The organism is Pseudarthrobacter sp. fls2-241-R2A-127 (assembly GCF_030209355.1).
Taxonomy (GTDB): domain Bacteria; phylum Actinomycetota; class Actinomycetes; order Actinomycetales; family Micrococcaceae; genus Arthrobacter.
This window is the reverse complement of sequence record NZ_JARVSF010000008.1, coordinates 343382-400485: the sequence shown is the minus strand read 5'-3', so window position 1 is coordinate 400485 and position 57104 is coordinate 343382. Positions and strand designations below refer to the sequence as shown.

Below are 57104 nucleotides of genomic sequence, written 5' to 3'. Positions count from 1 at the left end.
CATCGCGGCGCCACGCCACTGAGCAGCCAACCCTTCCACTTCCCAGAGGACCGCACCAACCATGTCCACTTTCCTTGATGCTCCACGCCCGGAAACACCTCCGGCCGGGACCACCCGGTTCCGTCCGGCCATCCATTTCACGGCACGGGATACCTGGCTCAACGATCCCAACGGCCTGGTGTTCCACAACGGCATCTACCACCTCTTCTTCCAGAACAACCCGTTCGGCAACGTCTGGGGCAACATGTCGTGGGGCCACGCCACCTCTCCGGACCTGGTGCACTGGACCGAACATCCTGTCGCCATTGCGTGCGATGACGTGGAGGACGTCTTCTCCGGCAGCGTGGTGGTGGACCACGGCAACACGTCCGGCTTCGGCACGGCGGATGCGCCGGCCCTGGTGGCCATCTACACCAGTGCTTACAAGGGTTCGTCGGAACACAGTGGCATGCAGGCCCAGTCGCTGGCCTACAGCGCCGATGCCGGGCTGACCTGGAACAAGTACGATGAAAACCCGGTCCTCACCAGGAACTCGTCAAACTTCCGTGATCCCAAAGTGTTCCGCTATCAAGGCGATCAGGGTGCCTACTGGGTCATGGTCGCCGTCGAGGCGCATCACCAGCAGGTGGTCTTCTACCGTTCGGATGATCTCAAGTCCTGGGAGTACCTGAGCGATTTCGGCCCGGCCAACGCCGACGCCGGCGACTGGGAATGCCCCGACCTCTTTCCGCTCGCGGTGGACGGTGACCCCGGCAACACCAAATGGGTCCTGATCGTGAACGTCAATCCCGGCGCGGTGGCGGGGGGCTCCGGCGGCCAGTACTTCGTGGGCCATTTCGACGGCGTCCGTTTCGTTCCGGACGCAGGGTCCCTCGCAGCGCCGGGCGGGGTCAGCTCGCTGGACGCGGCCACCGCGGCCGCAGCACTGCGGCAATGCCTATGGCTGGACTGGGGCCGCGACTGCTACGCCTCCGTGTCTTTCAGCAACGTCCCCGACGGGCGCCGCATCGTCATCGGCTGGATGAACAACTGGGACTACGCCAACGAACTGCCCACAGCACCCTGGCGGTCCTCCATGACCCTGGCCCGAGAACTTCGCCTCACCGCGGCCCACGGCGCACTCCGCCTGGTCCAGCAGCCCATCCTGGCAGGGCGCAGCGAAGGAGAAGAGCTCATTCCTGGCAAGCAGCTGGTGAGCGCAGGGTTGCGTGAGCTGAACGGCGAAGCCCTGCGGCTCCCGGATGCTGTCCCCGGCACCGCACAGATCATCGAAGCCGAGATTGCCCCGGGCGGCGCTGACCGGCTCGACCTGCGGATCTTTGGCGGCAGGGACGGGGCCGCAGGCGCCGTTTTGAGCTACGACACGGCCCGCGCCGAGCTCAGCCTTGACCGCCGGAGCTCAGGTGACACCGGCTTTCACGCAAAGTTCGCTTCCGTCGAGTCAGCCCCGCTGGTCCTGGAGGATGGCGTCCTCAAGCTGCAGGTCGTCGTCGACCATTGCTCCGTGGAGGTCTTTGCCCAGGGCGGCGCCGTGGTCCTGACCGACCTCGTCTTTCCTGACGCTGAGCACCAGCAGGTCTGGCTGTCCGCCGAGGGCGGTCGGGCAACCGTCCTGCGACTCACGGTTTCATCACTTGACTAAGGAAGGGTCCCGAATGTCAACACCCCAGCACCTCCCCGATGGCCCCGCGGTGGGGACCGATGTGATGGTCGTCGGCGAAGCCTTGGTGGATATTGTCGTCTCCCCCCGGGGCACGGTGGAGCACCCGGGCGGATCGCCGGCAAACGTTGCCTACGGGCTCGGCCGGCTGGGAGTCCAGACCGAACTGCTGACGTCAATCGGGGACGACCACTACGCAGCAGCCATCGAAGGCCACCTTCGAAGCGCGGGCGTACGCCTCCTGCCCGGTTCCAGGCGGCAGGGTACAACCGCTACCGCCACCGCCGTCCTGGCCTCGGACGGTTCGGCCCGGTACGACTTCGACCTCCGGTGGGACCTTCCGCGGACGGCGCCGGCCATGCTGCCCAAAATCCTGCACGCCGGCTCGATCGCCACTTTCCTGGCACCGGGTGCGGCTGCAGTACGCGGGCTCCTCGAACAGTCACACCGGCGCTGCATGGTCACGTACGACCCCAACATCCGCCCCGCCCTGCTCGGCAGCCACGTTGAGGCGAAGACGATCTTCGAGGAACTCATCCCGTTCACCGAGGTGGTCAAGCTCAGTGATGAGGATGCGCACTGGCTCTACCCGCGGCGGCCGCTGGAGGAGATTTCAGGCCACATCCTGGGGTTGGGCGCCCGTCTGGTCGCGATCACCAGGGGAGCGGAGGGGTCCATGCTGACCACCAGGGACACCTGTGTGCTGGTTCCCTCGGTCCCAGCAACAGTGGCGGACACCATCGGTGCCGGCGACTCATACATGTCCGCCCTGATTTACGGACTCCTCATGCGTGGGGCGGACGGCCTGGCGCCGTCAGTGCTGGAAGCGCTGGGCCGGATGGCAGCCAAGGCCGCCGCAATCACGGTTGGCCGCCCGGGCGCCCAGCCGCCAACATTGGATGAACTGCAGTCAGGCCTCCCGGAACAGCAGCCGGCACACCAGTGAGAACACCAAGGGAAGAAACTATGTCCAGCAACAACTATTACGACGTGACGGCGTGGCACATCGGCAACCCGGCCAAAGACGTCGGGGAAGTCATCAACAGCATCATCGCGGACATCAAGGAACGGCAGTCCGGCACCAACGTGGACGACGGCGGAAAACCGGGTGCGGTGATCTACCTGCCGCCGGGGGACTACCGGCTCCGTACCCAGGTGCTGATCGACATCAGTTTCCTCAAGATCCAAGGTTCAGGACACGGCTTCACATCATCGAGCATCCGGTTCAACGTTCCCCAGGAGGAGTGGCCGGACTTGCACGAGCTGTGGCCCGGAGGCAGCCGGATCCTCGTGGACCTTGCCGGTGGACAGGCAGCGGGACCCGCAGGCGCCGCGTTCTATGTCGAGCGGGACGGCAGCCCCCGGATCAGTTCCGTGGAGTTCTCCAACTTCTGCATCGACGGGATGCACTTCGCACCGGATGGTTCGGACCTCCACCCGGAAAACACCTACGTCAACGGCAAAACGGGGATCTACGCCGCCAGCGCCAACGACTCCTTCCGCATCAACGGCATGGGGTTCATCTACCTCGAGAACGCACTGACCATCCACAAGGCGGACGCACTGTCCATCCACGACAACTTCATCGCCGAGTGCGGCAACTGCATCGAACTGCGTGGGTGGGGCCAGGCATCGAAGATCACCGACAACCTGATCGGCGCAGGCTTTAAAGGCCACTCGATCTACGCCGAGAACCATGGCGGGCTCCTGGTCACCGCGAACAACGTGTTCCCCCGAGGGGCCAGCAGCGTCCACTTTGAGGGTGTGACCCGTTCAAGTGTCAGCAACAACCGGCTGCACTCGTTCTATCCCGGCATGGTGGTCCTCGCTGCCAACAGTTCCGAGAACCTCGTGGCCACCAACCATTTCCTGCGCGACCACGAACCGTGGACGCCCTTCCTGGGAATCGACAACGGGAAGGACGACCTGCAGGGGCTTCTGAGCGTCAGCGGAAACAATAATTCGATCATCGGCAACCACTTCTCGGAAGTCGTCGACTCGCAATCCATCCGGCCGGAAGGTGCCACCCCGGTCATCATCCGGCTGGTTGAGGGCGCCGGCAATTTTGTCTCCACAAACCACGTAGTGGCCCTGGACGTCAACGCCACATCGAGTGACTCCTGCTTTGAGGCGCAGGTGGACGCTTTGCTGGCCACGGGCGCCGCCGACGGCCTCGCCGTGACGGCCGTACAGGTCGATGCCGGCTCCGTCCGCAACACGATTCTTGATTCTGGAACCGAAACCCAGGTGCTGGCCGACCGGGCGGCCAACGCCGTCAGGGCAACACCGGCAGTGGGCTTGTAGGCGCGGCAGGGGAGGGGCGGAATTACTCTCCCAAAATCGCATCCATTTCCTGGCCGGCGATATCCACGATGCGTTGCATGGCCGCGTGTGCTGCGGCTGGTTCGCTGGCGACAACGGCCCTCGCGACCTCGAGGTGCAGGCGCAGCGGCTCGGGCTCGGGCCGATCGGGCATCAACCCGTGCTGGGTTCGACCTGTCAGGACCTCTGCAATTGCCGATTCAAGGTTCAGCAGCATCTCGTTGCCGGATGCTTTCAGGATCAGCGCGTGGAATTGGATGTCCAGGGGGAGGAAGGCGGCCAGGTCGCCTGCTGCGGCAGTGACTTCAAGTCCCGCCGCAAGGTCAAGGAGCCGGCGCCCGTCCTCGGCAGCTATCCGCGTGGCAGCCAGTTTTGCGGCGAGAGGTTCGACGGCGGAGCGGAGCTCGGTCAGTGAGCGAAGCTGGGCCGCCCTGCCTGCCCCGTTCAGGCGCCACCGGACCACGAGTGGATCGAAAACATTCCACTCGGCTTGAGGGCGGATGGATACACCCACGCTGCGCCGGGAGGACACCATTCCGAGTGTTTCCAGTACGCGCAGGCCCTCCCGGAGCACGGACCGGGTGACCTCGTACTTTTGCTCCATGTCTTCGGACCGGAGCACCAGGCCGGTGGCCAGTTTGCCGGACGTGATGTCGCTCCCGAGCCGCTCGACGATCGCGGAGTGCCTGCTCACATGTCGGGCCGTCCCTGGTTGGTCAGGCATTTTGGGGTCCCCCTCAGCCCGGAGGTACGCCTAACTTCTGGCAGCGCCGCCGGGTTCCATAAATCGTATTTAGTGTGTACGGTGATCCACAGCATATTTGGCGGGCCGGTCAAAAACAAACAAATCCGGACTCCGCCCCAACCCAAGGAAAGCCATGACACCCCTCCTCCTTCCTGCGGCAGCGCAGCCCTGGAACGGCCACGACACCCAGCTCGTGGTGGTCGCCACCATCGGCATCGCCCTCATCGTGCTGCTGATCGTCAAATTCAAGCTCCACCCCTTCCTGTCCCTGGTACTCGGTTCGGCCTTTGTGGGACTCGCGTCCGGCGTCGGCCTGGACAAGGTCATCAGCAACTTCGAAGACGGCGTGGGAAACACCCTCAAGGAAGTGGGCCTCCTCATCGCCCTCGGTGCGATGCTGGGCAAGCTGCTTGCCGATTCCGGCGGCGCAAACCGCGTGGTGGACACGTTGCTTGGCAAGGTCTCCCCGAAGCTCCTGCCGTGGGCCATGGCCTTGGTTGCGGTAATCATTGGCCTGCCGATGTTCTTCGAGATCGGCCTGGTGCTCCTGTTGCCCGTCGTCGTGCTGGTCGCCCAGCGCTCCGGCGGGAAGCTGATGCGCGTCGCCATCCCAGCCCTTGCAGGCCTTTCCGTGCTCCACGGACTGGTTCCGCCGCACCCCGGCCCCTTGGTTGCCATCTCCAGCCTGAACGCGCCCCTCGGCATCACGCTGGCCCTTGGCCTCCTCATCGCCATTCCCACGGTCATCATCTGCGGCCCGCTGTTCTCGATCTACGCAGCCCGCTGGGTCCCGGTGGACGCACCCAAGATGGCCGGCGGCGTCGACACCGAACACACCCAGGCCGACCCGGACGCCAAGCGGCAGCCGACCTTCCTCGTCACCTTGCTGACCATCGTCTTTCCTGTCGTGCTCATGCTCCTCAAGGCAATCGTTGACATCGTTTCCCCCGACGCAAAGAACCCGAGTGCGGCACGCGTATTTTTCGACTTCATCGGTGAACCCCTGGTCGCGATGACCCTCGCAGTGCTCCTTGCCCTGGTGACCTTCGGCTACGCCGTCGGTTTCACCGGCAACAAGATCGGCGGCAAGATCGGCGCCTCCGTGGGGCCCATCGCCGCAGTGATCCTGATCGTTGGCGCCGGCGGCGGTTTCAAGCAGACGCTGATCGGCGCCGGGGTAGGTGACGCCGTCGCGAAATGGGCCACGGGAGCCAACATTTCGGTGCTGGTCCTTGGGTTCCTCATCGCCGTAGCGATGCGCCTGGCCACCGGTTCGGCCACCGTCGCCACCGTCACGGCCGCCGGCATCGTCGCGCCGTTGGCCACATCCCTTTCCCCGGGGCATGCAGGCCTGCTGGCACTCGCAGTGGGTGCAGGCTCGCTGTTCCTGTCCCACGTCAACGACGCCGGGTTCTGGCTCGTGAAGGAACTCTTCGGCCTTACCGTGGGCCAGACATTCAAGACCTGGTCCGTGATGGAGACGCTGATCTCCCTCGTCGGCTTCGGCCTGGTGATGGTTCTCTCCGTGGTGATTCCATGACGACGCAGGAAGGCGCGCCCGCATCGGGGCAGGACCAGCAGCAGCCCGTCCTGGTCATCATGGGCGTGTCCGGATCCGGTAAATCCACGGTGGCAGGCATCCTCGCCGGCCAGCTGGGCTGGGACCTCGAGGAGGGCGACGACCTTCACTCGCCGGAGAACATCGAAAAGATGGCGTCCGGAATCCCGCTGACCGATGAGGACCGCTGGCCGTGGCTGGACACGATCGCCTCCTGGATCATCGAACACACGATGGCCGGGATACCAGGGATCATTACCTGCTCGGCGTTGAAGAAGGTCTACCGGGACAGGCTCCGGGAAAAGAACGTCGTGTTCGTGCACCTGTCCGGCTCCAAGGAACAGATTGCCCGGCGGCTGACCACCCGCATGGACCACTACATGCCGCCGACCCTGCTCGACTCGCAGATCGCCACGTTGGAACCCCCGGGACCGGAGGAGAACACCATCGTCATCGACGTGGGTCGCACTCCCGCGGAGGAGGCGGCCGAAATCGTCCGCCGGTTGGGGCTATCACCGGCTTCCGGTTCCTCGGCCCTCGGCCACCCGCGGCCGGGCAGTTCCTCCGCGGGCACTCCGGCCTCCGACGGGTCCTGACACCCGACCGCCGAATAAATATGCAGCGCGCCCGCGGGCGCGCTGCATATTTCTTGTAGCCGGCAGGCCCGCCGGAACACCGCGGCAGCTGGTCCGGCTGCTCGGCTCCGGTCAGAGGACGCCGGCTGTGGAGACGAGCTGCACCCTGCCCTCGTCGAGCCGGTATGCCAGTCCGACGACGGCGGTGGAGTAGTTGTCCACAGCATCGAAGATCACCCGAGAATTATCCAGCAGCCGGTGTACGGTCTGCTTGACGTGCTCCACCACCACGGCGTGGATGTCCTGCTGGGCGGCGTTAGCGGACGCCAGCACCGAGGGCGTGATCCTTTCGACGAGGTCGCGGATGTGGCCCGGCGGCGCAACCCCGGTTTCAATCGCGTGTTGGGCCGCCGTGACGGCGCCGCAGTGGTCGTGCCCGAGTACTGCGATCAGCGGAACATGGAGCACCGACACTGCGTACTCGAGCGAGCCGAGCACGGCGTAATCCGGCACGTGTCCGGCCGTCCGCACCACGAAGACTACCGCCTTTCGCGGGGGCTGCGGGGGAGAAGGATTTCTCTCAGGACGTGGGGGCGGGCGACGGAAGGGCCGCAATGTTCCGGTAGAGCTCGGAATTGAACGTGGTGTGGCCTTGCTCGTCGGTGACATAGACCTCGAACGTGAACGTGCTGTCGTTGTTATCGAGCGTGAACTCGATCGAGGGATCCCTGGCAGAGATGGTGCCCTGCGAGATTATCCGGCCGTACTTCTGCTCGGGGGCACTGAGGCCGGGACCATGCTGCGCCGGGTCCCGGATGAAATATCGGACTGTATATTGCGCGGGCGGCAGCGATTTCACTGTTGGGAAGAAAGTGAATTCCCTCGTTCCGGTGTCGGGGTAGACCTTGGCGCGCCACTGGTAGGCGGTGACGCCGGGAGTGAGTGCGTCGTCGAGGTCGCGGACGCCGGTGCGGTTTGTTTGGGCGTCGACGCTCGTGGTGTGTCCCAGGACCTTGGCGACTGGTCCATGCCCGAAGCCGAGTCCGAGGCCAAGGGACACCGACGCGACCGGGACCGCAATCGCCCATATGCGTGAGCGACGCTGCAGGCCCGTCCGGACGGCTTGCCGGTGCATCGAGACGTTGGCGGGCATGGTACGAAAGTATGCAGCCCTTGAATACGGGTTGCTGCCTGCACGGGCCCAGGCCTCAATATAGGCAGCGTGCGCCGGGAGCGCAGCTTCTGTGCCTCCCACGGGGTTCCAATAGGACAGGAACGGCAATGGCAGGTCCCGGAGCCGGTCGTACCAATCCCTGCTGGTCAGGGTGGGCACCATGCGGTACTGAGGACCTCCGCGCGCCGGATATTGGCGGAGGTAGGCGTGGAAGTCCTCAAGCTGGGCACGTTCGACACTGGTGTGGAGGACGAATGCCCTGGTCAGGATCGCTGCGTCGCCCGTAAGCGTTACCCACTCCCCGGCACGCCAGAACAATGTCGTGCCAATAAACGATGATATGAGTGCTCCCGCCAGAATCAGGGCTTCGACCCAGAAGGGGATGATCGAATGGTCGCCCTCGTTGATGAGGATCGAGGCGGCCACGGCCGCCGTCGGGACCACCACGAGGCCGGCGCCGAGTGCGATCGCCGCCCAGCCCGGCATCCGCAAGGCGCGGATCCGCGCGGGCAGGTCAACCTCGCGATAAGGGTCCCCAACCCCCGGAACGAACATCGTTTCCCCCTCCGACAACAGAACTACCGCAGGGCCGCCTTCGTCAGCCCGGCCTGAGCTGGCGGCGCGGAAGCCCGGAAGGATGATGCTTTCATGCGCATGCACTGTTGGACGCGTGTTTGGGGGAACCTTCGCTAATCTTTGGTGATCCTTGCGCTGTGGTGCCGGAGGCGGGCGGTCCACGCCTGCCGACGGGCAGCGGCCAGTGATGGTTTGATTGGTCAGTGCTCCGTTTCAAACGCTACCTGGTTCTCTGCCTCGTCCTGGTGTGCGCTATCACAGCATTTTCGTTCTGGGCCATCCTGCAGCCGGGTAACGACGCCCGCGGGGTCTTTTCGCCGCCGCCGCTGGCGGGCGTGAAGCTTGACGCATTGTCCGCCGGCATGACCACGGCGGTGAACGTGACCAAGACCCCCGACGGCGGCTGGCTCGCCCAGGCGGCCGGGAAAACGGGCATTCCCGCGCCGGCTCTGCGCGCCTACGTTGCGGCTGCCGCCGGCGCCAACGAATCGCATCCGGGCTGCGGGATCGGCTGGAACACGGTGGCGGCAGTGGGATACGTCGAATCAAAGCACGGTACCTACGGCGGCGGGAGCCCGGACGCCGCGGCCCAGGGCAACGGGCCCATTGTGGGCCCCAGCCTCAATGGCGCAGGCTTCGCCGCCATCCCGGACACGGACGGCGGCGCCCTGGACGGCGACGCCCACTGGGACCACGCCGTGGGACCCATGCAGTTCATCCCGTCAACGTGGAAGATCGCCGGACTGGACGGCAACGGCGACGGCGTGGCGGACCCCTTCAACCTGGACGATGCCGCCCTTTCCGCCGCCACCTACCTGTGCGTCCACGGCGGCGACCTGGCCACTTCCCGGGGATGGACGGACGCCATCTACTCGTACAACCAGTCCGATGCCTACATCCGGCAGGTGCGCGCCCAGGCCACTGCCTATGCCGCGAACACCGGCACTGTACAGTAACCCGGCACCACTCAGCAGGACTGGCCGGACAAACCTCCAAGCGCATGCGGCGGGTAGTCTGAGCCCGTGGACTTCTCCTGCGAACTCGCCAACGGCATCATTCTCCGTCCCGTCCACTTGTCCGATGCCGCTCCGCTGGCCGCGGCCTTTCAGGCCAACCGCGCCTATCTGGCACCCTGGGAACCGGTCAGGCCGGAGGAGTTCTACACGGTCCAAGGCCAACATGACGTCCTCACCCGGCGGCTAAAAGACCTCGACGACGGCACCGCACTTCCCATGGTCCTGGTGGGAGGCAAGGCGGTAGTGGGTTTGCTTAACCTGAGCTCGATCGTCCGCGGCGCCTTCCAAAATGCCCACGTTGGCTATTGGACCGCCCAGGACGCCCAAGGGGGAGGGCTGATGACGTCGGCGCTGGCCGCGGCCATGATCATTGCCAAGACCCAGCTCGGGCTGCACCGGCTCGAGGCTGCCACGCTCGTCCACAACACGGCATCGCAAAGGGTTCTGGAAAAGAACGGCTTCGAGGCCTACGGCACCGCCCGGGCCTACCTGCGGATCGCCGGACAGTGGCAGGACCACCGCATGTACCAGCGCATCCTCTAAAAAGGGCCCTGCCGGATGATCGGCTGTATTGCTTTCGCGGCCACCACGTCCAGGAGCCCGCAAGCTCCAGCCCGCCGCTGGTCCGGAACGCACCGGAGGAGTACTGAGGGAATCCTAGGGAGCGCTCAGGATTGCGGAGTAGGCGTAGGCGGCATTGCTCCAGGCCACGAACAGCAGCGGTGCCGGTGCCAGGGCCACGCCCAGGACCGGCTGCAGCAGGGCCGCGGACGCAATGATCCCGAGCAGCACCAGCATGGCCAGGCTCAGGTACCAGCGTTGGACGGACAGGTAAAGGGACGCCTTGAGCAGGCTTTTCAGCCCGTTGCCGGGAAGGAGGACGACGCCGGCAACAGCCATTACGGCCACGCTCACGGTCATCGCGGCGGCCACCAGGATCACGGGCACCAGGAGTGCGGCAGCCGGCATGGCCTGCACGATGGCCAGGTCCACGCCCAGGAACAGCAACACCGCCACGGATGCGAGCCCCAGCGGGGCCGCACGCCGGAAACCGCGCCGGTAGCCCCGCAGGAAGGAGGCCACGGGCTTGGCCGCAGCGCCGTCGTCGTGCAACGCCTGGAAGGAGGCGAAGAGTGCGGCGAGCGACGGCGCGACCGTGACGGACAGCGCCAGGAAGAAGGGCCACGCAGCGGCCGGGTCCGCCACCAGGGCAAGGCACAGCACCAGCGGCGCATTGGCCAGGGCCATCAGCAGGTTTCCGGCCAGGAAGGTGTAGATGAAGCCGAAGATGCTGCCAAACGCGTCGAACCCGGGGCTGGGAATCCGCCCGGCCAGGCCGCGCCGCACGGGCTCTGCCGGCCGGGTGTTGTGCTGTGCCACGGATGTCATCCTTTCATTCCGCTCGTGGCGATCCCCTGGATGAAGTACCGCTGCCCGATCAGGAAGATGGCCAGGATGGGTATCACCGAGATGACGGACCCGGTCATGATCATGGCGTACTCGGCGTCGAACTGGCCCACGAAGGAACGGAGCCCCAGCTGCACGGTCCAGAGCCGGTTGGAGGTGAGGTAGATGAACGGGCCCATGTAGTCGTTCCAGGTGTTCACGAACGTCAGCAGTGCCAGGCTGGCCAGCGCCGGTTTGGACAGCGGCAGGATCACCCGGGCCCAGATCCCGTATTCGCTCAAGCCATCGATCCGGGCCGCCTCGCACAGCTCATCCGGGATGGTCATGTAGTACTGCCGCATCAGGAACACGCCGAACGCACCGAACGCCTGGAGCAGGATCAGCGCGTTGAAGCTGTTGGTCAGGCCCAGGTTCTGCATCATGATGTACTGCGGCACCATGTAGGCCTGCCAGGGTACGGCGATGGTGCCGATGTAGCAGAGGAACAGGACGTCCCGCCCCGGGAAACAGACCTTGGAGAAGCCGTAGGCTGCCAGCGATCCGGTGAGCACCTGCAGGCAGGTGATGATCACGGCCAGGTACAACGAGTTCTGCAGGTACCCCATCATGGGGATCCGGGTCCAGATGTCCGTGTAGTTGCTCCACACGAATTCGCTGGGAATCCACTGGATGGGCACCGTGAGGACCTGGTTGTTTTCCTTCAGCGAGGAGGAGACCATCCAGATGAACGGCACCATGAGCGCCAACACCAGCACGGCCAGCACGGCGTAGATGATGAAATCCGTGGTCCGCTTCTTCCGCTCCCGGCTGGAGCGCCTGCCGTTTCCGGCAACCGGCGGACGACGGCGGCCGTCCGGAGCAGGTGCCGGGGCGGTGCCGGCCGGCGGTGCCCCGGCCTTGAGGTCTTCGGCCATGTTGGTCATCAGCGTTCCCTCCGCTGTTGGATCTTGAACTGCAGGACGGTGACCGTCAGCACAATCAGGAACAGCACGAGCGAGATCGCTGACGAGTAGCCGAACTTCCCTTCGCCGATGCCCTCCTGGTAGATGAGCTGGGACAGGACCGTGGTGGCCCGGCCCGGACCGCCGTTGGTCATCACCACGATCAGGTCGAAGACCTTGAAGCTGGAAACCGTCAGCATGACCACGACGAAGAACGTGGTGGGCCGCAGTGACGGTATGGTGACGTTCCAGAAGCGCTGCCAGGCGCTGGCGCCGTCAACCTCCGCTGCCTCGTAGAGTTCTGCGGGGATCGCTTGCAGGCCGGCCAGGTACAGCACCATGTAGTAGCCCATGTCCCGCCAGACGCTGGTGATGATGACGGCGGGCAGCGCCCAGTCTGAGCTGGAGGTCCAGCCCGGCGCGTTGGCGATGCCGATCGTGTGCAGGAACTGGTTGATGGGTCCGTTGTCCGGGCTGAAGAGCATGTTCCAGACGACGGCGACTGCCACCAGGGAGGTGATGTAGGGGAAGAAGATTGCCACCCTGAAGAAGCCGATGCCTTTGAGCTTGCGGTTCAGGAGCATGGCCAGCAGCAGGGCCAGGGCCATGGTCAGCGGCACGTGTCCTATCGCGTAGACCACGGTGTTCCGCAGGGCCACCCAGAAGGAGTCGCTGGCAAGCATCCGCTGGAAGTTGGCTAGCCCCACCCATTTGGGGGCACTGAAGGAAGTCCATTCCATGAAGGAAAGGGCGAACGCGGCCAGCACCGGGATGAGGGTGAAGGCCAGGAATCCCAGGAAGTTCGGGAGGATGAACGTCCAGCCGATCAGGGTGTTGCGCCGCGCCTGTTTCCGGTTGCCCCGGCCGGGCGCCGGGGCTGCTGCAGGCGCGGCGGCCGGGGTGATGGTTTTGGTTGTCATGGCTGCCTGTTACTGGCCCAGGACTTCGCTTTTGACACGCTTGCCCATCTCGGCGATTCCGTCGGCCACGGACTTCTCGCCGACCATGATGAGGTCGTGCTCCTGGTTCAGGATCTTGTCCGTGGCTGCCGACTTGTCGCTGACGGGCATCTCCAGGGCGGTGCTGTCAGGTGCGAAGGCCTTCTTGGACAGGCTGTCGGTGGGCATGCCGTCGAGCTTGAAGTAAGCGTCCGTCACGGCGTCGTCCTGCAGGGCCGGGACCACGCCCACCTTGGAGATGGCCTTGGCTCCCTCTGCGCCCGCGGCCCATTCGATGAACTTCCTTGCCTCGTCGGAGTGGGTGGCGTTCTTGTTCACTGCAAAGGCGGTGGGGGAACCGAAAGTGGTGACTTTGCCGTTGGAGTCCTTCTGCGGCATGGGTGCCAGGCCCCAGTTGACGTTGGTCTTGCCGTCCTTCTTTGCCTGCAGGAGTCCGGCGATGTACCAGGTGCCCATGGGCATCATGGCGGCCTGGCCGCTCTCGAACATGGTCCGGTAGCTGGTTTTCTGGCTCTTGGCTGTTGCGTAGTCCAGGGTGGCGCCGCTCTTCTGCAGGTCCAGGGCCATGGTGTATTGGTCCTTGAAGTAGCTGTAGTCGCCGCTGTTCTGGTCCTTGCCGTTCTGTGCCGCGGAGACGGCTTCCACCACCGAGCGCCAGATGTGCTGGTACGTGCCGTAGACCTTCTTGCCATCCGGGGAGGTGCCACTGAGTTTCTTGGCGATCTCGGCGTACTTGTCCCAGGTCAGGTCCTTGGGGTCATCGATGCCGGCGGCCTTGAAGAGATCCTTGTTGTAGTAGAGCAGCCAGAAGTCCTGCCGGTAGGGGGCTGCGTAGTACTTGCCGTTGATGTCGAAGGCGTCCAGGGTTGCCAGCTTCTCCTTGCCCACGGAGTCCACCACGTTGTTGATTTCCTGCAGCTGCCCATTGTTGGCGTACCGGGCGTAGTCGATGACGTTCTTCATGGTCAGGACGTCGGTGGTGTCCCCGCCCGCCAGCATGGTGGTGACTTTCTGAGGGTAGTCGTCCGCCAGGATGTCCACGGGTTCGATGAGAACGTTGGGGTGGCTGGCTTCGTAGCCGTCGAAGAGTGCCTTGAATTCCGGTGTTCCTTCGTAGTTCCACACGGATACGGTCAGCGTGGTCTTGCCGTCCTGGGCCTGAGGTGCGGTGCCTGCGGCACCGGCGCATCCGGACAGGCCGAGACTTGCGGTGACGGCCAGCGCCATGGCGGTAAAAGTCCTGCGCTTCATTGCGTTCTCCTTTGAGGTTTTGGTTGTTTGCCGTGTGTGCGGCATGGGGTTGTTCAGGCGCTGAGGGAGAGGTCCGCGGAGACCACTTGCGCCGCGAGTTGCTGGCCGGTCAGGTAGCGTTCGAGGTCGTTCAGGGCGGCATCGGACATCCGCCGGGTTTCGGTTCCGAGGGAGCCCGCGATATGCGGGGTGATCTCCACGTTGGGAAGGTCGTAAAGAATCGAGTCCGCCGGGAGCGGTTCGGGCTCGGTGACATCCAGCAGGGCCTGGATCCGGCCCGTGGCGCACTCGGCTTCGAGGGCCTTGGTGTCCACCAGTGACCCGCGGGCAGTGTTGATCAGGGTTGCGTGGTCTTTCATGGCCTGCAGCTCGGCGGCGCCGATCATATGGCGGGTTTCCGGAAGGGCCGGGGCGTGGACCGTGACGATGTCCGAGGATTCCAGCAGCTCATGCAGGGACACCAGCTTTCCGCCGGCGGCCGCCACGGCCGCCGGGTCCGCGTGGGGGTCGCTGACCAGGCAGGTCACGTCCTGGAGCTGCTGGACCAGCCGGACCACGCGGCGGCCGATGCGGGAGAACCCGATCACGCCGATCACCCGGCCGATGTTGCCCAGTTCCCCGCGCGCCGTGGCATAGCCCCAGTCCTCCCGGTGGGTCCGTGCGTCGTTCGCCAGCACGTGGGCCTTCTTGCCTGCCAGCACGATAGACGCGAAGGTGAACTCGGCCACCGGGATGGCGTTGGCGTCCGCGCCGTTGGTCACCAGGATGCCGCGTTCCCACAGCTCCGGGGTGACGAAGCTGCGTACCGTGCCCGCACAATGGAACACCGCGCGCAGGTTGGGCATCCGCGCCAGTGCTGGTGCATCGAGGCGGGGAACGCCCCAGCTGGACAGCAGGATCTCAACCCCGGCCAGGTGGGCGGCGAACGCCGGGTCTTCCAGTGAGTCGGTCCACGGCGCTTCGCCGAGGTCCACCAGGCCCGCCAGGCGTTCGAGCCGCACGGAATCGAACTGATCGGCAAATGTTCCCTGGTTCATGACCAGCAGGGCCTTAGGTTTACGCGACATTCGGGCCTCCTTTCGTCGTTGGTTGGAGTGCGGATCGGGCCGCTGTTCATGTCTTGCATCACATCTAACAATCAGTACATACTCATGAACAAGACAGAACAACCAAGATAACCTTGATCGTTCTAAAACGATCATGATCGAACAACCGAATCGATTTTCTGATGCCAGTCCCGATGACTTCCGCCGTGGCAACGCCGCCCGGCACACCCCTTGCCTCGGCATGGGGAAACCACGCCCGCCCGAATGAACTGCGGCGGGCACTCGATGGCGCCCAGTCCCGCATACCCGTCCGTCCGGCAGGCCATCCGGCCTGGCGCCGTGTGGCCGCCACCCGTCTGGCGGCACTGCAGCGTCAGGCAACCCAAGAACGCGGAACCGCCTGGCCGCAGCCCCTGGTCTCCCACTACGCGCGCTACTTCCGCGACGGCAACCGCACCGCGTACGAGGGACTGGTGGCCGCCCGGCAGCAGAGGCTCACCCGCGCCGTGGTGATGGCCCTGGCTGCTGCTGACGGCGGTGAAGCCGAGCCTTGGCTTGACGAGGTTGTGGACGGTGCCTATCTCCTCTGCGAGCAAAGTTCCTGGTCCTGGGCTGCACACGACGATGTGTTCCGCCGCTCAGGGGACGTGGTTCCGGACCAGGGACGGCCGTTCCTCGACCTGGGCGCCGGCGAGGTGGCTGCGCAGCTGGCCTGGCTGGACCACGTCCTGGGCGCCCGCCTCGACAGCCGGGCGCCGGGCCTGCGGAGGCGCCTGCGCGAGGAAACCCGCCAGCGTGTGATCGAGCCCTTCCTGGACCGGCTCGACTGGCACTGGCTGGGCCTTGACGGTGACGTTCACAACTGGAATCCGTGGATCCATTCGAACCTCATCGCCGGCGCGCTGTTCCTGCTGGACGATCCCCGTCTGCAGGCCCGGGTCGTGGCCCGCTGCATCGAAGGACTGGACCGTTTCCTGGCCTCCATCCCCGCAGACGGTGCCATCGACGAAGGATTCGCCTACTGGTGGAACGGGGCGGGCCGGGCCTTGGAGGGCCTGGCGCTGCTGGAGGATGCCACCGGCGGCGTCCTCGGCGCCGGTTTGCCCGTAGTCCGGGAGCTGGTTGCCTTCCCGCACCGGATGCACATCGGCGGTCCATGGTTCCTGAACGTGGCAGACGGCCCCGCACGTGCCGCCGCGTCACTTCCATGGGACATGCTCCACCGCTGGGCGGTGCGCCTCGGGGATGATGACGCGGCACGGCACGCGGCCTCGATGCTCGCCGGGGCGCCGGATGCTGCGGCCGGGCTGGGCCGTGTCCTGCACTCACTGTTCCTGGGTGCCTCGGCGCCCGAGCGCGTTCAGGGCGTGAAGGACACGTTCCCGCTGGTACCGTTCACATACCTGCCCTCCGTCCAGATTATGGTCGCCCGGGAAACAGCAGGTACCACCCGCGGCCTGCTCCTCGCCGCCAAGGGCGGCCACAACGGCGAACACCATAACCACCGCGACGTCGGTTCGGTGGTGGTTGCAGTGGACGGGACCCCACTGCTGGTTGACGCCGGCCAGCCCACCTACACCGCCAAGACCTTTGGACCGGACCGCTACGACATCCGTGCCATGCAGAGCACCTGGCACAACGTCCCTGCCCCCTTCGGCATGGAGCAGGGAACAGGCAGCGGGTTCGCCGCCGAAATCCTAGAGGCGCCAACGGCGGAGCACCCCTGCCTTCGCCTTGCCCTGGGGGCAGCCTATGGTCTGCAGCCGCACCAGTGGATCCGAACGTCCGCCCTGGACCGTGCCACAGGCCGGGTCACCATTGCCGACCACTGGGACCTCCCGGCCGGCGGGCACGGCGAAGACCAGCACACTGCCGTGAAGCACAGGCCCGCGTCCGACGTCGACATCACCTTCCTCGCAGCCGGCACCGTCCGCGTCGGTCCGGCGGGCATCGCGGACATCCATCCGGCCGGTCTTCCCGGGACGGACTCCGGCGGCGCGGCGGCGTCCCTGCGGGGAGCCGCCCTGCGCTGGGAGCCGGGAACCGCCGTCGTCCTCGTGGACGAATGGCACTTGGACGACCCGCTGCTGTCCTCCGTCTGGGGACCGAAACTCACCCGCCTGCGCTTCCGCGCGCCAATCCTGTCCGGCGCCGCGGGCGCATTCACCCTCACTGTGGAGGCAACACCATGAGTCCTGAACAATCCGCCGGCGCGGAAGGGAAGTCGTTGTTCTCGCTGCAGCGCAGGGAACGGCTCATGGAGGAGCTGCGCGCCCACGGCGCCATTACCGTAAGGGACATTGCAGCGAAACTCGGTGTCAGTGAGCTGACCATCCGGCGCGACGTGAACACCCTGGCGGATGAAGGGCTGGTGTCCCGGGTGCACGGCGGTGCCACGCTGCCCAGCCCCTTGGACCGCTCCGCGGCGGGCCGGCCGGCTAACCACAGCTACTCGATCGGCATGGTGGTGCCGTCGCTGGACTACTACTGGCCGCAGGTGATCAGCGGGGCGCGCGCCGAAGCGGAAGCCCAAAACCTTCGGATCCTGGTCCGCGGGTCCGCCTATGACGCGGCAGACAACCGGCGCCAGGTCCAGGCCCTCCTGGACACCCAGAACATCGACGGACTGATCGTGGCGCCGGACATGGGCGGGGAGCACGGGCAGGAGCTGCTGCGGTGGCTCAACGCGCTGCCCATCCCCGTGGTGCTGGCCGAGCGGCGCTCGCCGCCTGAGGTCCCGGCGCATCGGCTTGAGTGGGTGGCCACAGACCATGCCTTTGGCGCCGGCATGGCCGTCCGGCACCTGTGGCAGGAAGGTCACCGGCGGATCGGCTGCCTGACGGACTCCTCCAGCCCTACCAGCCCGCATGTTGTCCGGGGCTGGCAGCAAGCCATGGCCGCGCTCAAGATTCCGGTCCAGGGCTCGGTCCTGGAAGACTCGGTCAAACAGGCCAACGGTGAACGGGCGCAACACTTCGATCAAGTCCTGGCACTGTGTGCCGCAACCGGTACCACCGCCATGCTGGTGCATTCGGATACCCAGGCGGTCGCCTTCGTCCAGCACTGCGTAGACCGTGGACTGGCCGTGCCGGGGGACCTCGCAGTGGTGGGATACGACGACGAGGTGGCCTACCTCGGCGAACCCGCCATTTCAGCCGTCCGCCCGCCCAAGCAATACGTGGGCAAGGTGGCGGTCCAGCTCATGGCCGCCCGGCTCGCCGAAGGCCGGATGCGGCCGGTGCACCGGGTGGAACTCAATCCCGACCTGATCCTGCGCGATTCATCGGTGGGTGCGCCGCGCGCTGCCACCGGCGCGCTGCTGGACCCGCTGTGAGCATGATGCCGCCCCGCGGCGTGCGCCCTCTGCCCTGCCCGGCAGCCAACCCAACCTAGGAACCCATGCCTGTCCCTGCACATCCCGTTTCCCGTGTCCTTCCCCCGCTGGACCGGGAATTGTCACCCTTCACCGGGCTCACCCGCGACCACTGGTGCGCCTATGCAGACCACCTGCTGCGCTCTGCGCACAGATTCGCCACCGATGACCACGCCAACCTGTTCCTTCCGGGCGCCACCAGCGCCTACGGCCGGCGAAGCGACTCGCTCGAAGCGTTCGCCCGGACCTTCCTGCTCGCGTCCTTCCGGATCGCCGGAGACCCGCAGGGCACCGGCTGGCTCGCGGACTGGTACGCACAGGGGCTCGACGCCGGCACCGACCCTGCCAACCCCGACCGCTGGCCCACGCCGGCGGAGCTGGACCAGGCCAAGGTGGAGGCCGCGTCGCTGGCGGTGGGGCTGGCCCTGACCCGCGACGTGCTCTGGGACACGTTGCCGGGCCGGGTCCAGGAACAGCTGATCGCCTGGTTCGAGGCGGTCATTGGCGAACCGTACCCGCCGATCAACTGGGTCTGGTTCCAAATCGTGGTGGAGGTGTTCCTTGCCGGCGTTGGCGGCAGATCCTCGAATGCGGACATTGACGCCGGGCTGGCCGTCCACGACTCGCTGCACCGCGGCCACGGCTGGTTCGCCGACGGACCGGAACGCGCGTACGACCACTACGTGGGCTGGGCCTTCCAAGTGTATCCGCAGTTACTGCAGCTTATGGCGCCAGGGGATCCCCGGGTGCAGGCACGGGCAGCGCTGGACGGCGGCCGGCTGGCGGACTTCCTGGACGACGCCGTCCACCTCGTGGGGGCCGACGGTGCGCCACTGGTCCAGGGCCGCAGCCTGATCTACCGCTTTGCGGCGGCGGCCCCGTTCTGGAGTGGCCAACTGCTGGGCCATACCCGCTTGAGCCCCGGGGTTTCGCGGCGTGCGGCGTCCGGCGTCCTGGCGTACTTCATGGGCCGCGGGGCCACGAACGACGACGGCCTGCTCACTATTGGCTTCCACGGCGAGTTCCCGGGCATGAAGCAGTCCTACTCCGGACCCGGCTCCCCTTACTGGGCAGCCAAAGGGATGCTGGGCCTGGCCCTTCCCGCGGAACACCCCGTGTGGACCGCCGTCGAGGAGCCGCTGCCGGTGGAGACCGGTGATACCCGGCTGTTCATCGCCGCCCCGGGCTGGCAGGTGGACGGCACCGCGGCGGACGGCGTGGTCCGGGTCCGCAACCATGGAACCGACCACGCGAACCCCGGAATCCGGGTGGCCGACTCGCCGCTGTACGCCCGCCTGGGCTACTCCACGGCCACCTTCCCGGACCTGGAGTCCGAGTCCCTCGACAACTCAGTGGTGTTCGCCGATGCCGGAGGGCGGCTGACGCACCGCACCGGGTTTGAGTTCCTGGGCCAGTTCCATGCCGGCGGGGTACAAGTGGGGGCCTCCCGTGCGGCAACGCACTGGATCGCCATCGATCCCGACGGCGGTCCGGACCACGGCAGCGGAGCTGCCGGGACCGCCACGCCAGGTCCGGAGGTGACCGTGGTATCTGTGACGCGCGGCGCCGTCGAACTGCGCCTGGTGCGTGTGCGTGGTGCGTCCGGCGCGGGCGCGCGGCTGCGGATTGGCGGATGGCCGGTGCCCGCCGGGTCTACGCTCAGCAGCGTGGTCCTTCCCGTGAGCTGGGGACAGGACCTTGACGACGCAGGGACATGGCTGTCGGCCACACCGCACCCGGTGGGGGAGCACATAGCCGTTCCGTGGGCCGGTACCGCCGGTGCGGCAGTTGACGGCGACTACGCGGCCGTCGTCGGACTGGGCGGGAACGGACTCACGGCGGAACTGTACGCCGCCGGGTTCCGTGCGGATGGCCTGTTCGTGTTCGCCGACGGCACCTCCGTGGATCCGTCCGCCGTGTGGGGGCAGCTCCGGTCGAAGTCCGCCTGACCGTGATCGTCCGGTGCCGGCCACAGGGGCCGGCCGCACCTCAGGTCGTTGCGGCGCCTTCGGCCGGATGTGCCGCCGGGGGCGCGGCGTCCTGCTCAGGTGACGCCTCCGGCGCCGGCGTCGCCGCGGCCGGGGCGGGCTTGATGTTCTGGTTCACGTGGAAGAAGTTGTCGGGATCGTACTTGGCCTTGAGACGGGCAAGCCGGGCATAGTTCGATCCGAGGGTGTCCTCGATCCTGGACTGGTCGTCGGCGTCCTGGAAATTGAGGTAGCCACCGGGCTCGGAGAACTCGTGCAGCGCGGCCCAGTACTCCCGGACCCATTCGATGTTCCGCTCGTTCTCGGAGGAATCGGGCCACTGCGCTGCGATGACCGGGGCGAAGTCAACATTGCGGTACGCGAATGCGGTGGCTTCCGGCGCCACCCGCTGGACCGCTCCGTCGATCGGATAGAAATGGTTGGCGGAGTGAACGCTGGGAATACCTGGGGCATAGTGGACGGCGGTGCGCAGCGCTTCGTCGCTGAGGGTCCGCAGGAAGTCGGCCTTCCAGTAGCCCTGCAGCCCTGGCACGCCGCTGAGTCCGTCAAACATGATGTTCAGCGCAGGGTAGGGCATGGGCGCGAAGAAGCTGCCCAGAACCGTGCCGGCATCGAGCATCGGCTGCCAGTGTGCCGGTCCGGCGTCAAGGTCGCCCGTCCACATGCCGGCGATCACGGCCACCGGCTTCCCGTGCCATTCTTCGGGAAGGAACGGAACCGGCGGGCCCTGGTGGAACCCCAGGAACGCACCCATTTCGTCGGGTTCGGCGGCAATCCACTCCCGGTAGGCAGCACCCACCGTGGCCCCGGCCAAGGCATCGAAAAACATGATCCCCACGTGCACCATATCCACCGGGTGCAGCCGGAACTCCATCGACGTGACCACGCCAAAATTGCCGCTTCCGCCCCGCAACGCCCAGAAAAGGTCTACGTTCTCCGCATCGCTGGCCGTGACGAAGGTACCGTCGGCAAGGACGACATCTGCTGAAACAAGGTTGTCGCAGCTCAGCCCGTACTTCCGGGACAGGTAGCCGATTCCGCCGCCGAGAGTCAGGCCCGCAACGCCGGTCGAACCGATGATCCCGCCCGTGCTTGCCAGCCCGAATGCGTGCGTGGCGTGGTTGTAGTCTGCCCACGTGGCGCCGGGCTCCACCCGGGCCAGCCGTGCCGCAGGATCCACGCGCACGCCCCGGCGGGCCGAGAAATCAAGGACCAGGCCGCCGTCGACCGTTCCGAACCCCGGTGCGCTGTGGCCGCCGCCGCGCACGGCAACCTCAATTCCGAGCCCCCTGGCGAACCGGACGGCCGCCAGGACGTCCGCCACCTGCGAGACCCGCAACACTGCTGCGGGACGGCGGCTGATCATGCCGTTGTAGACGAGGCGCGCGGCCTCATACTCGGCGTCGTCCTCTTCGATGACCTGCCCGCGGACCTGTTCGCGGAGCACGTCGAAACGTTCGCTACCCATCACAACTCCAGATATTTAGTGTCGAAGACCAGGGGCAGCCGGCTCCATACAGGGCCCAGCGGGGGCCAGCACGATGATTCTTTCGGTATACGCCTGGCCCCCGGCAGGGTCAAGGGAGCGCCGGCAGCCGCCCGGACCGGTCCGCACCCTGGGGGCCGTTGGACCCTGTCCTGCCCGCCGCCACGCCCTCTACGGTGAAATCGCACACGTCAACGAAACGCGCAAGGGGATCACATGACCCGGATATCAGTCGTCACCGGCGCCGCCTCCGGCATCGGCAAGGCAACCAAGGAACTGCTGGAGCAGCGGAACAGCCGCGTCATAGGCGTGGACATCCACGGCGCCGACGTGACCGCCGACCTCTCCACGCCCGAAGGACGGTCAGCACTGGTGCAGGGAGTCCGGGACCTGGCGGGGCAGGTTGACGCCGTGTTTGCGGTGGCTGGCCTGGCCACCCCCACGCCTGCCACCGTCGCCGTGAACTTCTTCGGCACCATCGCCACCCTCGATGGCCTGCGCCCGCTCCTGGCCGGATCCCCGGCGCCGCGGGCCGTGCTGGTTTCCTCGATGGCTGCGCTGATGCCCAGCGACCCCGAATTGGTTTCCCTGCTCACCGCAGGGGATGAAGAAGCGGCCCTTGCCCGCGCCGGTGTACTGGCCAAGGAACCCGAAACCACCGGAGGACTTATCTACGGCTCCACCAAGCTGGCGCTCTCGCGGTGGGTGCGGAGGCAGGCACCCACGGCGACATGGGCCGGAGCAGGCATTCCCCTCAACGCCGTCGCTCCCGGCGTCATCGCCACCCCCATGACGGCCGGCCTGATCGAAACCGCCCAGGGCCGCGAAGCCCTGCTCAAGATGGTGCCGATGCCGTTGAACGGCATCGCCGAACCGATCGCCGTCGCCCGCCTGCTGGCCTGGCTCGGCGGCGAGGAGAACACCCACCTGTGCGGGCAAGTGGTCTACATCGATGGCGGCAGCGACGCCGTCCTGCGCGGCGACTCCGTTTGGTGACCCCGCCGCCGTCCGTGCTGCCCGGCGTTCCTGTCTGAGTCACGGAGCCGGCTGAGCCAAGGACCCGACAGATCCACGGCCCCGGCGCGGGAACGGCGCAGCGCCCGTGCCGTGGCTATATCGTGGTGCCTATGCGAAGGTGCGACGATGGCTGATGGACTGACGACCGGCACCTTGGAGTGCCTTTACACGGGATCGGTCTGGGCCGAGGGGCCCCTGTGGGTGCCATCCTCTCAGACCGTTCGCTGGAGCGATATCCCCAACAACCGCATCCTGGAATTCCACCCCGGCACCGGCGCGACCCGCGAATACGCGCAAGACGTCGAATTCACCAACGGCCGCACGCTCGACGTCGACGGCAGCGTGGTGCAGTGCAGCCACGGCCGACGCCGGGTGGAGCGGGACAAGGACGGCACCGTGACCGGCCTGGTGGATTCCTTCCAGGGCCACCGGCTGAACTCTCCCAACGACGTGGTTATTGCCCGCGACGGCTCCATCTGGTTTACGGACCCGCCCTATGGCATTCTTCCCGGCACCAGGGAAGGGCACGAAGGGGAACAGGAATACGGAGGCTGCCACGTGTTCCGGTTGGACGCCGCCTCCGGAACCCTGGCTGCCGTGATCACAGACCTCGTCCACCCGAACGGGCTGGCGTTCTCCCCGGATGAGGCACTCTTGTACGTTGCAGACACCGCCGGGCCCGGCTACGGGGTTCCGCTGAGGATCGTTGCCTACGAAGTTCGCGACGCCGTCTGCGGGCCAGGGCGGGTCGTCGTGGAACTGCCCGACGGCCAGGCCGCCGACGGACTCCGGGTGGATGTCGAGGGCAGGATCTGGACCTCCGCGGGCCCCGCCGTCAGGGTCTATTCGCCGTCCTTCGAGCTGTTGGCTTCCATCGACGTCCCGGAAACGGTCTCCAACCTCTGCTTCGGCGGCCCCGACGGCCGGGACCTCTACATCACGGCCACCACAAGCCTGTACCGGATCCGCACCAGCACCCGTGATGCGGCCGGACTGAACGTTCCACCAACCCACCATTGAACGCGAGGACAACCATGCAGTACAGAACCCTGGGCCACAGCGGCGCCGTCGTGACCAACTACGCGCTGGGAACCATGACGTTCGGCGCCGAAGCCACCGAGGAAGACTCGCACGCCATCCTGGACAGCTACTTTAACGCGGGGGGCAACTTTATCGACACCGCAGACGTCTACAGTTCCGGCACCTCGGAGGAGATCATCGGCCGCTGGCTCGCCCAACGGCCGGCGCTGCGTGACACGGCGGTCATCGCCACGAAGGGACGCTTTCCGATGGGAACGGCGCCGAACGACGTCGGAACGTCGCGTCGCCGGCTGACCCGCGCGCTGGATGACTCCCTCCGCCGGCTGGGCGTGGACCAGATCGACCTCTACCAGCTGCATGCCTGGGACCCGATCACGCCCCTGGAAGAAACCCTGCGCTTCCTGGACGACGCCGTGAGCCGCGGAAAAATCGCCTACTACGGCTTCTCCAACTTCCTCGGGTGGCAACTGACCAAGGCCGTCCACACGGCGCGCAGCCAGGGCTGGAACCCGCCCGTGAGCCTGCAGCCGCAGTACAGCCTCCTGGTCCGGGACATCGAATTCGAGATCGTGCCGGCGGCGCTCGATGCGGGGATCGGGCTGCTGCCTTGGTCCCCCTTGGGCGGCGGCTGGTTGTCCGGCAAATACAAACGGGACCAGCGTCCGGCCGGTGCGACCCGCCTAGGGGAGAACCCCGAACGCGGCATGGAGGCGTGGAAAGCGCGCAATGACAACCCCCGCACGTGGACGGTCATTGGCGCCGTCGAAGACATCGCCGCCGGCCACGGGGTAAGCCCGGCCCAGGTGGCCCTGGCCTGGCTGGCGGACCGGCCGGCCGTGACCTCGGTGATCCTGGGAGCTCGGACCACTGAACAGCTCGCCGACAACATGGCTGCCGCCGACCTGCGGCTCAGCGCCGATGAAGTCAGCCGGCTGACCGAGGCCAGCCTGCCGCAGACGGGTGTCTACCCGTACGGGCCGATGGCGCAAGAGCAGCGCAGCCGCAAGATGGAGGGTGGCCGCTAGGAACGGAGCGGCGGCATCTACGCCGGGCGCTTCAGCACATCGGGCAGCTGGTCCACGTAGACCGTCTGCGGCGGTTCGTAGTAGATCACCAGCACTTCCTCGCCCACCGCGAAGCCGCTTGTCTTGTCATAAGGGTAGGCGTGGAAAGCCATGATGCCGCCCAGGTACGGCAGCATGACTTCTCCGATGGTGCCCGGCCCGATGCGGCCGGTCACCCGCCCAATCCTGCCTGTCAGGCTCCGGTCCACCTCTTTGTGCATCGCTGTCCCTATGCGCCGGGAGCCTTGGGCGTACGCTTGCCCTCGTCGCCCTTCCGGAGCGCGGAGGACAGGGCCGGCAGGTAATCACCTACCTGTGCCAGGATCCCGCCCAACATCTGGTTGACCCCTTCGCCGCCGTTCAGCACCGTCATCTGGCCCACATGGGAGAAGGGCTCGGCCGCCGCGGCAATGATCGCGGGCATGTTTTCGGCGAGCTGCTGCGAGATCACGGCGTCCTGGTTGGTTCCCAGCGCCTCGGCCCGCGCCTTGATGCCGTCGGCCTCAGCCAGGGCCTTGGCCTTGATGGCCGAGGCTGCTGCGTCACCCTTGGCCCTGGTGGCAGCAGCCTCGGCTTCACCAGTGACCTTGGTGGCCCCGGCGGCCGCAGCCGCGGCGTTGGCGTTGGCCTGGGCCTGCAACTCGGTTCTGCGGGCATTGGCGGTGGCCTCAAGCTCGGTGCGCCGGGCCAGGGCCTCCGCGGCTGAGATGTCGGCAGCCTTCTGGCCTTCCGCGTCGGTGCGCTTGGCGTAGGCTTTCGCGTCGGCGGGCTTCCGGATGCTGGTCTGCAGCTTCTGCTCTTCCCGGTCCGCCTCCAGCTTGGCAACTTCGGTTTCCTGAACCACCACCTGTTGCCGGGCCGTGGCGTCCGCCAGCGGGCCGGCTTGGGCGGCGTTGGCTTTGGCGCGTTCGGCGTTGGCCTGCGCCACTGACTGCCTGATCGCCGAGACGCTCTGCGCGTCGGCGATCAGCGCGGCAGCCTCCGCCTCCTTCTCGGCGGCCTCGCGGTTGCGGGTGGCCTCGGCAATGCGGGCCTCCATCTTCACTTGCGCGATGTGCGGTTTGGCGATGTTCTGGATGTACCCGGTGGGATCCTGCAGGTCCTTGATCTGCAGCGAATCCACCACCAGGCCCAGCTTCTCCATCTCCACTCCGCTGGCGCTGCGCACCTGCGACGCCAATTTGTCGCGCTCGCGGATGATTTCCTCCATCGTCATGCTGCCAATAATGGAGCGCAGGTGGCCCTCAAATACGTTATAGACCTGGCTTTCCATTTTGGGTTGCTGGCCCAGGAAGCGCCGGGCGGCATTGGCAATAAACGGCGGAGCGTCCCCGATCTTGTATATAACAACGCCCTCCACAATTACCTGGATGCCCTGGGAGGTAACGCAGGACACCTTGAGCTCGGTTTCGTTCAGTGTGAGCGACAGGGGCCGCACCGTCTGGAGGCCGGGCAGCACCAGGGCGCCCTTGCCGGTGACGATCTTGAAATCCATTCCTTCGCGTGTTTCGAGGGTTCCGCGGGTGAGCCCGGAAATGATCAGGGCCTCGTTGGGTTCGGCCACCTTCCACATCAGTTTGGTTGCCACCCAAATAAAGCCGACGGCAACAAGCACCCCCAAAATTGTGGCGATAAGCGGGAAGAATGCGGTGAAGTCCGGCATGACCAGGTCCTTTCGATGCCGCGGAACCGGCATCACGGTAAAACCCCAATAAATACAGCCGTCCATGTGCCGCTGAATTTCCCACTTGCCGTCGGCGCGCCCGGCCAGCTGTTGTAGACAGTCTGATTGGGCCCCGCCCAAGAGTCCAGAGCTGGGCTGATATTTGCCTGCGGCAACGGAAATGGGGAGGCCGACGGCGGGGCCTGGCTTTGGCCGGCGGGCTGCACTGGCCGCCATCGTGCCATGCGGCCGACCTGTTGCGTCCCGGAGGCTATAGATCTATAACAGATGGCATAAAGAGGTGCAGCATGATTCTGGCGCTTGATCTCACCAGCGACATACCGCTCTACCTGCAGCTTCGGGACCGGATTACGGAAGAAATAGCCGAGGGCCGACTGGTGGAGGGCAGTACTCTTCCTGCCACGCGCGCCTTGGCCGCCGATTTCGGGATCAATTTCCACACGGTCAACAAGGCGTATGCCTTGCTGCGCCAACAGGGCCTCATCCGGCTCAACCGCAAGACCGGGGCGGTGGTGGCGGCGGCGCCAGTGGACCCGCTATTCCACGCGGAGTGGTCGGCAAAGGCGCGAACCCTGCTGGCCGAAGCCATCGCCAGGGGAGTCCCCGCGGACGACGTCCTGGACGCCTGCCAGTCCATGCTTGCATCCTTCCAAACCCCGCCCAGCAAGGATTTGCCATGACCCCCGGTATTATCCTGAGTTCCGTTCTCTTGGCGCTGGTGCTCCTCCTGGCGCTGGTGCTGCCGTCCATCACCAGCCCCACGGTCCCTTTCGGCGTGCGGGTGCCGGATGGGCACGTTGGTGATCCGGTGGTGGTGGCCCAGTCCAGGCGCTAGCGGTGGAGGGTGCTGCTCAGCGGAGTACTCACCGCCGTGGCCGGAGCGGGCACCTTCGCCGCCACAGGCGCCACGTTCCTGCTGCCCGTCTCGGTGCTGCTGCTCCTTGGCGCCTGGTACGGCTGCTTCTTCCTTGCCAACCAGGAAATCCGCGCTGCCAAGGCTGCCGGGAACTGGTATGGCGGCCTTCACCAAGGCATCGCCGTCGATACCGGCCTCCGGTCGGACCCGCCCCGGTTTCCCTGGCTGTGGTTGGCCTTCCCGGTCACGGTGACGGTGGCGACCGGGGCGATCGGCGTCGTCGAATATCCTTCGATGCCGGCCCTGCTGGCTGTGCACTACGGAGCCGGCGGCCAGGCCGACCGGCTGGCGCCGAAGTCGTTCGGGACTGCCTTTTCCCTGGTTATTGTCCAGGTCATCGTCACCCTGCTGCTGTCCGTCATCGCAGCGGGCATCCTCCGTGGCCGGGCCGACCTCGACCCCGCGCACCCGCAGGCCTCGGCGCGCTGGCACCGGCAGTACGCCTCGCTCGGGGCACGGGCCCTGCTCGGCCTGGCCGGCATGATCGCGCTGGGGATGATGGGCTCGTCACTGCTGATGTGGACCGGAACCAGGGCGCACTGGGCTGCGGTGGTGGTGGTGGTCCCGGTGCTGGCCGGCGTTGGACTGGCCATGGTTGTCCTCGCCCGGTACAACCGCGAACCCCAAGGGACCGCCCGGGAAACCGGCTTGACCCACCGGGACGATGACAAGTTCTGGCGCGGCGGCCTCCTGTACATCAACCGTGAGGACCACGCGCTCATGGTGCCGCGCCGTTTCGGCCTGGGCTGGACGCTCAACTTCGGCAACCCGCGGGCAGGCATGCTGCTCGCCGGTGTCCTCGCCCTGATCAGCCTGGCGGTCATCCTCCGCTTTGGAGGGTGAACCGCTACCGCGCCAACGCCTAACCGGGGCCAGTGTCAATGACCGGCGGCGGCCGTGAAAGCCTCGACGACAGGCCACAGCACCTCGGCGTGCCGGATATCGCTGTGGGCCCCGGCGAAAGGATTCTGGTCCTGGGAAATCACCGCATTGGCGTCCAGGCAGTAGAAGCCGCCCGCCGTGAACCCGTAGGACTCACCCGGCTGATGCATGGGCACCGTTGTGGCCCCCGCCTGCTGGTAGCCGTCATGGCCCATTCCCTCCCAGCGGTACATGAAGTCGTGGACGTCCTCGTTGTCCTGGCGCTGGAGGAAGCTCGCCGTGGGGTACCAGGTCCCCACCGCGCGGTCGGCTTTGCTGAAGGTGGCGATGAACGGACCATCCACCCGGCCCGTACAGGATGCCAGGAGACCCGACCGGGCGGGATCGGTGGGCAGCGGCGAGGCGAAGCTGAAATGCGAGAAGGCCCCTTGGATGAGGTACACCAGCTTGATGGGGCTGCCAGGGGCGGCAGCTGACGCAGGGAGGCCGGCGAGCGCGTTGGCCACCAGCCGGGCGCCGAAGCTGTGTCCCATCAGGTAGATGCGCGGTGGGCCGGAGGGGCCCGCGAGCGAACCGAGGTAAGGGCCCAATCCCTGGCTGCCAATGACGCCCGCACGGTTCTTCATTTCGTAGTAGCTGAACGCGCGCAGTACCTCCCGCGCCCCTTTCCACAGCATGCCGAACGGGTTCCCGATATCCTGCGCGCTCGACTGTGAAGGGGCGGCCAGCGCAGCGGCGTGGGTCAGGAGCGGCGCTGTGGTGGCTGCCAATGCTGCCTGCAGGTTGGAGTCCTCGGATTCGGGCGGCGGCACGGGGGAACTGACCAGCCCAAGGGCAAGGTGGTGGAAGCGTTCGAGTTCCTGCGGATCCTCCGGTTGCCGGTCCAGCAGGTTTCCGATTGCACCGAGGTCTTGCTCGTTCCGCGGGAACGCCGGGGCCAGGTGCGCCGCCAGTGCTGCCCCGGTGGAGGGTGCTGCCGGTGCGGCGGATGCCTGGTCCTCCGGGAACAGCAGGGAGGGCCAGATGATTCCGACGGCGGCACAGCCTGCCGCCCGCTGTCCCAGCTGGTCAGAGAGATTGCCGAACATCCACTGGTAGAGGCTGCGCGCGGACTCGACGTCGCTGTTCCAGCCGTGGGAGAGGACGAAGATGTCACGGATGCTGCCGTCCGCAACGGCGGCGGCCAGGGAGGCACCGTCTGCCGGGTTGTCCGGCTCGGCGTTGCCATCGGCGGCGAACGCCAGCTCGTAGTAGTCGAGGTTTCCGATGCTGCCGGTCATGGCTGCTCCTGGCTGGTGGGTGGTTAGATCGAGTTCAGGACCCGCATCAGGTCCACCAGGCCACTGCCTTGGAAGAACGGGTGCCGGCCCAGGGAGCTTGCATTCTGCATGAACAGGTCTTTGACCACCTCCGGCTTGCCGATGAATTCCGGCCGTGCCGAGAGGAAGGCCGCGATGGCCCCGGAAACGTGCGGGGCCGCCATCGAGGTTCCGCTGTCCTCCACGTAGCAGGGCATCTGTGCCGCCGCGTCCTTGAAGCCCGGCACCTGGCTCCGGTTCTTCCCGGCTGCCGCCGAGGTGATGCGCTCGCCGGGGGCCACAAGGTCGGGCTTCAGCCGCCCGTCAAGGGTGGGTCCCTTGGAGGAGGTATAGGAGACCCCGAAGACGTGCGGCTGGTCGCGGTGCGTTGAACCCACCGTGATGGCTTTTTCTGCGTTTCCCGGGTCCGTGATGGTGGAGAGCCTGCCATAGAAGTCGCCGTTGTCGTCCCGTGCATCGCCGCCGTTGCCGGCGCTGACCACCACCACGACGCCGGAGCCCACCAGCAGGTCGATCTCCCGGCACAGGGGGCTCTGGCCGGCGGCGAAGTCACCGGGATACCAATCGCAGCCGAGCGATAGGTTCACGCCGTGGATCACCAGGTTGCGGCCATAGGAGTTGACGGCCCTGACGTAGTTCAGGGCGGCGATGACCGCGCTGGACAGGGTGTGCTCCTGGTTGTTCAGGACCTTCAGGCTCACCAGCAACGCCTCCGAGGCCAGGCCGGCCAGGGACCGGCCCGGGTCCAGTTCCCGCTGTGTCCATTCCGGCAGACCATCCGGTGTGGACCGGCTCGTCATGATGACGGCGGCCGGGGGAGCGGAGCCGGCGATGATTCCGGCCACGTGGGTCCCGTGTCCGACGTCGTCCACCAGGGCAGGTGCCGGGTCGTCCGGGACCAGGTCCTTGGCCGAGCGGACGGATCCTGCGTCCGGTGACGCCGCCGTCGTGCCGGCATCCGGACCGGTGACCAGAACCGTGAAGTCGCGGTGGAGATCCGCAACCCGCGGGTCGTGCAGGTTGTCCGCTTTTCCCGTGGGGCCGGGGAGGAAATGCGGGTGCGTGCCGTCGATGCCCGAGTCGATGACGGCCCACACACAACCGCGGCCCGAGGCCCCGAACGTGCGCAGCGCGGCATCGGCCTGTACCGTGGCCGCTGACCTGTCGATGTGCGGGCGGACAATGTAGTCGGGCCACACACGGTAGATGGTGCGCTCCGCAACTCCGTGTGCCGCATCCGCGGCAAGGAGGGTGGTCAGCTCGTCGGGCCGGACCCGGCACTGCAGGTACAGGGTGGAGACCTGCAGCGGCGGGGCGGGCGGATCCTCAGCCGACGAAAACGTATCGTTGAAGAGCGTGGCAAACCGGGCCCCCGCGGATGTGGCAAGCGTCCCGTGGCCCACCTGCAGTTCCACGAGGACCGCCTCCCGCTCATTGGCGTCCGTGTGGACCAGGAGGTCGTGCCCGCGCTGCTCCGAGTGGTTGCGGGGCCTCAGCAGTGAGCTCACCAAACGCGTCATGCCATTCTCCGGTCTCACTGAAGTGCTGCCACCAATTATGGGCAGCGGCGCCCGCATGTCAATACGTCGCGGGCCGCCCTAACATGAGGTGTGGGCTCCAAATACCGCATCGTGAGGCGGGCGGCGCTCGCGGTGGCCCTCGCCGTCTCCGGCTGCACCTACACCGACGACTCCCCTCCGCCCGGACGCTTTCCGCCTGCCTTGGATCCCATGGTGCAGCAGATCGAGCTCTTCCTGGACCAGGGAGCCGTCTCGGCGGTGGTCCAGGTCCGCTGGCCGGGCGGCGAATGGTCGCAGGCCTTTGGCGTGAGGGGCCTCGACTCCCTGGACCCGGCGCAGCCAACGGACAGGGTGGAGGTTGCCGGTGTCACCCAGGCCATGACCGCCGTCGCGGTGCTCCAGCTCGTCGATGACCACCTCATCGGCCTCGATGACCAGGTAACCCAGGCCGTCCCGGAACTGGCGGGAATGCTGCGGCCGCCCGGACCCCTCACCGTGCGCCAGCTGCTCAGCCACACCTCCGGGATGCCGGACGCCGCCGCGGCCCTGCCCCGCGACGTGGATTTTCGCCCCGCCCTGTCGCGCAGCCTGACCCTGGAGCAGCAGGTACAGGCCGCCGGGACGCTGCCTTGGCCGGCCTCCGACGTCGGACTGTTCAAATACTCCACCACGGACTACGTTGCACTGGGCCTCTTGGTGCAGGCCCTGCGCCACAAACCGTTCGCCCAGGTCATGCGGGAGCAGGTGTTCACCCGGCTGGGGCTTAAGGACACAACCCTGGACCGGCCGGACCCCGGTGCACCCAACCTGCTCCACGGGTACGTCACCCTCTACGGCGAGCGCATCGACACCACTGGCGACGCGTCGGTCGCCGGCTCCCCGGCGTCCGGGGTGGTGTCAACGGTGGCGGACCTTAACACGTTCATGGCCGCCCTCCTTCAGGGCCGCGCCGTTTCTTCTTCCTCACTGCGGCAGATGAAGACCAGCCCCGGCTTTGGCCGGTTCGGGTTGGGACTCTGGCGCTTCGCGGACCAGTGTTCCCCTGCCATGCGCCAGGAAGGCAAGGGCTCGTTCAGGGAGTTCCAGACGGTCGCCGTCAGCAGCGACGACGGGCGGTACCAGGCGGCGATGACCGTCACGGCGCCACCCATGCCCGGCGAGGTTGAAGATCCCGCCAGCACCGGCCGGCGGGACCTGCTCAACGGCCAGATCGAGTCCACCCTCAACGAGGCGCTGGACAGGCTCTGCCAGCCTGCACGTTGAGGACAAACGCGCCGGTCAGCCGCGCATTACGCCGCCTCCGGGGCCTGTCCGGATGGTCCCGGCGGATCTACACTGAAGCATCCCGCGGCACGCTGCGGCCGGGGAAGGCTTGCGGGCATCAGAGGATCAACTACATAGCTGGAAGGGCGGACCATGGGAAACGCGTCGCAGGGAGCTAACCGGGCGGTTTCAGACGCGGCTTCGGCCAGCCGCAGCCCGGCGTTGCGCATTCTGGCCCGTGCCGGCTTCGTGTTCATTGGGCTGGTGCACGTGCTGATCGGCGCCATCGCCCTGCAGGTCAACAGCGGAAAAGGCGGCGAAGCGGACCAGTCCGGGGCGATCGGATCCCTTGCCTCAAAACCCGGCGGCGTCGTCCTGCTCTGGGCTGGGGCTGTTGCCTGCGCCGCCCTGGCGCTGTGGATGGTCGGTGAGGCTGTCTTCGGCGCCCGCGCCGGGGCCGACTCGAAGAAGAAACTGAAGGAGGCCGCCTCCGCTGCAGGAAAAGCCGTGGTGTTCGGATTTATGGCCTTCACGTTCGCAGTGTTCGCCACGGGCGGTTCCAAGAGTTCCAGCCAGTCGGCCAGTGACTTCACCGCCAAACTCATGGCTGCCCCGGCTGGAGTGGTGCTGCTGATCGCCGTCGGCCTGGCGATCATCGGGGCCGGTGCCTATTACACCTACACAGGCTTCACCCGAAAGTTCATGGACGACCTGCAGGACCCCGGCAGTGCCCGTACCGCTGTCCAGTGGATAGGCACCGTCGGCTACATCGCCAAGGGAGTGATCCTCGCCGTCGTCGGCGTACTGATCATCGTGGCCGCCGCTACTGCCGATCCTTCCAAGTCCTCGGGCCTGGACGGGGGCCTGAAGGCTCTTGGCTCACAACCGTACGGTGCGTTCCTGCTCGCAGCCATCGCCGCGGGCCTCATCTGTTACGGCGTGTACTCCATGGCGCGGGCCCGGTACGGCAAGTTCTAGGGCACGGCCTGTCAGCCGGTGGTTGCTGCCGGACGGGACAGGCCGCCCGGCGGGCAGCGCCGTCGAAAGGTGTGAATTGCCTGTGGGGTTGCTGTGCGATCTGTCGCATCGTGCCCGGCGGTACTACAGTATCCTCACTGATTGCCTACGATGGGACATGGACAAACGACAATAAGGTGGCAGCCGGCTTGGTAGCCGACGCCCGATTCCAGGCAGGAGGCGGCACCCATGCAACACAATGTGCCGCTGCGCGGGCATCCAGCCAGGCTCATTGCCGCCGGGACCTTCGGCGTCCTGCTGGCAGTTACCTCAGGGAGCGCCGCCCAAACACTGCCTCCGGCCACGGGTGAGGCCCCGGTCCGGGTGGTGGTGGTAGGGGACTCCCTGAGCACCGGCCACGGAACGTCGCCGCAGGAAGCCTGGCCGGCCCTGATGCGCAACGACCCCGTGGGCGCCGGCCTGGAAGTGGTCAATGCCGCCGAAGACGGCAGCGGCTACGTCAGCCCCGGCGATTTCGACGGAACGTTTGGCACCCAGGTTGAAGACCTCGTCAACGAAAAAACGGGCATTGTGGTGTTCTTCGGCTCTGAGAACGACCTCGGCTACTCGTCCGATGAAATCGGCGACGCCGCGCTGGCGGCGATGGACCGGGCCGAGACGCTCGCCCCTGAAGCCAAAATCATTGTCGTGGGACCGCCGTCGTACTCAACGGACCCGGACCCCGGGCTCCTGGAGATCAGCAGCCAGCTCAAGGCCGCTACCGCCCGCGCCGGTGGCGAGTTCGTGGACCCCATCGCCGAGGGCTGGATCAGCAGCGACTTTGGTGACTTGATCGGCCCCGACGGCGACCACCCAACGGTTGCCGGCCAGCACTACCTCCTGGAACACATCGGCGCCTACCTTGAGCAGGCCGCGCCTGCCGCCGCGGCCGCCGTGCAAGGGCGCCCGGAACCGCAGTAACCCCGGCTCACGCCGGCGGCCAGGGTCACCGGCCGCCGCGGGCAGGAATCTGGAGGAATCTATCGATTAGCCCCAAGCTGGGGATTACGGTAGAGGAGTGACCGATCGCCCCGAAATCTATACCGTTGGTGAACTCCGCGCAGTAGGACACGTCCTCAAGGACCTGAGGCACGAAATCCGCGACAATCTCTTGGCCGCCCTGGCGGAAGGGCGCGACCCCTGGCCCGGGCTGTACGGGTTCAGCCGGACCGTCCTGCCCCAGCTCGAACGTGCCTTGATCGCCGGCCACGACCTGGTGCTGCTGGGAGAACGGGGACAGGGCAAGACCCGCATCCTGCGCACCCTGGCCGGGCTGCTGGACGAGTGGTCTCCGGTGATCGAGAATTCGGAACTGAATGAGCACCCGTTCGAGCCGATCACCGAACAGTCCCGGGCCCGCGTCCGCGCCGAAGGGGACCGGCTGCGGATCGCCTGGCGGCACCGTTCCGAACGATACGTCGAAAAGCTCGCAACGCCTGACACCTCCGTCGCGGACCTTGTCGGCGACGTCGATCCCATGCGTGTGGCCGAGGGCCGAAGGCTCGGGGATCCGGAGACCATCCACTACGGCCTGATTCCGCGCTCCAACCGCGGGATCATTGCCATCAACGAGCTCCCGGACCTGGCCGAACGCATCCAGGTGGCCATGCTGAACGTGATGGAGGAACGTGACATCCAGATCCGCGGCTACGTGCTGCGGCTGCCCCTCGACGTGCTGGTTGTGGCCTCTGCCAACCCGGAGGACTACACCAACCGCGGCCGGATCATCACCCCGCTGAAGGACCGCTTCGGGGCCGAGATCAGGACCCACTACCCGATCGAACTAGAGGACGAGGTCTCCGTCATCCGGCAGGAGGGCCGGCTGGTGGCTGACGTTCCGCCCTTCATCCTGGAGATCCTTGCCCGCTATACCCGTGCGCTGCGCGAGTCTCCGGCCATCAACCAGACGTCCGGGGTTTCGGCCAGGTTTGCCATCGCGGGGGCTGAGACCGTGGCCGCGGCGGCCCTTCGCCGGGCACGGCTCCGCGGTGAGGACCATGCCGTGGCCAGGATCATCGACCTGGAACCCGCCGTGGAGGTCCTGACCGGCAAGATCGAGTTCGAATCAGGCGAGGAAGGGCGGGAGCAGGGCATCCTCGACCACCTCCTCCGCACCGCCACCGCCGAGGCCGTCAGGGCCCACTTCCAGGGCCTGGACATGGGCCCGCTAGTGTCCGCGCTGGACGGCCACCGCACAGTCACCACCGGGGAGCAGGTCACCGCACAGGAGTTCCTCGGCAACCTCCCGTCTCTGAACGGATCAGGCCTCTACGAGGAAATCGGCCGCCGCCTGGGCGCGACGAACGACGGACACCGAGCCGCCGCCGTCGAACTGGCCCTGGAAGGGCTGTATCTGGGCCGTCGCATCTCCAAGGAGTCCGACGACGAGGAAACCATCTACGGCTAGGAACAGGAGGCAGCATGGCCATCCACAAGAGGTCCGCAAGGTACGGCCGGTACTCCGGCGGCCCGGACCCGCTGGCTCCGCCGGTGGACCTGGCAGAGGTCCTCGACGCCGTGGCCGAGGACGTGATGGCAGGCTACTCGCCCCGCCATGCCCTGCAGGAGTTCCTGCGGCGTGGTGGACGGAACCGCGACGGCCTTGACGATCTTGCCCGCCGCGTCCAGGAGCGCCGGCGGGACCTGCTGAGCCGGCACCGGCTGGACGGCACCCTGGATGAGGTGAAGAAGCTCCTGGATACGGCCGTCCTGGAGGAACGCAAGCAGTTGGCCCGGGACGCCATGATGGACAATACCGAACGCGCCTTCCGGGAGATGCAGCTGCAGAACCTGCCGCCCTCCACCGCTGCGGCGGTCAACGAGCTTGCCTCCTACGACTGGCAGTCCGGAACCGCCAAGGAGGCGTACGAACGAATCAAGGACCTCTTGGGCCGGGAGGTCCTGGAACAGCGGTTCGCCGGTATGAAACAGGCGCTGGAGAGCGCCACCGATGAGGACCGCGAGGCCGTCAACGACATGCTTCGGGACCTCAACGGTTTGCTGGCGAAGCACCGCCGTGGCGAAGACACAGAGGCCGATTTCCAGGAGTTCATGGCGAGGCACGGCCAGTTCTTCCCGGAAGACCCGCAATCGGTGGAAGAGCTCGTGGATGCCTTGGCGCAACGTGCCGCTGCTGCCCAGCGGCTCCTCCAATCCATATCCGCGGAACAGCGCGACGAACTGATGCAGTTGTCCGCCCAGGCCTTCGGATCGCCTGAACTGATGGCCCTGCTCAGCGAACTCGACGCGTCCTTGCAGGCACTGCGCCCGGGGGAGGACTGGACCGGGTCCGAACGCTTCGAGGGACAGGAAGGCCTGGGGCTGGGGGACGGCACCGGCGTGCTGCAGGACCTCGCCGAACTGGATGAACTCTCGGATCAGCTCTCGCAAAGCTACAACGGCTCCAGCCTTGATGACCTGGACCTTGATGCGCTGTCCCGGCAGCTCGGCGAGGACGCGGCCGTCAGTGCGCGGACGCTGGCGGAGATCGAGCGGGCCATGCAGGAGGGCGGTTACCTTCGGCGGGGCGCGGACGGCGATCTCCGCCTTTCACCACAAGCCATGAGGCGGCTGGGGAAGTCGCTGCTGCGCGATACGGCTAAACAGCTGTCCGGGCGGCAGGGAAACAGGGACACCCGGGCCTCTGGTGCAGCCGGCGAACAGTCCGGCTCCAGCCGCCAGTGGGAGTTCGGTGACGCCGAACCGTGGGACGTCACGCGCACCATGACCAACGCCATCCGCCGCACCATGGCCGACGGCGGCGATCCGGCCCGGGGACTGCGCCTCGCGGTCGAAGACATCGAGGTCACCGAAACAGAGGCCCGGACCCAGGCCGCCGTCGTCCTGTTGGTGGACGTCTCCTTTTCCATGGCCGCGGAAGGGCGGTGGGTCCCCATGAAGCGAACCGCGCTGGCCCTGCACCACTTGGTGTCCACCCGGTTCCGCGGCGACCGGCTGCAGCTTGTCACCTTCGGCCGGTACGCCCAGTCCATGGATATCGCCGAACTGACCGCCCTGCCGGCCCTCCGCGAACAGGGCACCAACCTCCATCACGGCCTCCTGCTGGCAGGCCGCTTCTTCCGCCGCCATCCGTCCATGCAACCCATCCTCCTGGTGGTGACGGACGGCGAACCCACCGCGCACCTGCTGCCGGACGGAGACTCCTGGTTCAACTGGCCGCCGGACACGGAGACCATCCGGGCCACCGTTGCCGAGCTGGACCGGTTGGGAAGGACCGGGGCCAAAACCACCTTCTTCCGGCTCGGAAACGATCCCGGCCTGGAGCGCTTCATCCAGCGGATGGCCAACCGGGTTGACGGCCGCGTGGTGGCACCCGATGTCGGGGACCTGGGGGCTGCGGTGGTGGGGGAATACCTCCGGGCACACGTCCGCAGTGCCTACGCCGACGGCGACTGGTTCTGACCGGCCGGGCGCGGCTGGGCGTCCCGGCTACGAGTACTGGTTCCGTCCGGCCGGCCGGTTCAGGCGGCCACTTCGATCCCCGCGGCTTCCCGGCGGGCGGCTTCGGCGGCGTTGAGGCGCTCCCGCTGGGGGACCACCACGTACTTGGGGTCGCGCGTCGAGGCTTTTCCAGCCTCGAAAACGCCGAACCGCAGCAGGGCAGAACCCGCAGCCACGGCGAGGCCGCCCACCACGCTGACGGTACGCGAGCGGTGCCCGCCGAGGGCCAGTCCGACTGCGCCGCCGATGCTGAAGGCCTTCGACAGGCGCATCAACGTGCCGCCCCGGCCCTCCCGCAGCGTCTCCGTGCTCAAGTGGCCGCTGCGTTCCATCCGCAGGCTCATTACCGTTTCCAACAGCGCACCCGCCACGGCCATCCGCCGTGCGGGACCGGCCTCCACGACGGGCGCCAGGGCTGTGGCGATGCCACCGCCGGCGGCCGCGGCCGAACCGGCAAAAACGAACGGCAGGACCTCGTGGGCGTCATGCCAGGTGGGGACCGCGGTGTCGGCCAGCAGCACAGCCGTGTAGGTGGCCACCGCGGAGCCGCTGACAGCCGCACCAAGGCCGCAGGCCCGCCCGGCCGCCGGGAACAGCCCCGTGATATTGGATGCCGCACTCGCCCCGGCGAGCGGGCCGTACACGGACAGGATCCAAGAACCCATGCTCATGGGCGAAGTGGGTTTGGCCACGCGCAGCATGTTCAGGAAACGTTCCGGCCGGCCCAGGTCATGCACCAGCGCCGCCGCTGATACCGAAATTGCGGTCAGCGCCGTGAGTTTAGCCCGGCGTTCCAGGGCGGGCCGTCCGGTGTATTGGGCGCCTGCGGCCAGCATTGAGGAGGCGGCGGCCACACCGCCGGCGAAGATGTACCCCGCGATGTCCGCTGCCTCCCATGTGGGTTCCTTGAGGATGGGGCGGCCATAGTAGGAGGTGAATTCCTCACGCTCCCGGCGGCGGCTCACTTCCTGGCTCCCCAGAAGACGACGGCGGCCCCCGCCAGGAGACCGGCCGCAGCACCCGCGGCCCGGCGCCACATGGCAGGCAGGTCCCGGGTGGTCACCACGGGGTCCGGCGGCAGACCGTATGTTTCGGGTTCATCGAGCAGCAGGAAGAAGGCGCCGTCGCCGCCCACCCCGCCGTCGGGATCCCTGCCGTAGAGCCTGGCCTCGTCCACACCCCGCTCATGGAGTTCCGCGACGCGGGCATCGGCCCGTTCCCGGAGCTCATCAAGCTCGCCATACTGGATGGACTGGGTGGGGCACGCCTTGGCGCATGCCGGCTCTTCGCCGACACCCAGGCGGTCGTAGCACATGGTGCACTTGAAGGCCCGGCCGTCGTCTGGCCGCTGGTCGATCACGCCGTAAGGGCACGCTGAAACGCAATACCCGCAGCCATTGCAAATATCCTGCTGGACCACCACGGTCCCGTGCTCGGTACGGAACAGCGCACCGGTGGGGCACACGTCCAGGCACGCGGCGTTGGTGCAGTGCTTGCAGACGTCCGAGGACATCAGCCACTTGATGCCCTCGGTTCCGCCCGACGCCGGGGCCGGGACCTTCTTCTCGATGAACGCCACGTGCCGCCAGGTATCCGCGCTGAGCCTGGAGGTGTTGTCAAAGGATTCGCCGGTGAGTTTCAGCGGCCCGTCCGCCGGCAGCGAGTTCCATTCCTTGCAGGCCACCTCGCAGGCCTTGCAGCCGATGCAGAGGCTGGTGTCGGTGAAGAAGCCCTTCCGCGCTTCACTCGGTGCTCCGATGGCGGGCATTCCCAACTGGGTGACGCTCATGCCTTGATTCCTTCCTGGCCGGTGTGCTCATCGATGCCTGCCCGCCGGCGGTATTCCGCCACGAGTGACGGCAAGGCCGGGCCTTGCGGGCGGCGCCCGGGACGGATGTCCACCGTCAATGCCTTGACCTCCTGGATATGCACGTTCGGGTCCATGGCGATCGAGGAGAGCTCGTTCATTGCATCGCCGCGGCTGAGCCCGTTGGGGCCCCAGTGGTAGGGCATCCCGATCTGGTGCACGGTCCGCCCCTGAACGGTGAGCGGCTTCATCCGGCCGGTCACCAGGACCCGCGCCTCAATGGCTCCGCGGGCGGAGACCAGGGTGGCCCAGCCGTTGTTGGTCAGTCCGCGCTCGGCCGCCAGTTCGGGCGATACCTCGCAGAACGACTCCGGCTGCAGCTCGGCAAGGTAGGGCAGCCAACGGGTCATTGCCCCGGCGGTGAAGTGCTCCGTGAGCCGGTAGGTGGTCAGCACGAACGGGTATACCTCCGCGCCGGGTTCCCGGCCACTGGGCTGGTACCGGTTGCCCTCACGCTTCAGGAGCTTGCGGACCGGGTTCCGGTTTTGGCCGTAGAGGGCATTGTCGAAGGGTGATTCCTGCGGCTCGTAGTGCGTGGGAAGCGGCCCGTCGGTCAGGCCGGCGGGGGTGAAAAGCCAGCCTTTGCCGTCGGACTGCATGATGAACGGGTCGATACCGGAAAGGGCATCCGGCCCCGTGGCGTCCTCGCCGGGGCGGTAGGACGGTGGTTTGGTGGGCTCGCAGTCGGGCACGTCGTCGCCCGTCCACTTTCCGGCTTCCGCGTCCCACCAGATGAGCTTCTTCCGTTCACTCCACGGCCGACCCTCCGGATCAGCCGAGGCCCGGTTGTACAGCTCCCTGCGGTTGGCCGGCCATGCCCAGCCCCATTCGCGGCTGGAAATGCTCTGCTCGGTGTGGGGTTTCCGCCGGGCGGCCTGGTTGATGCCGTCGGCGCGGCAGCCGCAGTAGATCCAGCAGCCGCATGATGTGGAGCCGTCGTCCTTGAGCTGGGTATAGGCGGAGAGCGGCGTGCCGTCCGCGCCGCGGCCGTTGATCTCGGCGAAGACGGCGTCCGCGTCCGGTTCATCCTGGGTGCCGATGGTTGGGTAGTCCCACGTCAGGTCCAGGATGGGGCGGTCGGCGTCGTCGTGCGAGTCCGCCAGCAGCTTCCGGATGCGTTTGCCAAGGTGCCAGATAAACCAGAGGTCGCTGCGGCGCTCGGCTTCAGGCTCCACGGCCTGCTCGCGCCACTGGATCAAACGGTTGGTGTTGGTGAAGCTGCCGGCCTTTTCCGTGTGGGCTGCGGCGGGGAAGAAGAAGACTTCCGTGCCGATGTCCTCCGTGCGCATCTGCCCGGTGGCGATTTCCGGGCCGTCCTTCCACCAGGTGGCGCTTTCGATCAACGAGAAGTCGCGGACCACGAGCCAGTCGAGGTTGGCCATCCCGGCGCGCTGCAGGTGGGTGTTGGCGGACCCGACGGCGGGGTTCTCACCCATGAGGAAATAGCCCTTGCAGATTCCGTCCAGCTGCGCCATGACGGTGTCATAGGTGCTGTGGCTGCCCGTGATCCGGGGGAGGTAGTCGAAACAGTAGTCGTTCTCCGCTGTGGCGGCATCGCCCCACCAGGCCTTGAGGAGGCTCACGGTGTACGCGGACATGTTGGCCCAGAAACCCTGTTTGGCGGAGTCCGCCTCGACATATCCGGCCAGGTCCAGGTGCTGTTTGGCGTGCGGCATGGGCAGGTAGCCGGGCAGCAGGTCAAAGAGGGTGGGGATGTCGCTGGAGCCCTGGATGCTGGCGTGCCCGCGGAGGGCCATGATCCCGCCGCCGGGCCGCCCGATGTTGCCCAGGAGCAGCTGCAGGACCGACGCGGCGCGGATGTACTGCGTGCCCGTGGTGTGCTGTGTCCAGCCCACGGCGTAGGCGAAGGCCGTGGTCCGGTCCCGGCCCGAGTTGCTGGTGAGTGTCTGTGCCACTTCCTCGAACAACGCCTGCGGCACCCCGCACACCTGCTCCACCATCTCCGGGGTGTACCGCGAGTAATGCCGGCGCAGGACCTGGAACACGCAGCGCGGATCCTGCAGTGTCTCGTCCCGGTGCCACTTCCCGGTCACGCCGGGGCCGCCGGAACCGTGGGACTGGGCGTGGGAGGATTCCCCCAGCCTGCTGCCTTCCTGCTCGTCGGCGTCACGTTCACCGGAGGATGCGGCCGCGTAGCCGCCCTCATACTGCCAGCTATCGGTTGCATACGAGGAATCGTCCGGGTTGAATCCGGAGAAGAGGCCGTCGAGGTCTTCGGTGTCGCGGAAGTCCTTGCCGAGTATGGTTGCGGCGTTGGTGTAATTGACCACGTACTCGTGGAAGTAGGCGTCGTGGGTGATCACCCAGTTAATCAGGCCGCCCAGGAAGGCGATGTCCGTCCCGGCACGGAGCGGAACGAATGTGTCGGCCAGGGCGCTGGTGCGGGAGAACCGCGGATCCACGTGGATAATTTTGGCCCCGCGTTCCTTGGCTTCCATGACCCACTGGAATCCGACCGGGTGTGCTTCGGCGAAGTTTGATCCCTGGATCAGGATGCAGTCGGCGCGTTGGAGGTCCTGGAGGTAGGTGGTGGAGCCGCCCCGGCCGAAGCTCGTGCCCAGTGCCGCCACCGTGGAGCTGTGGCAGACCCGGGCCTGGTTCTCCACCTGGACGATGCCCAGGGAGGTGAACAACTTCTTGATGAGGTAGTTTTCTTCGTTGTCCAAGGTGGCGCCGCCCAGGCTGGCGATGCCCATGCTGCGGCGGGTGCGGACGCCCTCGGCTTCCCACTCCCAGGTCTCCCGGCGGGTGTCCACCACGCGTTGGGCCACCATGTCCATGGCGGTCTCAAGGTCCAGCCGTTCCCAATCGGTCCCGTGGGGCCGGCGGTACAGCACAAACTTTTCGCGGGAATCCCCGGTGGTCAGCTGCAGCGAAGCCGAACCCTTGGGGCACAACCGGCCACGGCTGATGGGGGAGTCCGGGTTGCCCTCGATCTGGATGACCTTTTCGTCTTTGACGTACACGCGCTGGGCGCACCCCACGGCACAGTAGGGGCAGACGGAGGGGACCACATGGTCCGCGGTGGCTATCCGGGGCGTGAGGTTTTCGGTGGCGGTCGATTTCACCGCATGATGCCTGCCGGTGGGATCGTTCTCGAGCAGCTGGCGCAAGACGGGCCATTGCAGCGGATTCACCATGGGGCACCCCTTTGGACGTTGAATCGACATGCCTGTGGCGCGGGTCACAGGCGCGTGAGGAAAATGCTAACAGGGGCTTAGCATTTCTGCACCCGTTTGGGCCGGCCCGCCGGATTCCGGTGTCGCCACGCTTAACGGTGCCGGTAGTAGTCCTTCCAAATCAGGCGGTGGACCGGCAGCTTCCGCGGTATCGAGCGCAGGCCCGGGATGAACGACAGCAGTGTCAGCAGCACAGTCAGCACGGCCATCGTGACCACAGCGAGGGCGTCGGCGTTGGGGGAGGACTTGAACGGTTCCACCTGGTACAGGAGCGAGAAGAGCCACAACCAGGACTGCCCCGGGGTGTCCCCGGTCTCGTTCATGACGCCCCACTGGTCCCCGGAAAGATGCTGGCTTGCCGCGAGACCGGGGAAGTAGCTGCCATCTCCGAGGAACAGGAGGCTGAGGGTGTAGTCCAGGTTGTAGAAGGTTCCGCCGCCCTGAAGTACGCCATCCAGGGTTCCTTGCCGTGCCATGTCCGCCAACGCACCGGTGAGCGCGGGGACCGGTCCGTAGGAGCCGTCCGCCACCTTGGCGGGGTCGTTGTCGGGGGCCGCTGCGAGGGCGTCGGAATAGGCGGACGCCCAGTCGGATCGCTGCTGCTCCGTGGCGGCTGTCCAGTCAGCGAGGGCGGCCGGGGGCGACGGCAACTGCTCCAGCGGGCCAATCACGAAGTCCTGGGCGGTATCGACTGGAAGCCGGACGCCCGGGAGGCTTTGGAGGTCCACTGGGCCTATTTTCTGTGACGCGTCCGGAGTGGAGTTGTACGGTGGCCCGTATCCTGCGGTATCGGATGTCCCGGCCAGTTCCTTGGCCGCGGTTGCGACGAAGTCCGCCGGGGCCGAGGCGGCCCAGGATTTGAGGCTGACGCTGGGCTCATCAGGTGCACCGAAGAGTGCCGAGACGCCGAGCACCATGAGCCCAACCACCACCACACCGATCGTAAGTTCCTTGAGGAGGTCATACTCGCGGACACGGCCTGTCCATGGTCGGCCGGCAACGTCGTCCCGCTTCTGCCACGAGGTGGCGGCCCCCTTGCCGGTCACAGCGCCGCGTCCTTGGGCTCGGCCGGCGTCAGGGAGGTGGCGGGCGCAACCTGCCGGCCGGCGCCGGGAGGGTTGCCGCCGACCTCCACGGTGTTGGTGCTCAGTTGGGCGTCGTCCTCGGAGGCATCCAGCGGCGGCACGACGCCGTGGACCCGGACAAGCAGGGCGTGGAGGACCACTACGGCGCCCACCGCCAAGGGCAGCAAGGTGATATGCCACACGAAAATCTGTCCGAGGTTGGCCACGTTGAACCAGGCACCGACCCCCACGGAGTTCAGCGCGTCCTTGGCTTCGAAGGCAATCCACTGGGAATCGAAGTTAGTTTGCAGGAGATACCCGGTGAAGGCCGCCACGATGGAAACGATGAACGAGAGCATGCCGGTGATCCAGGTCAGCACGCGGCCGCCCCGCCAGGCCGCCATCCAGAACTTCAGCCAGAGGTGCACCACCATGAAGATGAAGAACAGTTCCACGCTCCACAGGTGGCTGCTGTTGACGAAGCCGCCAAGGGGGGAAACGTGGTACCACTGGGGCCCGTTCAGTCCCAGCACCACCCCTGAGGCGATGATCCACACCAGTGACGCGACCGCCCCCATGCCGAAGACGTAAGCCCACGACATCACATAGATGGGCTGGTCCCCGGGCAGGAGCTTGTCCGGAGGAAGCTTCGCCAGCAACCAGCGGCGGGCTTTGTCCGTCCACGTGCCAGCGTCGGCGTCCTGCCCCGGCAGCCGAGGTGCCGGCTTGGCCCGGGTGCTCACTTTCGCCCCTTCCCGCCGGGAAACGGCAGGAGGAGGGCCAGGATGAACAGGATGACCATCACGGCGATCACTATGAGGTTTCCCGATTGGATGGTGAAGCCGTCCCAGCCAAAATACGTTCCGGCGCCCACCGTCGCCGCGCCATTTACCAGCCACCCGGCCATGGCATCCTCGATTCTGTAGAGGTCCCCCGCAAGGAGTCCACCACGGCCAAAAATCCGTCGCTAGGGTCATTCGTCCCGCGGGAGCCGCGCAGGTGGCTCGACCGATTCTGCTTGGCGGACCGGAGACTCGGCTGGCGATCGCTGGCCTACGGATGCCCGCTTACGGATGCCCGGGAAGGTGCGGCCCTGCGGCGTCGTCGGCTACCGTCCGGGCCGGCCAGTGGCGGCGGAACCACCTGGCAGTGGATCGGAGTGCCTCGTCCAGCGGCGGTGCGTCGGGGTGCCACGCCTTCTCCCACTCCAGGCAGACGGGGCCGGTGTAGCCGGTGTCCCGGAGCAGTCCCGCAAAGGCGTCGACGGGGAGGGTGCCCGTGCCGATCAGGGCCGGGGTCCGGCTGGCTGGCAGCCGGGCGTCCTTGACCTGGACGCTGCCCGCTGCCCCGGTGAGCCAGGGGTGCAGGGCCTGCCACGTTTCGTCGAGGCTCTCGCCCACCCGCCACGGATGCATAAGGTCCCAGACTGCGCCTGCGGGCCCTTCCACCATGTCCAGGATGGCGGCGATATCGGTGCCCCGCGGGTGGGAATCGTGCGTTTCAAGCGCCGGGTACGTTCCCAGGTCCCGGGCCAGGGGCGCGACGGCGCTTAGCCGGCCGGCTGCCAGGGCGTTGGCTTCCTGCCTGGCCTGGACAGTCACGGGAATACGGTGGTACCCGCAGGGGTGTGCAGGGGCTCCGGGGAACACCCGGACGGCCGGTGCGCCGAGATCGTGGGCCAGGATCAGTGCCGCTTCCAGCGCTCCCACCACCAGATCATCGGCAACCGGGTCCGCCACCCTGATGTAACTGGCCACTCCCGTGACGGTGAGGCCGGCGCCTTCAATCCTGGACCGGAGCTCGGAGCGTTCGCCCCGGGTCATCGCCGGGGCGGCGATCTCGCCGCGGCCAAGCCGCAGTTCCACGCCCCGTGCTCCCTGGGCGGCCAGCCAGGACAGGATCGTTTCCAGGCTCTCGCCGGGCGCCCCCAGTGTTGACACCGTCAGTAGTGGTTCGATCTCCCCTGGGCGGTCCATTGCTCTTCCTGGCGGGTCGCAGAAACTAATAACGTTTCAACCTTGACGCACGTGGCGCGGCGTGGTCAACGGCCGGCAGCGAATCGATCACACTCGGTCACCGGGCATCGGCCAGCGGTCCGGTGTCAGTGCAGGACCACCACGTCTGTCGAATAGGCCTGGGACGAGGACATGCTGCCGCGGAACCAGCAGACCGCATGGACCGAGGGATCCCCGGGTGGAACCATCGGCCTGAGATTGTCCACCGCGGAGCCAGCGGTGACCGGCTCCCATTCAAAGGTGGCACCGCCGTTCCATGTCCGGCCCCGGTAGATCTCGTAATGGCCGGTGGCATGCCCGGTCCGCGGGTTGATAGGGGTGGAGATATACACCCGGTCCAGGTCATGCGGATCCACCGCGCCCAGGCCTGTGTAGTCCTGTTCGTGCGGCAGCAGCGCCGCGCCTGCGGCCGCCAGCGGATGAACGCGCCAGTGCGTCCCGTCGAAGCGCGCATACATCAGGCGGTGATCATCGACGTCGAGCAACTGTTCCCGCTCGAGGGGGCCGTTGACGTCGTTGGCGCGGCAGCTGATGATGGCGGCCAGTTCCTGCCCCTGGCCGCGCAGGTCCACGGTCCAGCCGTGGGTAAGGATGTCGCCACCGATGTCCATGCCCGCCGCGAACACTGTGGTCAGGGCAGCCTGGTCGATTCCCGCTGAGCCGATCAGCGGCGTGCTGACCACCCTCCCCTGGGCGTCGTGCAGGTCGTCGTCGCGGATGTAGCCGTGGTAGATGCTGTTGTTGAAGTCCCGCGGATGGTGGTCCGTGGTGATGAGGTCAATGCGGTCCGCGCCATTTCCGCAGTAGCGGGTGTAGCCGTTGACGTAGCCAATCTTGGGTCGGGTGAAGAGCTTTCCGCCGAACTGCCACGTGGTTCCGTCATCGCCGGACACCATGAGGCTGGGGTCATCGTTGATGGCACGGACAAAGTTGTACACCCGGGACTCCGTGGCGAGCCGGTGCAGGTTGGAGTACGTTGCGCCGCGCCCGCCGGCCAGCCCGGTCCAGTCGAAGTGTTCTTCCGGGCCCCATTCGGAGGCGTCGTGCGGCCGCGTCGAGATCCGCCAGCGGGAATAGTTGTCCGTCTTGTGTTTGGCGTACATCGCCAGGTAGCGGCCGTCAGGCCTGATGAGGAGCGCCGGCGCGTTGTGGTCGTCCGACTCCAGCCTCGTGTGGACAACGTGGACCTGGCTGTCCCCGGTGGCGAGGTCAAGGACAGATACCTCGATGTTCCCGCCCCGGCTGTCCCCGCCGGCACCCTCCGGGGCGGCCACGGAGCCCACCAGCAGGGTGTTGTTGGCCGGGTCCACCAGGGCGCGTTCGTCCTGGAACCAGCACCACGCGCCGTTGTCATTGATGCGGGTTTGCCTGCCGGTCATGGGGAATCCTGCTCTCGTGGTGGGGTGGGTTCAACCCGTGGGGGCGCCGCCTGGCGCCGGCCACGGAGCCGCGAAGGGCCGTGTGGTTGGACCATACGGAAGTATCGTGGCCGCCGGGCCGGGTGGTCAAGGGCGCGGGTGAGTCCGGTCCGATTCGAACATCCCGCCGGTCCATGACATATCCGGACGCAATCATTGAAGCTTGAACTAATCCAAGGTACTATTACTTTAATCTTCAACCATTTATGACGATCGCCGAGGCCCGCAATGACCGCAATTGCCCATTCCGCACTGCATTCGCAAGCCCTGCCTGCCGCAACTGTCCGCAGCCAGGTCAGCGTCCCGCTCCGGTTCGCCGACGGCTACGGCGCCTCCGCCGAAGTCATGACCTTCCACGGCCTGGTGGACGGCCGGGAACACCTGCTGCTGGCCTTGGGTGACTGGGAGCAGGCGCTGCTCGGCGAAGCAACTGCGCCACTGGTCCGGCTGCACAGCGAATGCATGACCGGTGACGTCTTTGGCAGCGAGCGCTGCGACTGCGGGCCACAGCTCCGGGAAGCCGTGGAACGCATTGCTGCCACGGGAGGCTTCCTGCTCTACCTCCGCCAGGAAGGCCGCGGTATCGGCCTCTACTCGAAACTCGACGCCTACGCCCTGCAAGACCAGGGCCTGGACACCTACGACGCCAACCTTGCCCTGGGCCACGGCGAAGACGAGCGCGAGTACGCGGCGGCAGCCCAGATGCTCAACGCCTTGGGCGCCACTTCGGTCAGGCTCTTGAGCAACAACCCGGACAAGGCTTCGCAGCTGGCCGCACTCGGCATCGCCATCACCGAAAAGATCCCCACCGGCGTCCATCTCTCCGAAGCAAACACCCGCTACCTCGCCGCCAAGCGGGTCCGGACCGGACATACGCTGGAGCTCGGCCACACCGCCGTCGTCCGCGCCTTTCCGGACGGCTCCGGCCTTGCTCCCGGCCATGCGGACATGCTGGGCCGCGTGGAAGCCCTGGTCCCCGCCCTGCGCGCCAGGGCGGAAGAGGCCGAGCAGCAGCGCCGCCTCCCGCAAGAGACCATGGAGGACCTGCGGGCCGCCGGAATCTTCCATCTCCTGGCACCCGCAGGCGTTGGCGGTTATGGCCTGGGCGCACAGACCTACGGCGAAGCCATCAGGGGCCTCGCCAGGGGCTGCGCCTCGACGGCCTGGACCGCCGGGCACCTGGCAGAGCATGCCTGGATGCTGGCCCGCTGGCCCCGGAAGGTGCAGGACGAAGTCTTTGCCGGCGGCCTGATGCCGCTCGCTGCCGCGACGAGTGCCCCCGTTGGGTCGGCGCGCAAGGTTCCCGGCGGATATGCCATTTCCGGCCACTGGAGCTTCGCTTCGGGCATCATGCACTCGGAATGGGCACTGTTGGCGGTCCGGCACGACGGCACCCGGCTGCAGGCGCTCGTTCCGCTCGCCGACCTGGAACTGGTGGACGCGTGGCACACGGACGGACTGAGGGGAACCGGCAGCAACGACCTGCGCGCGGACTCGCTCTTCGTTCCGGCGCACCGCGTCATGGACTGGGCCGTGCTCAGCGGCCCCGACAATCCCGGAGCCCAGTTCCATCCGGAGCCCCTGATCTCCGCGCCGATGTCCACCTTGCTGAACCTGGTGGCCCCGGCGGCGGCGCTGGGGTCCGCCGAGTACGCCGTGGAGCTGTTCCGGGACCAGCTGCTGCGCCCGAAAGAGAGGAACGGTGTTCGGACCCGGCAGGCAGACTCTGTCCCGGCGCAGACCCGCTACGCCAAGGCGTCCGGGCTTGTGGCCACCGCCCAACTGCACTGGCGGGCGGCATTGTCCCAGCTGGCCGGGGGCGGGCCGGCGGCCACGGGGGCGGCAGTGCAGGAGCGGGCCTCGTTCCGGCTGTCGCTTGCCCTCAGCGCGGAGGCTGCCCAGGAAGCGGTCCGGCTCGCCGTTGCCGGATCGGGCGGAAGCGTCCACCGGCTGTCACATCCGCTGCAGCGCATCCAGCGCGACGTCAGCGTGCTCCTGAGCCACCCCACCTTGGGGATCGACCCCATCCTGGAGGAAGCCGGCCGGGGACTGCTGGGCATGGAATTCACCACGCCGTCCTTCTAGGCGGCGCGGCGTCTGCAGCCGGTGCAGCCCCGGACGGGACATCCGTGTCAGGATCAGGTATGCCCAGCCGCCTGATGCTGCTCGATACCGCCTCCCTGTACTTCCGTGCCTTCTACGGCCTTCCGGACAGCATCCGGCGGCCGGACGGTACGCCGGTAAATGCCGTCCGCGGCCTGCTGGACATGATCGCGCGACTCACCACCGATTACCAGGCCACCCACCTGGTGGCCTGCTGGGACAATGACTGGCGCCCCCAGTGGCGGGTGGACCTGATCCCCACCTACAAGGCACACCGCGTGGCCAAGGCGGTACCGGGCGGAACTGACATCGAAGTGGTCCCCGAGGGCCTGGCGGCCCAACTGCCCATGATCCGCCGGACCCTGGAGCTCGCCGGCATCGCCATCGTGGGGGCCGACGGACATGAGGCCGACGACGTCGTGGGCACCTACGCCAGCCAGGCCGCCTTCCCGGTGGACGTGGTCACGGGCGACCGGGACCTGTTCCAGGTATGCGATGACGAACGCAACGTCCGGGTGATTTACACGGCGCGCGGGATGAAGAACCTCGAGGTCGTCACGGAGGAAACCGTGGTGGCCAAATACAAAGTCCTGCCCCAGCAGTACGCCGACTACGCCACCCTGCGCGGGGACGCCTCCGACGGACTGCCGGGCGTTGCCGGGATCGGTGAGAAAACGGCCTCGTCCCTGCTGTTGAAGTACGGAACCCTGGAACGGCTGCTGGCAGCGGCGGCTGAGCCCGGCGCCGGGGTGTCCGCGCCGGTCCGGGCCAAGCTGGAAGCCGCCGCCGAATACCTGGAAGCAGCCCCCGCCGTCGTGCGCCTGGTCCGAAACCTGGAGCTGCCCGGCCTCGACGAGGCGGGCGCCGTGCTGAGGCCCGTGACCGGCGGGCGGCGGGCTGAACTGGAGCAGGTGGCAGCCGACTGGAACCTCGGCGGATCGGTCCGCCGGCTGCTGGCTGCACTGGACCAGCGCGCCTGATCAAAACAGCCGGGAGCCCGGATGACCGTTTGTTGCGTTAAACGGGGACATGGTGGCCGTCCTTGAGCGAGGCTTCGATGACGCCGGGTGTCAGGCTGTGACCTTTCGTTGCGGCACACGTCGGCTGGTTTCAGGCGGTTTGAACGGGCCAATTCGGAAATGGTTTGGTGAGGTAACGATCCAAACGAGAGGCCACATCATGACCGTCACATCAGATCTTGCTCCCCGCCGGCTTCGGGATATTTTTGGAACCTTCGCCACCGGGCTGACGGTAATTACGAGCTCCACGCCCCACGGGCCGGCCGGCTTTACCTGCCAATCGTTCGCGTCCCTGTCCTTGGACCCGGCGCTCGTTACGTTCAGCCCGGCGCGTACGTCCACCACCTGGCCGGCGCTGCGCAGCGCCGGCTCCTTCGCCATCAACATCCTCCCGGCCGGACACCAGCATCTCGCGGCGCAGTTCGCCCGCTCAGGGGCGGACAAATTCGCCGGAGTCAGCCACGCGTCCTCGCCCCTGGGCAATCCCGTCCTGGATGACGCCCTTGCCTGGCTCGACTGCGAACTGCACGCGGAATACGACGGCGGCGACCACACCATCGTGGTGGCCGCAGTGCGGCATCTGGATGCCCGGCTGGACGCTGAGCCCCTCTTGTTCTTCAAGGGGCGCTACGCAGGGATCACACCGGCAGAACGGCTGCTGGAAGCCGCGGGCTGACCGGCGCTACACCCAAGGCTGGTCCCACATTCCAGAAGGGAACCGTCCGTGCTGTTGAATCAATCCCGCGGGTAGTAAGCTTGCTGAGCAATACTAGTAAGCGTGCTGACCAAATGGGATGGAGCAGGAGCCATGGGCGTGATCTCAGGAACGGCCCTGTCAGTGATGCTGACTGCCGGCGGCGTGGTGATCGCAACGGAGGGCGGCCCGGGAGCCGTGCAGCACTACGTGGCAGGACACGTCCTCCTCGGGATGGGGATCGGCCTTTTCGCCACCACACTGATCCGCACCGCTGCCCGCTACATCCTGGCCCGGCCAACCCGCGTTTCGCGGAAGATGCCAGCCGCCCAGGAACCCGCGGATCCCGCCACCGTAGCCCTCTTGCCGCTGCGCGCCGCGGCCGTCGTCCCGCTCCGGGGCCGGCATGCGGCCTGAAGCCGGGCCTGGAACGGACAGTGACCGTGCAGCGGCACCGGGCGCGCAGGGCCGCCGCCGCGGAACGCGTGTTTTGATCCTCGTGGGCATCGCCGTCGCGGCCTCGCTGGTGGCAGGCGCTGCCGCCAGCGGTCCCGGGCGTACCGACCAGGGCCTGCTGCGTGGCTTCCAGATCCGGGTGCTGGGCATCAGCCAGGCCGCGGCCGAAGACCGGATGGACGGGGCCCTCTCAGCGCTCCAGGCGCTGGAGAAAGACCTCGGCGAGGCGGCGGCGGACGGGCGGATTTCACCCGAGCGGTACAACGGCATTGAAAGTGCACTGGGCTCAGTCCGGGCAGACATTTCTGCGCGGGTGGCGGCAGCGGCGCGCCCCGAAGCGCCGGCGGCTGACCCGCCCGGCGTCGACCTGTCAGGAGCGCCGGCTGGCACTGGAACAGATCCGGCTGAACCGGCCGTAGCGGCCGTGGCGCAGGAGCCGGCGCCCGTCGCCAACGTTCCGGGAGCGGGGCGTTCGGCCGCGTCGAAAGAAGCCAAAGGCAAGGCTAAAGGCCAAGGCAAGCCCTGACCCGGGACGCGGCGAACTCCCCGGTCAGGGGAGAATAGACGGATGATTCCTGCTGGCGGCCGCCCCGACGACGGCTTCGACCTCCGAGCCATTGGCACGGGCCTTGCTTTCGCGGCCTCCCTTGACCGGCTGCGTCTGGCGTTGGAAACCGGCCCGGGTGCCGCCGCCGTGGTGCAGGCCCCGCCGGGAACAGGAAAGACCACCCTCGTCCCGCCGCTGCTGGCCAACCTTGCCGGCCGGGCGGGCCGCGTGGTGGTCACCCAGCCGCGGCGCGTCGCAGCCCGGGCAGCAGCCCGGCGGCTCTCGGAACTTGACGGGAGCCCGGCTGCCGCCAGGGTGGGCTACACAGTCCGCGGCGAGCGCCGGGCAGGCCCGGATACCCGCATTGAGTTCGTCACCCCGGGCATTCTGCTGCGCCGCCTGCTGGCGGACCCGGGCCTGGACGGGACGGCCGCCGTCGTCCTGGACGAGGTGCATGAACGCGGCCTTGAAACCGACCTGCTGGTCGGCATGCTCGCCGAGGTCCGCGAGCTCCGCGGCGATCTTGCCGTCGTCGCCATTTCAGCCACCCTGGACGCACCCCGGTTCGCTGCGCTGCTGGGCAACTCCGGAGGCCCGGTGCCTGTGGTGGACTGCCCCTCGGTGCACCACCCGCTCGAGGTCCAATGGCGCCCGGCACCGGTGCCGCGGCTGGACGCCGGGGGAGTGACCCGGGCCTTCCTTGACCAAGTTGCCGCCACGGCCGCGGACGCCCACGCAGTGGCGGACAGCTCCGTGGACGCCCTCGTGTTTGTTCCCGGCGCCCGGGAGGTTTCCCATGTGGCAGCTGCCCTCCGCGGCAGGCTGGGCCGCGGTGTTGACGTGCTGGAACTGCACGGCCAGGCAGGTGCGGCGGAACAGGACAGCGCGGTATCCGGACGCCGCCCCGGCGGCAGCCCGCGGATCATCGTCTCCACGGACCTCGCCGAGTCATCCTTGACGGTGCCCGGCGTACGCCTGGTCATCGACTCCGGCCTTGCCCGGGAGCCGAGGCGCGACGCGGGCCGCAGCATGAGCGGTCTGGTGACGGTGTCCTGTTCCCGGGCATCCGCTGAGCAACGCGCAGGACGCGCCGCCCGGCAGGGACCGGGTACCGTGGTCCGCTGCTACAGCCAGCAGGCCTACGGTGCAGCACCGGCGCACGTTACACCCGAAATCAACGTGGCGGACCTGACCAGTGCCGCACTGACCCTGGCTTGCTGGGGCTCGCCCGGCGGGGAGGGCCTGCCCCTGCCGGACACCCCGCCCCGCCAGGCCATGGACGACGCCGTTGAGGTCCTTCGGGAGCTTGGCGCCGTAGCCGGCGACGGCCATGTGACGGCCGAGGGCCGGCTCCTGGCCGCCATACCCGCCGACCCGCGGCTGGCCCGGGCGTTGCTTGAGGGCGCATCCTCCGTTGGAACCCGGCTGGCCGCCGAGGTGGTGGCTGCACTCTCCGGAGATCACCGCCCGCCCGGAGCGGACCTGCCCCGGCTCTTGTCTCAGCTGCGGACAGATCCTGGCCCTGCCGGCCGGCGCTGGGCCGAGGAAACCAAACGCCTTGCCTCCCTGGCGCGCCGGCAGTCAGAGGGGAGAGCCCCGGTTCCCCCGACTTTGCCGGGCGAGGGCGAGGCTGTTGGTGCCGTCGTCGCGCTTGCCTATCCCGACCGCGTGGCACGCCGCGTGCCTGGCGGCGAGGGGTCCGGGCAGTACCTGTTCACGTCAGGAACCAGGGCGGGACTTCCCGGAGGCAGCACCCTCTCAGGCCACGAATGGCTTGCCGTGGCCGACGTTTCGCGGGCCGGAGGTCGCGACGCGGCCGGAACCGGTGCCGTAATCCGGGCCGCAGCGCCGCTGTCCGCCACCATGGCCGAGACGGCGGCCGCACACCTGCTTGCCGAAGCGGTGGACACGGACTTCAGCGCAGGGCGGCTGACAGCCCGCAAAACCAAGCGGCTGGGTGCGATTGTGCTCTCCTCGACACCGGTGCGTCCCACGGCCACCCAAGGCAGGGCGGCCGTGGCAGCCGCATTCCAGTCGGGCGGCCTGGCGGCCCTTTCCTGGCCGACGGCGGCGGCCACCTTCAGGAGCCGGATCGCCTTCCTGCACCGCCAAGTGGGGGAGCCATGGCCCGATGTCTCGGATCCGGCCCTGCTGGCACGGCTGCAAGAGTGGCTGGGAACCGGGCTGGAAGCCCTCGCCGCCGGGGCGCCGGTCGATTCCCTTGACCTTGGCGGGGCGCTGCGCGGGCTGCTTCCCTGGCCCGAAGCCGCCCGGCTCGAGGAACTGGCCCCGGAATGGCTGGAAGTGCCCAGCGGTTCGCGGATCCGGATCGATTACCCGGAGCCGGGTGACGCCTCCGCCGCGCCCGTGGTGTCGGTGAAACTCCAGGAGTGCTTCGGCCTGGCCGAATCACCGCGGCTGGCCGGTGGCAGGGTGCCTGTGCTCTTCCACCTGCTCTCCCCGGCACGCCGTCCACTGGCTGTCACGGATGACCTGACCTCCTTCTGGTCCGGCCCGTACGCCCAGGTGCGCAGTGAGATGCGCGGCCGCTACCCCAAGCACCCCTGGCCGGAGGATCCGTGGACAGCCCCGGCCACCGCCCGGGCTAAAAAGCGCAGCTAGCGCCCGTTACGGGCGGTTCACAACGCCCGCCGCCTGGCGGCTCAGCTGTGTGCGGCGATGAACCGTGCCACCGGCGCAGCCAGGGAGGCGCCCACTTCCTCGGCAGGCCGCTTCCTGCCCGCCACCGCAAAGGAGTGGTCGCCGCCCTCCACCCACTCCAGCACGGCTGTTGGTCCTATCCGCGACACAACACCTGACAGGATGGCCGGCGTGGCAAACGTGTCGCGGGTTCCCTGCAGGAACAACATGGGCGTGGCAACCCCATACAAGTGCTCGTCCCGGAGTTTCTCCGGCTTGCCGGGAGGATGCAGCGGGTAGCCCAAATACCCCAGGCCAGCAGCCGCCATGCCCTCGGCAACCGCCATGGACGCCATCCGCCCGCCAAAGGATTTGCCGGCTGCCCAGACGGTTCCGGGATCACCGTGGTCGGCTGCCTGCGACGCGGCCGCTGCCATCGCCGACCGCCATGCGGCGATGGCCGCCGGCGGGCGGTCCGGGAATTTCCGGCCCGCCTCCCGGTAGGGAAAATTGAAGCGCAGCGTCGCCAGCCCAAGGCTGTTCAGGGCGTCCGTGAATCCGCGCAGGAACGGGTGGTCCATGCCGGCACCAGCGCCGTGCGCCACCACCACTGTTGCGGCCGGATGCTCCGGGCGGGCGTAGATGGCCGAAAATGTGGCGTCGCCTGCGGCGAGGTTGAGCTGCTGGTCGGGGTGGGGCATGGATCCATCATGCCTGAGTGCAGCCGCATATGCCGGTCCCCGTCCGGGGCCGGGTGTACGTTGTCCCCATGGCGAGTGAACAAACCACCATCACGGTTCCGGGTCCCGAAGGTCCGCGCGACATGCGGATTTCCAGTCCAAGCCGCGTTCTCTGGCCGGAGCTGGGCCTGACCAAGCTGGATCTGGTGAACTACATCTGCGACGTCGGCGGGGCGTTCATCGCCGCCAACGGGGACCGGCCGATGGCGCTCCAACGGTTCTCCGGCAGCATCGACGGCGACCAGTTCTTCTCCAAGAACCCGCCCAAGGGCACCCCCGACTTCATCCGGTCCGTGAAAGTGGTCTACCCCAGCGCCAGGTCCCACCCGCAACTGGTGTTGGACGAGCCTGCCGCCGCCGTTTGGGCCGTCCAGATGAACACGGTGGTGTTCCACCCCTGGCCATCCCGGGCGGAAAACACCGACAACCCGGACCAACTGCGGATCGATCTCGACCCGCAACCGGGAACAGATTTCAGCGACGCCGCCGCCGCCGCGCTGGTCCTCAAAGACGTCCTCGCCGAGGCGGGCCTCACCAGCTTCATTAAGACCTCCGGCAACCGCGGCCTGCACGTCTACGCTCCGATCGAACCAACCCGCGAGTTCCTCGATGTCCGCCACGCCGTCATCGCCGCCGCCCGTGAAGTGGAGCGCCGCATCCCGGCCAAGGTCACCACGGCCTGGTGGAAGGAAGAACGCGGACGACGGGTGTTCCTGGACTTCAACCAGGCCAACCGCGACCGCACCATCGCCGGCGCCTACAGCCCGCGCGCCCTGCCCCACGCCCCGGTGTCCTGCCCCATCACCTGGGCGGAACTGGACCACGCCGATCCGAAAGACTTCACCGTCCTGACCGTCCCGCAGCGGCTCAAGACCATCGGTGACCCCTGGGCGGACTTCAACGCCAACCCCGGCACCATTGACACCTTGCTGGAGTGGTGGGACCGCGACTGCAAAGACGGCCTGGGGGAGATGCCCTTCCCGCCGGACTACCCCAAGATGCCTGGCGAACCGCCCAGGGTGCAGCCCAGCCGGGCACGCAAACCGGACTGACGCTGCCGTCCAAACGCGGACGGTCCAC

At 67.2% G+C, this 57104-nt stretch carries 50 protein-coding genes and 1 pseudogene (1 of these 51 cut by a window edge); 29 read left to right on the top strand and 22 right to left on the bottom strand.

Annotation, left to right across the window (positions count from 1 at the left end; translation table 11 throughout):
• The 4 genes in view from QRN53_RS06455 to QRN53_RS06440 are tightly spaced (at most 39 nt apart) and all read left to right on the top strand, a layout consistent with a single transcriptional unit that may run on beyond the window.
• A protein-coding gene (locus tag QRN53_RS06455) for a LacI family DNA-binding transcriptional regulator (RefSeq protein WP_285243181.1) crosses the window boundary here: on the top strand, nt 1–22 show its 3' end. 1022 nt of this gene lie to the left of the window's left edge; the window shows 22 of its 1044 coding nt (coding positions 1023–1044); its start codon lies off the left edge, out of view; the stop codon is at nt 20–22.
• Between the two features lie 39 nt (nt 23–61).
• Nucleotides 62–1642 carry a glycoside hydrolase family 32 protein gene (locus QRN53_RS06450; protein WP_285243180.1) on the top strand — a complete coding sequence of 527 codons (1581 nt, stop codon included), beginning with the start codon at nt 62–64 and terminating at the stop codon, nt 1640–1642.
• Nucleotides 1643–1655: 13 nt separating this feature from the next.
• Nucleotides 1656–2606, top strand: a complete 951-nt coding sequence (locus QRN53_RS06445; protein WP_285243179.1) for a carbohydrate kinase family protein — start codon at nt 1656–1658, stop codon at nt 2604–2606.
• A 20-nt stretch (nt 2607–2626) separates the two neighbouring features.
• Entirely contained in the window at nt 2627–3964 is a 1338-nt protein-coding gene (locus QRN53_RS06440; RefSeq protein ID WP_285243178.1) for a NosD domain-containing protein, read from the top strand.
• A gap of 22 nt (nt 3965–3986) precedes the next feature.
• Here QRN53_RS06440 and QRN53_RS06435 read toward each other — a convergent pair whose 3' ends face one another.
• Nucleotides 3987–4676: a FadR/GntR family transcriptional regulator gene (locus tag QRN53_RS06435; protein ID WP_285243177.1), complete on the bottom strand. Its 690-nt coding sequence runs from the start codon at nt 4674–4676 to the stop codon at nt 3987–3989.
• Nucleotides 4677–4860: 184 nt separating this feature from the next.
• Here QRN53_RS06435 and QRN53_RS06430 point away from each other — a divergent pair, with 184 nt between their 5' ends.
• Both QRN53_RS06430 and QRN53_RS06425 read left to right on the top strand, forming a co-directional pair.
• Nucleotides 4861–6267, top strand: a complete 1407-nt coding sequence (locus QRN53_RS06430; protein ID WP_285243176.1) for a GntP family permease — start codon at nt 4861–4863, stop codon at nt 6265–6267.
• Nucleotides 6264–6881 (top strand): gluconokinase, encoded by a 618-nt coding sequence (locus tag QRN53_RS06425; RefSeq protein WP_285243175.1) that lies wholly within the window; start codon nt 6264–6266, stop codon nt 6879–6881. The genes QRN53_RS06430 and QRN53_RS06425 overlap by 4 nt, the downstream gene beginning before the upstream one ends.
• Before the next feature lie 111 nt (nt 6882–6992).
• Here QRN53_RS06425 and QRN53_RS06420 read toward each other — a convergent pair.
• Nucleotides 6993–7400: pseudogene (locus QRN53_RS06420) on the bottom strand (carbonic anhydrase); the annotation flags it as partial.
• A gap of 40 nt (nt 7401–7440) precedes the next feature.
• Entirely contained in the window at nt 7441–8589 is a 1149-nt protein-coding gene (locus QRN53_RS06415; RefSeq protein ID WP_285243174.1) for a hypothetical protein, read from the bottom strand.
• A 224-nt stretch (nt 8590–8813) separates the two neighbouring features.
• Between QRN53_RS06415 and QRN53_RS06410 the strand changes: the two genes are divergently transcribed.
• Complete coding sequence (locus QRN53_RS06410; protein WP_285243173.1) at nt 8814–9566, top strand: lytic transglycosylase domain-containing protein; 753 nt, start codon at nt 8814–8816, stop codon at nt 9564–9566.
• A 66-nt stretch (nt 9567–9632) separates the two neighbouring features.
• Nucleotides 9633–10169: a GNAT family N-acetyltransferase gene (locus QRN53_RS06405; protein ID WP_285243172.1), complete on the top strand. Its 537-nt coding sequence runs from the start codon at nt 9633–9635 to the stop codon at nt 10167–10169.
• A gap of 114 nt (nt 10170–10283) precedes the next feature.
• Here the strand turns inward: QRN53_RS06405 and QRN53_RS06400 are convergent, their stop codons facing one another.
• From QRN53_RS06400 to QRN53_RS06380, 5 genes are read right to left on the bottom strand one after another with little or no spacing between them, the layout of a single operon-like run.
• On the bottom strand, nt 10284–11015 hold the full coding sequence (locus QRN53_RS06400; RefSeq protein WP_285243171.1) for a DUF624 domain-containing protein: 732 nt from the start codon (nt 11013–11015) through the stop codon (nt 10284–10286).
• The gene (locus QRN53_RS06395; protein ID WP_285243170.1) at nt 11012–11956 is read right to left on the bottom strand and encodes a carbohydrate ABC transporter permease; all 945 of its coding nucleotides are present in this window, start codon (nt 11954–11956) and stop codon (nt 11012–11014) included. The genes QRN53_RS06400 and QRN53_RS06395 overlap by 4 nt, the downstream gene beginning before the upstream one ends.
• Entirely contained in the window at nt 11956–12894 is a 939-nt protein-coding gene (locus QRN53_RS06390; RefSeq protein ID WP_285243169.1) for a carbohydrate ABC transporter permease, read from the bottom strand. The genes QRN53_RS06395 and QRN53_RS06390 overlap by 1 nt, the downstream gene beginning before the upstream one ends.
• Before the next feature lie 9 nt (nt 12895–12903).
• On the bottom strand, nt 12904–14184 hold the full coding sequence (locus QRN53_RS06385) for an ABC transporter substrate-binding protein (protein WP_285243168.1): 1281 nt from the start codon (nt 14182–14184) through the stop codon (nt 12904–12906).
• Nucleotides 14185–14237: 53 nt separating this feature from the next.
• Entirely contained in the window at nt 14238–15251 is a 1014-nt protein-coding gene (locus tag QRN53_RS06380; protein WP_285243167.1) for a hydroxyacid dehydrogenase, read from the bottom strand.
• A gap of 185 nt (nt 15252–15436) precedes the next feature.
• On the opposite strand from QRN53_RS06380, the gene QRN53_RS06375 reads away from it, so the two are divergent.
• From QRN53_RS06375 to QRN53_RS06365, 3 genes are all read left to right on the top strand, one after another.
• On the top strand, nt 15437–17422 hold the full coding sequence (locus QRN53_RS06375) for a heparinase II/III family protein (protein ID WP_285243166.1): 1986 nt from the start codon (nt 15437–15439) through the stop codon (nt 17420–17422).
• Nucleotides 17419–18564: a LacI family DNA-binding transcriptional regulator gene (locus tag QRN53_RS06370; RefSeq protein WP_285243165.1), complete on the top strand. Its 1146-nt coding sequence runs from the start codon at nt 17419–17421 to the stop codon at nt 18562–18564. Before QRN53_RS06375 ends, QRN53_RS06370 begins: the two co-directional genes overlap by 4 nt.
• 65 nt (nt 18565–18629) lie before the next feature.
• A complete protein-coding gene (locus QRN53_RS06365) occupies nt 18630–20552 on the top strand; it encodes a DUF2264 domain-containing protein (protein ID WP_285243164.1) in 1923 nt (640 codons plus the stop codon).
• 40 nt (nt 20553–20592) lie between these two features.
• Here QRN53_RS06365 and QRN53_RS06360 read toward each other — a convergent pair whose 3' ends face one another.
• Nucleotides 20593–22059: an FAD-binding oxidoreductase gene (locus QRN53_RS06360; protein WP_285243163.1), complete on the bottom strand. Its 1467-nt coding sequence runs from the start codon at nt 22057–22059 to the stop codon at nt 20593–20595.
• A gap of 234 nt (nt 22060–22293) precedes the next feature.
• On the opposite strand from QRN53_RS06360, the gene QRN53_RS06355 reads away from it, so the two are divergent.
• The 3 genes from QRN53_RS06355 to QRN53_RS06345 all read left to right on the top strand — a co-directional run bounded on the left by QRN53_RS06355 (nt 22294) and on the right by QRN53_RS06345 (nt 25160).
• Nucleotides 22294–23073 (top strand): SDR family oxidoreductase, encoded by a 780-nt coding sequence (locus QRN53_RS06355; protein WP_285243162.1) that lies wholly within the window; start codon nt 22294–22296, stop codon nt 23071–23073.
• Nucleotides 23074–23220: 147 nt separating this feature from the next.
• Complete coding sequence (locus QRN53_RS06350) at nt 23221–24114, top strand: SMP-30/gluconolactonase/LRE family protein (RefSeq protein ID WP_285243161.1); 894 nt, start codon at nt 23221–23223, stop codon at nt 24112–24114.
• A 14-nt stretch (nt 24115–24128) separates the two neighbouring features.
• Complete coding sequence (locus QRN53_RS06345) at nt 24129–25160, top strand: aldo/keto reductase (protein ID WP_285243160.1); 1032 nt, start codon at nt 24129–24131, stop codon at nt 25158–25160.
• Between the two features lie 17 nt (nt 25161–25177).
• On the opposite strand, the gene QRN53_RS06340 is transcribed toward QRN53_RS06345, so the two are convergent.
• Nucleotides 25178–25375 (bottom strand): NfeD C-terminal domain-containing protein, encoded by a 198-nt coding sequence (locus QRN53_RS06340; RefSeq protein WP_502934821.1) that lies wholly within the window; start codon nt 25373–25375, stop codon nt 25178–25180.
• A 53-nt stretch (nt 25376–25428) separates the two neighbouring features.
• Entirely contained in the window at nt 25429–26862 is a 1434-nt protein-coding gene (locus tag QRN53_RS06335; RefSeq protein ID WP_285243158.1) for a flotillin family protein, read from the bottom strand.
• 308 nt (nt 26863–27170) lie between these two features.
• Between QRN53_RS06335 and QRN53_RS06330 the strand changes: the two genes are divergently transcribed.
• Genes QRN53_RS06330 through QRN53_RS06320 form a run of 3 tightly spaced genes read left to right on the top strand, consistent with a single transcriptional unit; the run spans nt 27171 to nt 28642 of the window.
• Nucleotides 27171–27563, top strand: a complete 393-nt coding sequence (locus QRN53_RS06330; protein WP_285243157.1) for a GntR family transcriptional regulator — start codon at nt 27171–27173, stop codon at nt 27561–27563.
• Complete coding sequence (locus QRN53_RS06325; RefSeq protein WP_285243156.1) at nt 27560–27718, top strand: hypothetical protein; 159 nt, start codon at nt 27560–27562, stop codon at nt 27716–27718. Before QRN53_RS06330 ends, QRN53_RS06325 begins: the two co-directional genes overlap by 4 nt.
• A 9-nt stretch (nt 27719–27727) precedes the next feature.
• Complete coding sequence (locus tag QRN53_RS06320; RefSeq protein ID WP_285243155.1) at nt 27728–28642, top strand: DUF1648 domain-containing protein; 915 nt, start codon at nt 27728–27730, stop codon at nt 28640–28642.
• Between the two features lie 35 nt (nt 28643–28677).
• Here the strand turns inward: QRN53_RS06320 and QRN53_RS06315 are convergent, their stop codons facing one another.
• A complete protein-coding gene (locus QRN53_RS06315) occupies nt 28678–29961 on the bottom strand; it encodes a serine/threonine protein kinase (protein ID WP_285243154.1) in 1284 nt (427 codons plus the stop codon).
• 23 nt (nt 29962–29984) lie between these two features.
• Nucleotides 29985–31520 carry a S8 family serine peptidase gene (locus tag QRN53_RS06310; RefSeq protein WP_285243153.1) on the bottom strand — a complete coding sequence of 512 codons (1536 nt, stop codon included), beginning with the start codon at nt 31518–31520 and terminating at the stop codon, nt 29985–29987.
• 90 nt (nt 31521–31610) lie between these two features.
• Between QRN53_RS06310 and QRN53_RS06305 the strand changes: the two genes are divergently transcribed.
• The 5 genes from QRN53_RS06305 (at nt 31611) to QRN53_RS06285 (ending at nt 38222) form a co-directional block, all read left to right on the top strand.
• A complete protein-coding gene (locus QRN53_RS06305) occupies nt 31611–32783 on the top strand; it encodes a serine hydrolase domain-containing protein (RefSeq protein ID WP_285243152.1) in 1173 nt (390 codons plus the stop codon).
• A gap of 153 nt (nt 32784–32936) precedes the next feature.
• On the top strand, nt 32937–33761 hold the full coding sequence (locus QRN53_RS06300; RefSeq protein ID WP_285243151.1) for a DUF1206 domain-containing protein: 825 nt from the start codon (nt 32937–32939) through the stop codon (nt 33759–33761).
• 228 nt (nt 33762–33989) lie between these two features.
• Nucleotides 33990–34721: an SGNH/GDSL hydrolase family protein gene (locus tag QRN53_RS06295; RefSeq protein WP_285243150.1), complete on the top strand. Its 732-nt coding sequence runs from the start codon at nt 33990–33992 to the stop codon at nt 34719–34721.
• Between the two features lie 97 nt (nt 34722–34818).
• Entirely contained in the window at nt 34819–36207 is a 1389-nt protein-coding gene (locus QRN53_RS06290; RefSeq protein WP_285243149.1) for a sigma 54-interacting transcriptional regulator, read from the top strand.
• A 14-nt stretch (nt 36208–36221) separates the two neighbouring features.
• Nucleotides 36222–38222 carry a vWA domain-containing protein gene (locus QRN53_RS06285; RefSeq protein WP_285243148.1) on the top strand — a complete coding sequence of 667 codons (2001 nt, stop codon included), beginning with the start codon at nt 36222–36224 and terminating at the stop codon, nt 38220–38222.
• 59 nt (nt 38223–38281) lie between these two features.
• Here QRN53_RS06285 and nrfD read toward each other — a convergent pair whose 3' ends face one another.
• The 8 genes from nrfD to QRN53_RS06245 form a co-directional block, all read right to left on the bottom strand.
• On the bottom strand, nt 38282–39226 hold the full coding sequence (gene nrfD / locus QRN53_RS06280; RefSeq protein ID WP_285243147.1) for an NrfD/PsrC family molybdoenzyme membrane anchor subunit: 945 nt from the start codon (nt 39224–39226) through the stop codon (nt 38282–38284).
• Nucleotides 39223–40050, bottom strand: coding sequence for a 4Fe-4S dicluster domain-containing protein (locus tag QRN53_RS06275; RefSeq protein WP_285243146.1), 828 nt, complete (start codon nt 40048–40050; stop codon nt 39223–39225). Before QRN53_RS06275 ends, nrfD begins: the two co-directional genes overlap by 4 nt.
• Nucleotides 40047–43289: a formate dehydrogenase gene (gene fdh, locus QRN53_RS06270; protein ID WP_285243145.1), complete on the bottom strand. Its 3243-nt coding sequence runs from the start codon at nt 43287–43289 to the stop codon at nt 40047–40049. Before fdh ends, QRN53_RS06275 begins: the two co-directional genes overlap by 4 nt.
• Nucleotides 43290–43420: 131 nt before the next feature.
• Nucleotides 43421–44374, bottom strand: a complete 954-nt coding sequence (locus QRN53_RS06265) for a hypothetical protein (protein ID WP_285243144.1) — start codon at nt 44372–44374, stop codon at nt 43421–43423.
• Nucleotides 44371–45135 carry a cytochrome b N-terminal domain-containing protein gene (locus QRN53_RS06260; RefSeq protein ID WP_285243143.1) on the bottom strand — a complete coding sequence of 255 codons (765 nt, stop codon included), beginning with the start codon at nt 45133–45135 and terminating at the stop codon, nt 44371–44373. Before QRN53_RS06260 ends, QRN53_RS06265 begins: the two co-directional genes overlap by 4 nt.
• On the bottom strand, nt 45132–45299 hold the full coding sequence (locus QRN53_RS06255; protein ID WP_285243142.1) for a hypothetical protein: 168 nt from the start codon (nt 45297–45299) through the stop codon (nt 45132–45134). The genes QRN53_RS06260 and QRN53_RS06255 overlap by 4 nt, the downstream gene beginning before the upstream one ends.
• Before the next feature lie 160 nt (nt 45300–45459).
• Nucleotides 45460–46368, bottom strand: coding sequence for a sugar phosphate isomerase/epimerase family protein (locus tag QRN53_RS06250; protein ID WP_285243141.1), 909 nt, complete (start codon nt 46366–46368; stop codon nt 45460–45462).
• Nucleotides 46369–46493: 125 nt separating this feature from the next.
• Complete coding sequence (locus QRN53_RS06245) at nt 46494–47786, bottom strand: BNR-4 repeat-containing protein (protein WP_285243140.1); 1293 nt, start codon at nt 47784–47786, stop codon at nt 46494–46496.
• Between the two features lie 267 nt (nt 47787–48053).
• Here QRN53_RS06245 and ribA point away from each other — a divergent pair, with 267 nt between their 5' ends.
• The 6 genes from ribA (at nt 48054) to hrpB (ending at nt 55266) form a co-directional block, all read left to right on the top strand.
• On the top strand, nt 48054–49910 hold the full coding sequence (gene ribA, locus QRN53_RS06240; protein WP_285243139.1) for a GTP cyclohydrolase II RibA: 1857 nt from the start codon (nt 48054–48056) through the stop codon (nt 49908–49910).
• A gap of 59 nt (nt 49911–49969) precedes the next feature.
• On the top strand, nt 49970–50908 hold the full coding sequence (locus QRN53_RS06235; RefSeq protein ID WP_285243138.1) for a 5'-3' exonuclease: 939 nt from the start codon (nt 49970–49972) through the stop codon (nt 50906–50908).
• Nucleotides 50909–51107: 199 nt separating this feature from the next.
• On the top strand, nt 51108–51623 hold the full coding sequence (locus QRN53_RS06230) for a flavin reductase family protein (protein WP_285243137.1): 516 nt from the start codon (nt 51108–51110) through the stop codon (nt 51621–51623).
• A 102-nt stretch (nt 51624–51725) separates the two neighbouring features.
• A complete protein-coding gene (locus tag QRN53_RS06225) occupies nt 51726–52058 on the top strand; it encodes a hypothetical protein (RefSeq protein WP_285243136.1) in 333 nt (110 codons plus the stop codon).
• A complete protein-coding gene (locus tag QRN53_RS06220) occupies nt 52048–52623 on the top strand; it encodes a hypothetical protein (RefSeq protein ID WP_285243135.1) in 576 nt (191 codons plus the stop codon). The genes QRN53_RS06225 and QRN53_RS06220 overlap by 11 nt, the downstream gene beginning before the upstream one ends.
• Nucleotides 52624–52665: 42 nt before the next feature.
• Nucleotides 52666–55266, top strand: a complete 2601-nt coding sequence (gene hrpB / locus QRN53_RS06215) for an ATP-dependent helicase HrpB (RefSeq protein ID WP_285243134.1) — start codon at nt 52666–52668, stop codon at nt 55264–55266.
• A 41-nt stretch (nt 55267–55307) separates the two neighbouring features.
• Here hrpB and QRN53_RS06210 read toward each other — a convergent pair whose 3' ends face one another.
• On the bottom strand, nt 55308–55985 hold the full coding sequence (locus tag QRN53_RS06210) for an alpha/beta hydrolase family protein (protein WP_285243133.1): 678 nt from the start codon (nt 55983–55985) through the stop codon (nt 55308–55310).
• Nucleotides 55986–56053: 68 nt separating this feature from the next.
• On the opposite strand from QRN53_RS06210, the gene ligD reads away from it, so the two are divergent.
• Nucleotides 56054–57076 (top strand): non-homologous end-joining DNA ligase, encoded by a 1023-nt coding sequence (gene ligD, locus QRN53_RS06205; protein ID WP_285243132.1) that lies wholly within the window; start codon nt 56054–56056, stop codon nt 57074–57076.
• Nucleotides 57077–57104 lie beyond the last annotated feature (28 nt).

What these genes read in the sequence shown, in the direction of transcription:
- QRN53_RS06450 (WP_285243180.1), top strand. Translation starts at nt 62, where the DNA reads ATGTCCACTTTCCTTGATGCTCCACGCCCGGAAACACCTCCGGCCGGG.
- QRN53_RS06445 (WP_285243179.1), top strand. Translation starts at nt 1,656, where the DNA reads ATGTCAACACCCCAGCACCTCCCCGATGGCCCCGCGGTGGGGACCGAT.
- QRN53_RS06440 (WP_285243178.1), top strand. Translation starts at nt 2,627, where the DNA reads ATGTCCAGCAACAACTATTACGACGTGACGGCGTGGCACATCGGCAAC.
- QRN53_RS06430 (WP_285243176.1), top strand. Translation starts at nt 4,861, where the DNA reads ATGACACCCCTCCTCCTTCCTGCGGCAGCGCAGCCCTGGAACGGCCAC.
- QRN53_RS06425 (WP_285243175.1), top strand. Translation starts at nt 6,264, where the DNA reads ATGACGACGCAGGAAGGCGCGCCCGCATCGGGGCAGGACCAGCAGCAG.
- QRN53_RS06415 (WP_285243174.1), bottom strand. Translation starts at nt 8,589, where the DNA reads ATGTTCGTTCCGGGGGTTGGGGACCCTTATCGCGAGGTTGACCTGCCC.
- QRN53_RS06400 (WP_285243171.1), bottom strand. Translation starts at nt 11,015, where the DNA reads ATGACATCCGTGGCACAGCACAACACCCGGCCGGCAGAGCCCGTGCGG.
- QRN53_RS06395 (WP_285243170.1), bottom strand. Translation starts at nt 11,956, where the DNA reads ATGACCAACATGGCCGAAGACCTCAAGGCCGGGGCACCGCCGGCCGGC.
- QRN53_RS06390 (WP_285243169.1), bottom strand. Translation starts at nt 12,894, where the DNA reads ATGACAACCAAAACCATCACCCCGGCCGCCGCGCCTGCAGCAGCCCCG.
- QRN53_RS06385 (WP_285243168.1), bottom strand. Translation starts at nt 14,184, where the DNA reads ATGAAGCGCAGGACTTTTACCGCCATGGCGCTGGCCGTCACCGCAAGT.
- QRN53_RS06380 (WP_285243167.1), bottom strand. Translation starts at nt 15,251, where the DNA reads ATGTCGCGTAAACCTAAGGCCCTGCTGGTCATGAACCAGGGAACATTT.
- QRN53_RS06370 (WP_285243165.1), top strand. Translation starts at nt 17,419, where the DNA reads ATGAGTCCTGAACAATCCGCCGGCGCGGAAGGGAAGTCGTTGTTCTCG.
- QRN53_RS06365 (WP_285243164.1), top strand. Translation starts at nt 18,630, where the DNA reads ATGCCTGTCCCTGCACATCCCGTTTCCCGTGTCCTTCCCCCGCTGGAC.
- QRN53_RS06360 (WP_285243163.1), bottom strand. Translation starts at nt 22,059, where the DNA reads ATGGGTAGCGAACGTTTCGACGTGCTCCGCGAACAGGTCCGCGGGCAG.
- QRN53_RS06355 (WP_285243162.1), top strand. Translation starts at nt 22,294, where the DNA reads ATGACCCGGATATCAGTCGTCACCGGCGCCGCCTCCGGCATCGGCAAG.
- QRN53_RS06350 (WP_285243161.1), top strand. Translation starts at nt 23,221, where the DNA reads ATGGCTGATGGACTGACGACCGGCACCTTGGAGTGCCTTTACACGGGA.
- QRN53_RS06345 (WP_285243160.1), top strand. Translation starts at nt 24,129, where the DNA reads ATGCAGTACAGAACCCTGGGCCACAGCGGCGCCGTCGTGACCAACTAC.
- QRN53_RS06335 (WP_285243158.1), bottom strand. Translation starts at nt 26,862, where the DNA reads ATGCCGGACTTCACCGCATTCTTCCCGCTTATCGCCACAATTTTGGGG.
- QRN53_RS06330 (WP_285243157.1), top strand. Translation starts at nt 27,171, where the DNA reads ATGATTCTGGCGCTTGATCTCACCAGCGACATACCGCTCTACCTGCAG.
- QRN53_RS06325 (WP_285243156.1), top strand. Translation starts at nt 27,560, where the DNA reads ATGACCCCCGGTATTATCCTGAGTTCCGTTCTCTTGGCGCTGGTGCTC.
- QRN53_RS06315 (WP_285243154.1), bottom strand. Translation starts at nt 29,961, where the DNA reads ATGACCGGCAGCATCGGAAACCTCGACTACTACGAGCTGGCGTTCGCC.
- QRN53_RS06310 (WP_285243153.1), bottom strand. Translation starts at nt 31,520, where the DNA reads ATGACGCGTTTGGTGAGCTCACTGCTGAGGCCCCGCAACCACTCGGAG.
- QRN53_RS06300 (WP_285243151.1), top strand. Translation starts at nt 32,937, where the DNA reads ATGGGAAACGCGTCGCAGGGAGCTAACCGGGCGGTTTCAGACGCGGCT.
- QRN53_RS06295 (WP_285243150.1), top strand. Translation starts at nt 33,990, where the DNA reads ATGCAACACAATGTGCCGCTGCGCGGGCATCCAGCCAGGCTCATTGCC.
- QRN53_RS06285 (WP_285243148.1), top strand. Translation starts at nt 36,222, where the DNA reads ATGGCCATCCACAAGAGGTCCGCAAGGTACGGCCGGTACTCCGGCGGC.
- QRN53_RS06275 (WP_285243146.1), bottom strand. Translation starts at nt 40,050, where the DNA reads ATGAGCGTCACCCAGTTGGGAATGCCCGCCATCGGAGCACCGAGTGAA.
- fdh (WP_285243145.1), bottom strand. Translation starts at nt 43,289, where the DNA reads ATGGTGAATCCGCTGCAATGGCCCGTCTTGCGCCAGCTGCTCGAGAAC.
- QRN53_RS06255 (WP_285243142.1), bottom strand. Translation starts at nt 45,299, where the DNA reads ATGGCCGGGTGGCTGGTAAATGGCGCGGCGACGGTGGGCGCCGGAACG.
- QRN53_RS06250 (WP_285243141.1), bottom strand. Translation starts at nt 46,368, where the DNA reads ATGGACCGCCCAGGGGAGATCGAACCACTACTGACGGTGTCAACACTG.
- QRN53_RS06245 (WP_285243140.1), bottom strand. Translation starts at nt 47,786, where the DNA reads ATGACCGGCAGGCAAACCCGCATCAATGACAACGGCGCGTGGTGCTGG.
- ribA (WP_285243139.1), top strand. Translation starts at nt 48,054, where the DNA reads ATGACCGCAATTGCCCATTCCGCACTGCATTCGCAAGCCCTGCCTGCC.
- QRN53_RS06235 (WP_285243138.1), top strand. Translation starts at nt 49,970, where the DNA reads ATGCCCAGCCGCCTGATGCTGCTCGATACCGCCTCCCTGTACTTCCGT.
- QRN53_RS06230 (WP_285243137.1), top strand. Translation starts at nt 51,108, where the DNA reads ATGACCGTCACATCAGATCTTGCTCCCCGCCGGCTTCGGGATATTTTT.
- QRN53_RS06220 (WP_285243135.1), top strand. Translation starts at nt 52,048, where the DNA reads ATGCGGCCTGAAGCCGGGCCTGGAACGGACAGTGACCGTGCAGCGGCA.
- hrpB (WP_285243134.1), top strand. Translation starts at nt 52,666, where the DNA reads ATGATTCCTGCTGGCGGCCGCCCCGACGACGGCTTCGACCTCCGAGCC.
- QRN53_RS06210 (WP_285243133.1), bottom strand. Translation starts at nt 55,985, where the DNA reads ATGCCCCACCCCGACCAGCAGCTCAACCTCGCCGCAGGCGACGCCACA.
- ligD (WP_285243132.1), top strand. Translation starts at nt 56,054, where the DNA reads ATGGCGAGTGAACAAACCACCATCACGGTTCCGGGTCCCGAAGGTCCG.